This is a genomic window from Mesorhizobium sp. B1-1-7, assembly GCF_006442705.1.
GTDB classification, from domain to species: domain Bacteria; phylum Pseudomonadota; class Alphaproteobacteria; order Rhizobiales; family Rhizobiaceae; genus Mesorhizobium; species Mesorhizobium opportunistum.
The window spans coordinates 1-57,157 of record NZ_VFWQ01000015.1; the positions used below are offsets into that span (position 1 = coordinate 1).

At 62.6% G+C, this 57,157-nt stretch carries 54 protein-coding genes (1 of these 54 cut by a window edge); 28 read left to right on the forward strand and 26 right to left on the reverse strand.

Annotated features, from left to right (window positions below; genetic code table 11):
• On the reverse strand, window positions 1-2,246 hold a 2,246-nt coding region (locus FJ978_RS24120), incomplete at its 3' end, for an Ig-like domain-containing protein (RefSeq protein WP_181180430.1).
• A 324-nt stretch (window positions 2,247-2,570) separates the two neighbouring features.
• On the opposite strand from FJ978_RS24120, the gene FJ978_RS24125 reads away from it, so the two are divergent.
• A complete protein-coding gene (locus tag FJ978_RS24125; protein WP_140574506.1) occupies window positions 2,571-3,554 on the forward strand; it encodes a transglutaminase-like cysteine peptidase in 984 nt (327 codons plus the stop codon).
• Between the two features lie 79 nt (window positions 3,555-3,633).
• On the opposite strand, the gene FJ978_RS24130 is transcribed toward FJ978_RS24125, so the two are convergent.
• The 4 genes from FJ978_RS24130 to FJ978_RS24145 are packed head-to-tail and all read right to left on the reverse strand — an operon-like array spanning window position 3,634 to window position 9,215.
• The gene (locus tag FJ978_RS24130) at window positions 3,634-4,269 is read right to left on the reverse strand and encodes a ribbon-helix-helix domain-containing protein (protein WP_140574508.1); all 636 of its coding nucleotides are present in this window, start codon (window positions 4,267-4,269) and stop codon (window positions 3,634-3,636) included.
• A complete protein-coding gene (locus FJ978_RS24135) occupies window positions 4,259-5,548 on the reverse strand; it encodes an HlyD family type I secretion periplasmic adaptor subunit (RefSeq protein WP_013893809.1) in 1,290 nt (429 codons plus the stop codon). The genes FJ978_RS24130 and FJ978_RS24135 overlap by 11 nt, the downstream gene beginning before the upstream one ends.
• Before the next feature lie 43 nt (window positions 5,549-5,591).
• Window positions 5,592-7,724 carry a type I secretion system permease/ATPase gene (locus FJ978_RS24140; RefSeq protein ID WP_140574510.1) on the reverse strand — a complete coding sequence of 711 codons (2,133 nt, stop codon included), beginning with the start codon at window positions 7,722-7,724 and terminating at the stop codon, window positions 5,592-5,594.
• A 42-nt stretch (window positions 7,725-7,766) separates the two neighbouring features.
• Window positions 7,767-9,215, reverse strand: coding sequence for a TolC family protein (locus FJ978_RS24145; protein ID WP_140574512.1), 1,449 nt, complete (start codon window positions 9,213-9,215; stop codon window positions 7,767-7,769).
• Window positions 9,216-9,544: 329 nt separating this feature from the next.
• Between FJ978_RS24145 and FJ978_RS24150 the strand changes: the two genes are divergently transcribed.
• Window positions 9,545-10,081 (forward strand): hypothetical protein, encoded by a 537-nt coding sequence (locus FJ978_RS24150; protein ID WP_140574514.1) that lies wholly within the window; start codon window positions 9,545-9,547, stop codon window positions 10,079-10,081.
• A 24-nt stretch (window positions 10,082-10,105) separates the two neighbouring features.
• Here FJ978_RS24150 and FJ978_RS24155 read toward each other — a convergent pair whose 3' ends face one another.
• From FJ978_RS24155 to FJ978_RS24200, 10 genes are all read right to left on the reverse strand, one after another.
• Window positions 10,106-10,687 (reverse strand): hypothetical protein, encoded by a 582-nt coding sequence (locus FJ978_RS24155; RefSeq protein ID WP_140574516.1) that lies wholly within the window; start codon window positions 10,685-10,687, stop codon window positions 10,106-10,108.
• Window positions 10,684-11,262 carry a L,D-transpeptidase gene (locus FJ978_RS24160; RefSeq protein ID WP_013893814.1) on the reverse strand — a complete coding sequence of 193 codons (579 nt, stop codon included), beginning with the start codon at window positions 11,260-11,262 and terminating at the stop codon, window positions 10,684-10,686. Before FJ978_RS24160 ends, FJ978_RS24155 begins: the two co-directional genes overlap by 4 nt.
• A complete protein-coding gene (locus FJ978_RS24165) occupies window positions 11,246-12,409 on the reverse strand; it encodes an AAA family ATPase (protein ID WP_140574518.1) in 1,164 nt (387 codons plus the stop codon). Before FJ978_RS24165 ends, FJ978_RS24160 begins: the two co-directional genes overlap by 17 nt.
• Complete coding sequence (locus tag FJ978_RS24170) at window positions 12,406-13,059, reverse strand: TadE/TadG family type IV pilus assembly protein (RefSeq protein WP_140574520.1); 654 nt, start codon at window positions 13,057-13,059, stop codon at window positions 12,406-12,408. Before FJ978_RS24170 ends, FJ978_RS24165 begins: the two co-directional genes overlap by 4 nt.
• Before the next feature lie 2 nt (window positions 13,060-13,061).
• On the reverse strand, window positions 13,062-13,622 hold the full coding sequence (locus tag FJ978_RS24175) for a TadE/TadG family type IV pilus assembly protein (protein ID WP_246678191.1): 561 nt from the start codon (window positions 13,620-13,622) through the stop codon (window positions 13,062-13,064).
• 5 nt (window positions 13,623-13,627) lie between these two features.
• Window positions 13,628-15,064 carry a pilus assembly protein TadG-related protein gene (locus FJ978_RS24180; RefSeq protein WP_140574524.1) on the reverse strand — a complete coding sequence of 479 codons (1,437 nt, stop codon included), beginning with the start codon at window positions 15,062-15,064 and terminating at the stop codon, window positions 13,628-13,630.
• 72 nt (window positions 15,065-15,136) lie between these two features.
• Window positions 15,137-15,415, reverse strand: coding sequence for a hypothetical protein (locus tag FJ978_RS24185; RefSeq protein WP_246678192.1), 279 nt, complete (start codon window positions 15,413-15,415; stop codon window positions 15,137-15,139).
• 4 nt (window positions 15,416-15,419) lie between these two features.
• Complete coding sequence (locus FJ978_RS24190) at window positions 15,420-16,862, reverse strand: type II and III secretion system protein family protein (protein WP_140574528.1); 1,443 nt, start codon at window positions 16,860-16,862, stop codon at window positions 15,420-15,422.
• 55 nt (window positions 16,863-16,917) lie between these two features.
• Window positions 16,918-17,979 (reverse strand): Flp pilus assembly protein CpaB, encoded by a 1,062-nt coding sequence (gene cpaB / locus FJ978_RS24195; protein ID WP_140574530.1) that lies wholly within the window; start codon window positions 17,977-17,979, stop codon window positions 16,918-16,920.
• Between the two features lie 104 nt (window positions 17,980-18,083).
• Window positions 18,084-18,293: a Flp family type IVb pilin gene (locus tag FJ978_RS24200; protein WP_140574532.1), complete on the reverse strand. Its 210-nt coding sequence runs from the start codon at window positions 18,291-18,293 to the stop codon at window positions 18,084-18,086.
• 539 nt (window positions 18,294-18,832) lie between these two features.
• Here FJ978_RS24200 and FJ978_RS24205 point away from each other — a divergent pair.
• The 6 genes from FJ978_RS24205 (at window position 18,833) to FJ978_RS24230 (ending at window position 24,274) form a co-directional block, all read left to right on the forward strand.
• The gene (locus FJ978_RS24205; protein ID WP_140574534.1) at window positions 18,833-20,218 is read left to right on the forward strand and encodes a CpaF family protein; all 1,386 of its coding nucleotides are present in this window, start codon (window positions 18,833-18,835) and stop codon (window positions 20,216-20,218) included.
• Window positions 20,218-21,189, forward strand: a complete 972-nt coding sequence (locus tag FJ978_RS24210; RefSeq protein WP_140574536.1) for a type II secretion system F family protein — start codon at window positions 20,218-20,220, stop codon at window positions 21,187-21,189. The genes FJ978_RS24205 and FJ978_RS24210 overlap by 1 nt, the downstream gene beginning before the upstream one ends.
• Window positions 21,190-21,207: 18 nt before the next feature.
• Entirely contained in the window at window positions 21,208-22,158 is a 951-nt protein-coding gene (locus FJ978_RS24215) for a type II secretion system F family protein (protein WP_140574538.1), read from the forward strand.
• Between the two features lie 65 nt (window positions 22,159-22,223).
• Entirely contained in the window at window positions 22,224-22,772 is a 549-nt protein-coding gene (locus FJ978_RS24220) for a tetratricopeptide repeat protein (RefSeq protein ID WP_140574540.1), read from the forward strand.
• 1 nt (window position 22,773) lies between these two features.
• A complete protein-coding gene (locus FJ978_RS24225; RefSeq protein WP_140574542.1) occupies window positions 22,774-23,313 on the forward strand; it encodes a prepilin peptidase in 540 nt (179 codons plus the stop codon).
• A gap of 295 nt (window positions 23,314-23,608) precedes the next feature.
• A complete protein-coding gene (locus tag FJ978_RS24230; RefSeq protein WP_140574544.1) occupies window positions 23,609-24,274 on the forward strand; it encodes an isoprenylcysteine carboxylmethyltransferase family protein in 666 nt (221 codons plus the stop codon).
• An 84-nt stretch (window positions 24,275-24,358) separates the two neighbouring features.
• On the opposite strand, the gene FJ978_RS24235 is transcribed toward FJ978_RS24230, so the two are convergent.
• The 5 genes from FJ978_RS24235 to FJ978_RS24255 form a co-directional block, all read right to left on the reverse strand.
• Complete coding sequence (locus FJ978_RS24235; RefSeq protein ID WP_246678198.1) at window positions 24,359-25,363, reverse strand: phosphatase PAP2 family protein; 1,005 nt, start codon at window positions 25,361-25,363, stop codon at window positions 24,359-24,361.
• Window positions 25,364-26,112: 749 nt separating this feature from the next.
• A complete protein-coding gene (locus FJ978_RS24240; RefSeq protein WP_140574548.1) occupies window positions 26,113-26,313 on the reverse strand; it encodes a KTSC domain-containing protein in 201 nt (66 codons plus the stop codon).
• 99 nt (window positions 26,314-26,412) lie between these two features.
• Complete coding sequence (locus tag FJ978_RS24245; RefSeq protein ID WP_140574550.1) at window positions 26,413-27,525, reverse strand: mannonate dehydratase; 1,113 nt, start codon at window positions 27,523-27,525, stop codon at window positions 26,413-26,415.
• A gap of 4 nt (window positions 27,526-27,529) precedes the next feature.
• Window positions 27,530-28,315 (reverse strand): SDR family oxidoreductase, encoded by a 786-nt coding sequence (locus tag FJ978_RS24250; RefSeq protein ID WP_140574552.1) that lies wholly within the window; start codon window positions 28,313-28,315, stop codon window positions 27,530-27,532.
• Complete coding sequence (locus FJ978_RS24255; protein ID WP_140574554.1) at window positions 28,308-29,090, reverse strand: FadR/GntR family transcriptional regulator; 783 nt, start codon at window positions 29,088-29,090, stop codon at window positions 28,308-28,310. The genes FJ978_RS24250 and FJ978_RS24255 overlap by 8 nt, the downstream gene beginning before the upstream one ends.
• 166 nt (window positions 29,091-29,256) lie before the next feature.
• Here FJ978_RS24255 and uxuA point away from each other — a divergent pair, with 166 nt between their 5' ends.
• From uxuA to FJ978_RS33290, 12 genes are all read left to right on the forward strand, one after another.
• Window positions 29,257-30,441 carry a mannonate dehydratase gene (gene uxuA / locus FJ978_RS24260; protein ID WP_140574556.1) on the forward strand — a complete coding sequence of 395 codons (1,185 nt, stop codon included), beginning with the start codon at window positions 29,257-29,259 and terminating at the stop codon, window positions 30,439-30,441.
• 122 nt (window positions 30,442-30,563) lie between these two features.
• A complete protein-coding gene (locus FJ978_RS24265; RefSeq protein WP_140574558.1) occupies window positions 30,564-31,712 on the forward strand; it encodes an extracellular solute-binding protein in 1,149 nt (382 codons plus the stop codon).
• Complete coding sequence (locus FJ978_RS24270; protein WP_140574560.1) at window positions 31,712-32,560, forward strand: IclR family transcriptional regulator; 849 nt, start codon at window positions 31,712-31,714, stop codon at window positions 32,558-32,560. Before FJ978_RS24265 ends, FJ978_RS24270 begins: the two co-directional genes overlap by 1 nt.
• 28 nt (window positions 32,561-32,588) lie before the next feature.
• Window positions 32,589-33,620, forward strand: a complete 1,032-nt coding sequence (locus FJ978_RS24275; protein ID WP_013893838.1) for a sugar ABC transporter substrate-binding protein — start codon at window positions 32,589-32,591, stop codon at window positions 33,618-33,620.
• Window positions 33,621-33,687: 67 nt separating this feature from the next.
• Window positions 33,688-34,671 (forward strand): ABC transporter permease, encoded by a 984-nt coding sequence (locus FJ978_RS24280; RefSeq protein WP_140574562.1) that lies wholly within the window; start codon window positions 33,688-33,690, stop codon window positions 34,669-34,671.
• Window positions 34,661-36,193 (forward strand): sugar ABC transporter ATP-binding protein, encoded by a 1,533-nt coding sequence (locus tag FJ978_RS24285; RefSeq protein WP_140574564.1) that lies wholly within the window; start codon window positions 34,661-34,663, stop codon window positions 36,191-36,193. The genes FJ978_RS24280 and FJ978_RS24285 overlap by 11 nt, the downstream gene beginning before the upstream one ends.
• Window positions 36,194-36,247: 54 nt before the next feature.
• On the forward strand, window positions 36,248-37,243 hold the full coding sequence (locus FJ978_RS24290) for an ABC transporter permease (protein WP_140574566.1): 996 nt from the start codon (window positions 36,248-36,250) through the stop codon (window positions 37,241-37,243).
• Window position 37,244: 1 nt separating this feature from the next.
• Window positions 37,245-38,030, forward strand: a complete 786-nt coding sequence (locus tag FJ978_RS24295; RefSeq protein WP_013893842.1) for an SDR family oxidoreductase — start codon at window positions 37,245-37,247, stop codon at window positions 38,028-38,030.
• Window positions 38,031-38,052: 22 nt separating this feature from the next.
• The gene (locus FJ978_RS24300) at window positions 38,053-39,258 is read left to right on the forward strand and encodes a CaiB/BaiF CoA-transferase family protein (RefSeq protein WP_013893843.1); all 1,206 of its coding nucleotides are present in this window, start codon (window positions 38,053-38,055) and stop codon (window positions 39,256-39,258) included.
• Window positions 39,259-39,260: 2 nt separating this feature from the next.
• On the forward strand, window positions 39,261-40,049 hold the full coding sequence (locus FJ978_RS24305; RefSeq protein WP_140574568.1) for an enoyl-CoA hydratase/isomerase family protein: 789 nt from the start codon (window positions 39,261-39,263) through the stop codon (window positions 40,047-40,049).
• A complete protein-coding gene (locus tag FJ978_RS24310; protein ID WP_140574570.1) occupies window positions 40,046-41,062 on the forward strand; it encodes a hypothetical protein in 1,017 nt (338 codons plus the stop codon). Before FJ978_RS24305 ends, FJ978_RS24310 begins: the two co-directional genes overlap by 4 nt.
• The gene (locus FJ978_RS33290; protein ID WP_246678194.1) at window positions 41,059-43,707 is read left to right on the forward strand and encodes a CoA-transferase; all 2,649 of its coding nucleotides are present in this window, start codon (window positions 41,059-41,061) and stop codon (window positions 43,705-43,707) included. Before FJ978_RS24310 ends, FJ978_RS33290 begins: the two co-directional genes overlap by 4 nt.
• Window positions 43,708-43,825: 118 nt before the next feature.
• On the opposite strand, the gene FJ978_RS24325 is transcribed toward FJ978_RS33290, so the two are convergent.
• The 5 genes from FJ978_RS24325 to FJ978_RS24345 are packed head-to-tail and all read right to left on the reverse strand — an operon-like array spanning window position 43,826 to window position 48,819.
• Entirely contained in the window at window positions 43,826-45,142 is a 1,317-nt protein-coding gene (locus tag FJ978_RS24325) for an aspartate aminotransferase family protein (RefSeq protein ID WP_140574572.1), read from the reverse strand.
• The gene (locus FJ978_RS24330) at window positions 45,139-45,921 is read right to left on the reverse strand and encodes an N-formylglutamate amidohydrolase (RefSeq protein WP_140574574.1); all 783 of its coding nucleotides are present in this window, start codon (window positions 45,919-45,921) and stop codon (window positions 45,139-45,141) included. Before FJ978_RS24330 ends, FJ978_RS24325 begins: the two co-directional genes overlap by 4 nt.
• Window positions 45,921-47,243: a glutamine synthetase gene (locus FJ978_RS24335; protein WP_140574576.1), complete on the reverse strand. Its 1,323-nt coding sequence runs from the start codon at window positions 47,241-47,243 to the stop codon at window positions 45,921-45,923. Before FJ978_RS24335 ends, FJ978_RS24330 begins: the two co-directional genes overlap by 1 nt.
• On the reverse strand, window positions 47,240-47,887 hold the full coding sequence (locus tag FJ978_RS24340) for an isochorismatase family cysteine hydrolase (RefSeq protein WP_013893851.1): 648 nt from the start codon (window positions 47,885-47,887) through the stop codon (window positions 47,240-47,242). The genes FJ978_RS24335 and FJ978_RS24340 overlap by 4 nt, the downstream gene beginning before the upstream one ends.
• Window positions 47,884-48,819, reverse strand: a complete 936-nt coding sequence (locus tag FJ978_RS24345) for a MurR/RpiR family transcriptional regulator (RefSeq protein WP_013893852.1) — start codon at window positions 48,817-48,819, stop codon at window positions 47,884-47,886. Before FJ978_RS24345 ends, FJ978_RS24340 begins: the two co-directional genes overlap by 4 nt.
• A 144-nt stretch (window positions 48,820-48,963) precedes the next feature.
• On the opposite strand from FJ978_RS24345, the gene FJ978_RS24350 reads away from it, so the two are divergent.
• The 7 genes from FJ978_RS24350 (at window position 48,964) to FJ978_RS24380 (ending at window position 56,730) form a co-directional block, all read left to right on the forward strand.
• Entirely contained in the window at window positions 48,964-50,130 is a 1,167-nt protein-coding gene (locus FJ978_RS24350; RefSeq protein WP_140574578.1) for an FAD-binding oxidoreductase, read from the forward strand.
• Window positions 50,130-51,992: a branched-chain amino acid ABC transporter ATP-binding protein/permease gene (locus FJ978_RS24355; protein WP_140574580.1), complete on the forward strand. Its 1,863-nt coding sequence runs from the start codon at window positions 50,130-50,132 to the stop codon at window positions 51,990-51,992. The genes FJ978_RS24350 and FJ978_RS24355 overlap by 1 nt, the downstream gene beginning before the upstream one ends.
• Before the next feature lie 42 nt (window positions 51,993-52,034).
• Entirely contained in the window at window positions 52,035-53,201 is a 1,167-nt protein-coding gene (locus FJ978_RS24360) for an ABC transporter substrate-binding protein (protein ID WP_140574582.1), read from the forward strand.
• A 4-nt stretch (window positions 53,202-53,205) separates the two neighbouring features.
• Window positions 53,206-53,910 (forward strand): ABC transporter ATP-binding protein, encoded by a 705-nt coding sequence (locus tag FJ978_RS24365; RefSeq protein WP_140574584.1) that lies wholly within the window; start codon window positions 53,206-53,208, stop codon window positions 53,908-53,910.
• Between the two features lie 5 nt (window positions 53,911-53,915).
• A complete protein-coding gene (locus FJ978_RS24370; RefSeq protein ID WP_013893857.1) occupies window positions 53,916-54,797 on the forward strand; it encodes a branched-chain amino acid ABC transporter permease in 882 nt (293 codons plus the stop codon).
• Window positions 54,798-54,801: 4 nt separating this feature from the next.
• A complete protein-coding gene (locus FJ978_RS24375) occupies window positions 54,802-55,431 on the forward strand; it encodes an FMN-binding negative transcriptional regulator (protein WP_140574586.1) in 630 nt (209 codons plus the stop codon).
• Between the two features lie 279 nt (window positions 55,432-55,710).
• Window positions 55,711-56,730, forward strand: a complete 1,020-nt coding sequence (locus FJ978_RS24380) for an isopenicillin N synthase family oxygenase (protein WP_140574588.1) — start codon at window positions 55,711-55,713, stop codon at window positions 56,728-56,730.
• Here the strand turns inward: FJ978_RS24380 and FJ978_RS24385 are convergent.
• Window positions 56,691-56,948 (reverse strand): hypothetical protein, encoded by a 258-nt coding sequence (locus FJ978_RS24385; protein WP_140574590.1) that lies wholly within the window; start codon window positions 56,946-56,948, stop codon window positions 56,691-56,693. The two genes, FJ978_RS24380 and FJ978_RS24385, sit on opposite strands and share 40 nt — an antisense overlap.
• Before the next feature lie 68 nt (window positions 56,949-57,016).
• Here FJ978_RS24385 and FJ978_RS24390 point away from each other — a divergent pair, with 68 nt between their 5' ends.
• Window positions 57,017-57,157 carry the beginning of an SDR family NAD(P)-dependent oxidoreductase gene (locus FJ978_RS24390; protein WP_140574592.1) on the forward strand. Its footprint extends 549 nt past the window's final position, so only the first 141 of its 690 coding nucleotides appear in the window; it begins with the start codon at window positions 57,017-57,019; the stop codon falls past the right edge of the window.

Consider the following 57,157-nt stretch of genomic DNA (forward strand, 5'->3'; position numbering starts at 1 on the left):
GCGTCGCTGTTGTTGCCCGCATTGTGGTCGGCCAGTTCGCCGGTGCCGGTCGGCAGGCCCTTCTCATCGACAACCGCGGTCGCATTGACCAACGGCGTCCCGCCATCCGGCGTCACCGTGATCGTCGGCGTCGAGTCCGCCTTCAGCGTCAGCGACACCGTCGCCGTCGATTTGTCTCCATCTCCGTCGATGACCGTGTAGGTGAAGCTGTCGGCCGTCGAGGAACCACCCGCCCCGGCATTGGGGGTGTAGGTGAACAGATGGGTCGTCGTGTCGTAGCTCACCACGCCCTGCGTGGCTTGCGTGAACGTCACCTTCGAGGCATCGCCAATCGCAACGCCATCGGCGCCGAACACGTCGTTGGCGAGCGCGTCGATCGTGACCGGCATATTCTCCGTCGTCTGCGTGGCACTGTCGTTGTTGGCGTGCGGCCCATCGTCGTTGACCTTGACGGTCAGCGAGCCGTTGGCGGTGTCGCCGTCGCTGTCGGTGACCGTCACCGCGAAGTGCTCGCCGGTCGCCTGGTCGGCGGCCCCGATCTGGTTGGGGTCGGCGTTCGCCACATTGTGCGCCAGCGTGTAGCTGTAGCTGTAGACGCCGCCGGTCGAGGTCACCGTCAGGTCGCCATTGGTGCCGTGCACGACGATCGGAACCGCAACCGTCGCGGCGGTCACGTTGATCGGATTGCCGTTCTTGTCGATGATCACCAGCGCCTGCAGCGTGTCGCCGCTGGTGGTGATGTTGAAGGTGCCCGCCGTCGTCTCGGACGCGTCGCTGTTGTTGCCCGCATTGTGGTCGGCCAGTTCGCCGGTGCCGGTCGGCAGGCCCTTCTCATCGACAACCGCCTGCGCGTCGGCGGCGGGCGTGCCGCCGGTCGGCGTCACCGTGATCGTCGGCGTGGAGTCGGTCAGCAGCGTGATGGTCACGGTGGCGGTCGAGGTGTCGCCGTCGCCGTCCTTGATGGTGTAGTCGAACTTCACCGTTCCCTGTTCGCCCGCGCCGGGCGTGTAGGTGAAGGTGCCGTCATTGTTGTAGGCCAGGCTCCCCGTCGCCGGGTTGGCGCCGTTCTGCGCAATCGTGTGCGTCACGCCGCTCCAGTCGACGCCGTCGGCGCCCGCCGTGTCGTTGGCCTTGACGTCGACCGCGACCGCCGCGTTCTCCGTCGCCTGCGTGGCGCTGTCGTTCACCGCAACAGGCACATCGTCGACGATCTGGACTGACAGCGTGGCGGGAGCGGAGGTGTCGCCGTCGGTGTCGGTCACCGTCACGGTCATGTTGTCGTAGATGGAATCTGTGCCGGCGCCGGGATGGGGCTCACTGTGGACAAGCGTGTAGCTGTAGCTCACCTGGCCGGTGCTGGCATCGTAGCCGGTGATGGTCAGCGTGCTGCCGAGCGGCGTGGTGATGCTGACCGGCGTCGATGCGCTGTTGGCAAGCGCAGCACCCGAGATCGCCTGGCCGGCGATCGTCAGCGAGCCGACACCGTCGGGGGAGGAGATGGTGAACGTGCCGGTATTGATCTCGCTGGTGTCGGGAGCCGAGGTCAGGCCCTTTTCATAGACGGTGGTGTCGCCGCCAGTGGTCTCAGGCGTCAGGTCGATGATCGACGGTGTGGAATCCGGCAGCAGGCTCGGAAACATTTCGCGGTGCTCCAGCTGGCCGAACGCCAGGTCTGTCGGGGGCAACAGCGCCGACAGGTCGAACCCGTCGCCGATGCCGCCGGCGGGAACCGAGAAGTCTCCGCCCGCGCTGGAGGTCGAGCCTCCCGGGCCGGCCGACATCGAACCGTCGGCGCCGAAGGCAACATCGACATGGCTGGCCTCGAGCGCGGCGATCAGGGCAACGCGCGGCACCTCGACATCGCCAATGAGGAAGGCGGGCACGTGAAGGGCGCCATCCTTGATCACGATGACCGAGCCATCGGCCTGTTCGAGCACCAGATTGTGGCCGTCGACCTTGATGTTGTCGATCGAGACGTTGGCTGGAAGCTTCACGACGTTGCTGGCGTCGGCCACGTATTCGTGGGGGGCGGGTGCAGCTGCTGCCTTCGCCTCCGCGGGCGCCTCCGGCGTCACGGGTGCGCCGCTGCCGACATCGACCGGCACAGGTTCGGCCGCTGCCGGCTGCGTCGAAGCCGCCTGGGCGACCTGGATCTCCGCCGGCGATGTCTGACCGTGATGGTCACTGGCGGCGGAATGCTCGTCCCAGGACCTTGCAGCGGTGTCCAATTCGATATTGGTGGTCATTTGCTTGTACCCCTCCGGAATTTCCCGGAAAGAGACAGCGCTCACCATTGCTTTGCAACGGTTCATCAATCTATTTGATATACTGCAATATGCACAAAATCGTATTTTTTACGCGTGGTAAACCGATAACATATATTCCGTTATATATTGCCGATATCAGTGGCGATTGACGGCGGCCCGCCTCCGTCTGGATGGTAAATGAAAGTATAAATTATAATAAAGTTTTATGCAAAACAGACGAAGTAAGTTCTGTCGTCGTTATCTACCTTCGTTGCCAATAATTTGAGACAAGATTGGTACCGTCCACAGTCAAAGGTGGGCGTTATGAAAAAAGAAAAAATCGCGCCGGGGACAACCGGTCTCAAACTGCTCTTGCTGACGATCGGCCTTGCGGGCCTGCCGCAGCCATCGCTCGCGAGCCCTCGTTTCGAGGGTGTCGCGTCGGTCGGCGGGCTCGGCGAAAAGGTCGAGGCGCCGCGTAGCCTGGGTGGCGTTTCCCTGGAAAGGTCCGGGCCCTGGCAGCCGGTCGCGGGATACCAGCCCGGCATTGTCTCCATGAGCTACACAATCGACAACGCCAATGCCGGCGTTGCGCCAACGCCCGCCGATGTCCGACCCGCCGATGTTGGAATTGATCCCATCCAGACGGCGGCGATCATCCCCGGCGTGTTCGGCTCGGTCGCGCTGTCCATGCACAACTTTCCTGTCGCGGCGCGGTGGGCGCCTGTCTACCAGGCAATCGTCGGCTGCACGGCAGGCAGTGCCTGCGAGCATAAGAGCGCGGCTTTTGCCACACTGATCTCGACGGCACAGGGCAAGGGGTTCACCGAGAAACTGTCCCTCGTCAACAGCGGCATCAATCGCCTGATCGCCTACCGGAGGGACAGTGTCGTCTATGGCAAGCTCGACTATTGGGCGAAGCCTTCGGAGGTGCTCGACAAGCGCGCCGGCGACTGCGAGGATTTTGTCATACTGAAGATGACCGCCCTGCTCAGGGCCGGCATTCCCGCGCAAAGCATGGCGCTCGTCGTCCTCCAGGATCGCAAGCGCGGGTTCTTCCACGCCGTCCTGTCGGTGAGCACGGCGGATGGCGCGTTCATCCTCGACAGCCTCCACAACACCGTCCTGCGTGACAGCGATCTCCCCGACTACGTTCCGCTCTATTCCTTCAGCACGGATCGCGCCTGGATCCATGGCTCGAGATCGGGCAATGCGCAGGTTGCCGAGATCAAGGGCGGCTTTGCGGGCGTCGCACCTGGCGAAGGATTGCAGCCGGATATGGCTTTGGGGAAGCTTGTGCGAAGATAAGCAGCGGCCGCGGGATCGAAGCGACGGTTTGGTGCATGCGCAGGAGATACGGACTCTATCCGTTCCCATGCGATGCGCTTTAGCCGCTGACGAACGCCATCAGCAGGTCCTGTTCGATCAGCGGCGCCCGCACCGCGTTCAACTGGCCGCGATAGCGTCGGTCGCCGGCGCCGATGACGAACCCGCTGGCGACCGGGGTTTCGCCATTAGCATCCAGCCGCGCAAATATGTCCGCGACATTGAGATCGAGTGCCAGCCTGAGATCCTGACGCCCGTCATCGTTCGGCGCCGTCGGCAATTGGCGCTTTACCAGCTGTTGGAACGGAGCGTTGAAGGTCAGGATTTTTTTCGACGATGAAAGGGCAAAGGCGGGCGAGGGACAGGCGACCAGTATCGCGCTGATCGTCCGTATCGATGCTAGCCTTTTCAACGTCAGGTTTTCTTCCGCCATATCACGTATGCAGGCAACTCTGATCGCCGATGTCAGGTTGCCGGAAGCAGGCTGACCTTCGGCGATCTCATCGACAAGCATGCCGATCGTGCACTTCCGGCTTTCCGCCATATGCCTCAGCGATGTCCAGAAAGCCCGCTCCAGGCGGATTCCGCGTCGTATGCCGAGGCGCGCGACGACCCGGAACTCCATGCCGAGGTCTTCTGCCTTCGTCGGCAGGAGCAACCGGTCGAGAACGGCGGGAGGAGTGGCGCTATCGTTCACTCATTGCCTCCTCTCGTGCCTTGTTGATCGGCTTCAGGAGGTAGGTCAGGATCGTCTTGCGTCCGGTCTTGATATCGACGGAACAGATCATGCCGGGGATGATTGAATAGGCCTTGCCGTCTCTTTCCAGGGTCGACGTCTCCGTCGCCACGCGCACCTGGTAGTAGGGTTCCCCGGTCTTCTGGTCGACCAGGCTGTCGGCGGTGATGTTGGAGACCTTGCCTTCGATGCCGCCGAAGATCGAGAAATCGTAGGCGGTGACTTTAATGAGCGCCTCCTGGTCGGGGCGGATGAACGCGACATCCCGGGGCGAAACCCGTGCCTCCACCAGCAAGGTCTCGGAGGTCGGCACGATCCCGGCCACGATCACGCCAGGCTGGACAAAAGCGCCGACCGTGTTGAACTCCAGCGTGTTGACGATACCGTCCACTGGAGAGCGAATGTCGGTTCGGGCCACTTTGTCGGTCGCCCCTCGAATGGTCTCGTCGACGACCGAAAGATCGGCCAGCGCCTGGGTCAGGTCGATCAGCGCCTCCTGCTGCAGCTGAAGGCCCAGTTCCTCGACCTGGAGTTGGGCTTCGGTGATGGCCGATTTGGCCTTCTTTATGGTCTCGCCGGCAAGGTTCAGCTGCCCATGGAGTTCGGTCTGTTCGCGCTCGACCCGGATCTGCTCGGTCCTGGCCATCAGCCCCTTTTTGACCATGGCCTCGACCAGCTTTGTTTCCTGGTCGCTGATGGCCAGGTTTTTGGTAAGGCGATCGGAATCGGCCATCGCCTGGTCGAGTTCCTTCTCGCGCTGATCGAGCCGGGACTTCAGCACGGACAGTTTGTTGTCGAAGTTTTCGCGTCGTGCGATCAGGAGCTTCTGTTCATTGTCGCAAATCTGCGGTGCCGCGGCCTGAATGTCGTCCGGACAAGGAAAGGATCCCGTCAGGTTGCCGCTCTGTTCGTATTTGAGCCTGGCGATACGCACTTCCAGCGCGCGCGCCTTGGCCTGTTGTTCGCCCAGGCTGGACGTGTTCAGCGTGTTGTCGAGGCGAATGATCAGATCGTTCTTCTTGACGACCTGGCCGATCTTGACCGCAATTTCCTGAACGACGCCGGGCTCGCTGGCTTGAATGATCTGGGTCTTGGAGGCGGGTATGACCTTGCCGTCGCCACGCGCGATTTCATCGACTTCGGCGAAGGACGCCCAGGCGACAAAAGCGACGAACAGCGCTCCTATGATAAATATGGACGCCGATGCAAAGAATGGCGGCCGATCTTCCCTAGCAAGCATTTACCAAACCCCATTATATTGATCTGGATCAATATAATTTGTCTCAAACATTTGTTTTCTGCAGCGCCTGTATGACTTGTTCTTTCGGTCCGTCGGCGACGATCTTGCCCTGCTCGATCACGATCAGCCTGTCGGCCAGCTCGAGCATGCTGAAGCGGTGGGTGGAGACGATCAGCGTGGTGCCGCGGTCAAAGGCCACCTTGAGCTGCTTTATCAGCTGACGTTCCGAGGCCAGGTCCATCGAGCCGGATGGCTCATCCAGGAAGACGATTTTCGGCTTGGTCAGCAGCAGCCGGGCAATCGCCACCGTCTGCCTCTGTCCGCCGGAAAGGTTGGTGCCGCGCTCGCCGACGTTCATGTCGTAGCCACGCGGATGGCGGGAGACGAACTCGTCGACACCGGCAGCCCTGGCCGCGTCGATGATCTGCTCATCGGTCGCTTCTGGGCAGGCCATCAGCAGATTTTCCTTGATGGTGCCCGAGAACAGATCGCCAGCCTGCGCAACGATGCCGACCGCGGCGCGAACCTCCGACGGGTGGTATTGGCGGATGTCGATCCCGTCCAGCAGCAACTCGCCGGAAGTCGGCAGGAAGAGCCTGCCGATCAGCCGGCCCATGGTCGTCTTGCCGGATCCTATCCGGCCGATTATGCCGATCCGCTCGCCGGGCCTGACGGTGAAATTCAGGCCGGACAGAACGTCGTTTTCGGAACCGGGATAGACGAATCCGACGTTCTTGAATGCCATAGCGCCATTGCGGATCGGGCGGTTTACGAAGCCCACCGTATCCGGCCGGTCTTCCGGTTGCGCCATGATCGAGTTGACCATCCGCAAGGAGAGCATGGCCTGGCGAAACCGCGACAGTGTTATGGCGATCTGGCCGAGGGGGGCCACGGCCCGGCCCGCCAGCATCACCGTCCCGATGATAGCCCCTGTCGAGACGTGCCCTTCCGAAAAGGCATAGGCGCCAGCCACCACCAGGGCGACGGTGACCAATTGCTGTATCGCCTGGGTGATGTTGCCGGCTGCCGCCGAAAGCTGCTTGATCTTCTCGGACGTGTTGGCGGCGTTCTTCGAATGCTCGCCCCATTTGCGCAGCAGATAGGCTTCGGCGCGCAGGGATTTGATCGTTTCCAGCGTGGAGATGGACTCCACCAGCAGCGACTGGCGCTGCGAAGCCTCGTTCATCGAGGCCGCGACCCGCTTGCCGATGCGCCGCTGCGTGACCAGGCCAACGGCGACCGACGCCAGGAAGGCCACGGCCGGAATGATGACCAGCCAGCCGCCGATCGCATAGATGACCAGCAGGAAGACGAACACGAAAGCGGTGTCGATGAAGACGCTGATGGTGTTGGAGGTGAAGAACTCCCTCACGAACTCATATTGCGTTATGCGGTTTGCGTACTCGCCGGTCGAACCGGGTCGCGCCGACAAGGACGAGTTGAGGACTTTCTCGAACAGCATATAGGAAATCCGAAGATCGGCCTTGCGCCCGGCATAGTCGATGAGCGACGCTCTGGCGGTCTTCAGAAGCAGGTCGAACACGATGACGGCGCCGATGCCGATGGCCAGGACCCAGAGCGTCGATATCGCCTTGTTCGGGAGGATCCTGTCGTACACGTTCATGGTGAAGATCGGCGAGGCGATGGCGAGCAGATTGATGAACATCGCCGACAGCACGACTTTCGAATATGTGCGCCAGAAGCCTCCCATCGTCCCCGTCAGCCAATGTCGCCGCTCGATCTTCGGCGCCGAGCCGACGCTCATCGCCTCCGTGGCGTTGGCGTAGGTGATCGAGAAGGACACACCGCCGCTGATATAGCTGGCAGCGAGTTCCGATCGGCTGATGGCGGTGCGCCCGTCCTCCTGGGGGGCGGTGAAATAGTCGCCGCCTTCCTCCTCGGAGAGCAAGGCAACCGGCAACTGGCTGACGCGAAAGACAATTGCGGGCAGATCGATCCGCCCGCGCAGGAAATCGCGATGGCCAAACGCCCGCGCTTCCAGACCTATGCGTTCGGCAAGGTTGCGGATGTCGTCGACCTCGACGCGGGTATCCGACAGCGGCACGCCGGCGAACAGCACGGTCTCGGCGCTCGGTCGGCCGAGATACGCGGCAACGGCCGAAAAGCAGGCCTTGAAAGCCTCCTTCGGCGACAGGATATGGGGTTGCTGATTCACGATCTGCCCGCGAGGACTGTCGGTCGCGCCTTACGTCGCTGCTTACTTTTTCCTGACCGGCGCCAGAATGTCGAAGGGCAAGTCATTCTTCTGTTCCGAGGGCGTGCGCGCATAGGTTTCGGTGTCAGCCGTTTCCGGTGCGGCGAACTCGGTCCGTGCGTAGGCGTTGGCTTGCTTTGCCGGCTGGATATCCATCGTCTTCAGCAATTCCCCGGTCGCAGCCAGAAGCCGGTACTGGGCAAAGAGTGACGCATAGGATGCGGTGTCCGCGAGCGTCGCGGTGTTGAACCGCGTATTCTGCGCATCGAGCACGTCTAGCAGCGAGCGCTGCCCGACCTTGAACTGTTCGCGATAGGACGCGACCAGCTTTTCGTTGGAGGCGGCCTGCAGCTTCAGCGTCTTTGCCAGGTCGGCCTGCCGGAAGCGGCGATCCCATGAGGTGCGAACGGCTTCTTCGATCTCGCGCAGAACCTGGTGCATGGCGAGCCGCTGTTCGCTGGTGCGGCGGATCTGCTCCTGTTCATTGGCTTTGTCTATGCCGCCCCGATAGAGGTTCCAGCGCAACACCAGGCGCGCCTGCAGGTCGGATGTGTCGCCATTGTCGCCGTCGATATCGTATCCCGCCCGGGCTGTGCCCTCGGCGACGATCGAGGGACCGTACTTCGCTCGGGCCGCGTCCACCAGCGAGGCCGCCGCGGCGATATCGCTGTTGGCCATATGGACGCGCGGGTTGTTTGCTCGTGCCAGACCCAGCGCATCGTCCAGCGACCTCGGCAGCGCGGCCGAAACGTCGCCCGGCCTCGACGCATTGGTCAGCGGTTTCCCGACGGTCTTGAAAAACCGTATCTTCGAAGCCTCCAGTTCCTCCGAGGCTTCCTGCATGCGGGCCTTGGCCGCGAACAGCCGCTCCTCGGCCTGTTGCCGGTCGGCTTCGTTCAGCCCGCCGCCCGCAATGCCTTCCTGGATGTCGTGGAGAATAGCCTGATGGAAGCCCAGGTTCTTCTTCGCCTCTGAAACGATGGAAGCCTGCAGCATGTATTCGAGATAGTCCTGGACTACCGAGAGCCCGATGAACTCGGACCGCTCCAGCACGCGGAACGACGCACCATCGACGCGCGAGGCCTGACGATCGAGCTCGGCGCGTCTTGCGCCGCTGTCATAGACGGTCTGTGAAACCGTCAGATCGGCTTCTGCCGGGTAGAGGTTGTCATCATCGAGGGAAAGCGCGCGACGCGACGAGTTGTCGAGACGGCGAGCCCCTCCGGATGCTTCCACGTCGACGCTGGGAAGATAGAGTCCCTTTGCCTGGCGCAATTCGAATTCGATCGCCTCGCGATTTTCTATGGCCTGGCCGATCTCGGGATTGGACTCGACGGCTACCGCCACGGCCTCCTTGAGCGTGAGGGCATTTGCACCCCCGCAGGACAGCATCGTGGCTGCCATCAGAAGACCAAGGCGCTTGCCCATGGCCGAAATGCCTGTTGTTTTCATTTAGCCCGCCCCAACTTTCCCCAACGCCCTTTTTCGGGCGCCACAACCAAGCCTGGGCCCAAGCCAGGCCGGCCGTCGGTGGATCATCTACCAGATTCACGAAATATGTGAGTAATTATTAATTTAGGAAATGCTAAAAGGCTTTTTCCAGCCAGAAGACCCGCGTGATGTAGCAAAAATGGCACATAAACCGACATGTACGGTTGTGGAGCCGTGCCGGCCTCTGTCGATGGCGCCGGCCAATAGGCATCTTCCTAATGGGCAATCCCGGCCGTTAAGGCTTGCGCAAGTTCTGCCGTCTATCATCGATTGCTAATGTGGAGGGCGACATGAAACGCAAGCCGATTCTGCTCTTTCTCTTTCCCGCTCTTGTCCTTGCTATCCTGGCGGGAGCGCGTATCGCGACATTCTTGCTGGGCGCCTATCCGGCGAGCCCCACAATGTGGTGGATCTGGCTTGAACTGCGGCCGTTGTCGACGATGTTCTGGCAACAGGTCGACTTCTATCTGGACAGCTCGATGGTCCTCGATTTCACGATCCTGGCTGCCGCCTTGATCGTCAGCTGGCTTGCCTGCCACGCCCGCAAGCGGGCTCCATTCTTTCTGGCCAACCATCTGGCGTTGCTTTTCGTGGGGCTGATGATAGCCGCCAGCAGCCAATCTCAGACGGCGAGCACCATTGCAGCCTTTACGGCGCCCAGCGGCCTCCAATTCTCGCTGATGGTCGATTTCTCCTGGCAGAACAGCCTGGTCCTGCTTCTGGGCGCGGCCGCGTGTGTTTACTGTCACATTGCCTTCCTCACCGAAGCGAGACAACGCGCCGAGCTGCGGGCAATGCAGCTCGTCACCCTGCAGCGGGATCTCTAGAAGAGGCCGTCAACGCCGGCGGCTTCAATTGATCTTGCGGTAATAGACCTTGCCGTCCGGCTGCTCTATGCGCTGGTAGTTGGAGTTGGGGGGAGGCGGCGCCGAAGCGATCCTCCTTTTGGGCGGTCGTGCCGCTTCGTCGACGCTGACCTCGCTGGCGGTTTCGCTATCGAGCGCCTCGGGCGCTTCCGCCACCGCGCTGGTGGTAACCTCGGATTGTTCCGCCGCATTCGGCGGACTGTTGCCGGCGACGGCGGGCGGGGACTGCTCCAGCCTGGCAAGGCTGCCATTGATTTCGTTGAAGTTGCCCTGCAACTGGCTGTCCAGTTTTTCGAACCGGCTCTGGAAGCCGTTGTTGACCGTATCGAGCCGCGCCGCGATCCGTTGCTCGAATGCTCCGAGCTGCTCCAGCCGCGCCTCGACGGAGCGCAGGTCGTTGATGCCCCGATAGAGGTAGATGGCAGCCGCCATGTTGACCAAGGTGATCAGCAAGGCGCCGGCGGCGGCGACGCCGATCGCTTTTGTGTTGCCAGGTCTGTCGACGGCGACCTGTTCGCGTTTGCCAACATCGATCGCCGGCATGCCCGGCTCGCTGATCGTCGTCATTGAACCACCACCTTGGCGCCGATCGGGACGCGCTTGAAAAGGTCGATCACATCGGTGTTGGTGAGGCGGAAGCAGCCCGATGTTCCGTCGAAGCCGACCCCTGACGGGTCATTGGTGCCGTGGATTCGATAGAGCGTGTCATGCCCGTCCCGAGACAAATAGAGCGCCCTGGCGCCGAGCGGATTGTAGGGGCCGGCCGGCACCATTTCCGGCAGCTCCGGTTGGCGGGCACGCATTTCCTTGGGCGGGCGCCATTGCGGCCATTCCGTCTTGGCTCCGACCTTGACGACCCCGGTCCAGCCGAAACCGTCGCGCCCGACGCTGATCTTGTAGCGAAGTGCCTGGCCCTGGCGCGTCACCAAATAAAGCGCCTTCTCGTCCTTGCGGATAATGATCGTTCCGGGCTGTTCGGCGGTTTCGAAGGCGACTGTCTTGCGCAGGCTTGGGCCCATGGCCGGCAGCGGCGGAGCACCCGCGGACCCGGCATGGGCGCCGCCCGGCATCACAAGCGCCAGGCCCGCGATGCAGGCGGCGGCCAGCCCCGAGGCGATCCGATGCCTATCGGGCAGCGTCATCGAGCCGCTCTTTGAACATCGTCTTCAGATCCTTGTTGAAGCGCGCCCGCCCATCCACTTCCGAAGGCAGGATCGCCCGGTTCAGGGCATCGGCGAGAAGCGCGTTGTCGAGTGCCAGCGACTTGATGTGCGGCGCCTTGAATATCTTCTCCAGCTCGCTGCGCGAGAAGTGGTTCCCGAACCATTTGCGCTTGTGCTTGTTGGCGACGAGCGTGATATTGACCGCGTTGCCGCGCAGTTCGCGGATCTTGCTGTAGAGCCGCTTGCCTTGCCGCAGCGACGCCACATTGAGCTCGAACACGATGAAGATCTCGTCGCTCGTCGAAAGCACCGAATTGTGCCAGGGCGTCTCGAGATTGGGCAGGTCGATGACGATGTCGTCGAAGCGGTAGGCGACGAGATCCAGAAGCCGGAACACGAAATCGCTGCCACGCGGCTCGAAGGGCAGTTGCGGCCGCTCGAACGCATAGAGGGTGAGGCCGGACGGGCGCGAAAGCTTGATGACGTCCATCAGCTCGACGTCGAGCCGTTCGGGCTGGCCGATGATGCCCGTCAGGTCGAACTGGTTGAACTGGTTGATATAGGCGCCGCAATTGGCGCTCTGGAAATCGAGATCGACCAGGCAGGTCGAAGCCGCGCGCTCGGCCGATTTCGAGGCCAGGAACTCGGCCGCCGACAGCGCGAGCGTCGTGGCGCCGGCGCCGCCGCTGGCGCTGATGAAGGTGATGATGCGGCTTTTCGTCCCCTGGTTGCCGGTGTCGTGGAAGGTCACCGCGTTGAGCAGCTCCTTGCCGTCGAGCGGCTTGTGCAGCCAGTCCGAGGCGTTCATGCGCACCAGCACGCGCGTCTGCTCCGAGCTCAGCTCGTCGGAGACCGCGATCAGCGGCACGGAGGCCCACAGCGCGCGCGCCTCGACGATGCCGGGCCTGCCGAGCAGTCCGCCGCTGCCGAGATCGAGAATGACGATGCCCGGGCGCGCATCGGCGGGCGGGCCCTTGAGAAAATCGTCCGTCTCGGAAACCCTGACGTCATAGATCGCCAGCGCATCGAGCCGCGTCGCCACTTCGCGCTTGAAGTTCGGATCCGAAGAGAACAGCGCCACCTGCTTTCGCTTGGTCGGCGTAACCTTGGTGTTCATGGCGTTCATGATGGCGCGCTCGTTTTCAGGTCTTCGCCCGTGACCGTGCTCAGCATGGAGGGCATGGTAATGTTGCTGAAACCCATCAGTCCGTTGAGGAAGAAGAACTGGAAGGTCACGTTCTGCAGACTGACGGTGATCGTCGGCACCGGGCCGCCCAGGCGGGTTTGATAACCAAGCCCGGTTGCAGTATATCTGACAACTACGTTAGCCGGCCGCAGGAATGGATAGAAATGACACATGCCGGGCCGTTGTCCCGCGGCAAGCGCCGGGCAATTGCCCGTACCGGTCGCGTCGCCGCGAAAAATCCGATTGAAGTTCGTGTTGAAGGTCGCGATCGTAGAGGCGACAGCCACGCATCCGGAGCCGGTACAACTGCAGATGGATGTGGCGCCGTTGCATTGATAATCGAAATTTCCCGCCGGGATTGGAGCGCCCGGCGTGGTCGCAACCCCCGCAGTGGCAATCTCAGGCACAATCGGATCCGAAATAGAGGCCAGGCGCGCGCCGATCTCTACCGCCTTGGTGGCCGCATTCCACTGATAAAAGGCATTGCCGAAATCAACGAAACCGAGGACGAGCGCAAACAGAAGGGTCGAAACAATGGCCATTTCCACCATCGCCGCGCCGTCTTCCGATTTTGTGAAATGCCTGATCATGTTCAGAACCGGATCAACCGCTCCTCGTGAGTGCCGTGAAGAGTGATCGGGCCGATGCCGATAAATGACAGCATCCCGACCCCGGCGTACGGGTAGGAACTGGTCGCGTGGACGATGCAGACTTGTGGGGTTGTGGAGCGATATTTGATGACACCGGCTTGCACGGCGTCATGGCAATCGGCGGGGGCGGCGATGGTCACCGTCGCATTGTTCGACACTCCCCCTGATTTCTGCCAGCCGCTGACGCGCGGGCTGTCCGTCACCACGCCTTTTACGACAGTCAGCACGGCCTTGCCGTAAACCGCGATGTTGGCTGCGATATCGGCACAGTTGATCGCCAACCCCGCGTCCGTATACAACTGGCTGTTGCATCGCGCGGCATAGCGAGCGCCGTCCGTCAGTCCGGCCTCCATCAGGAATTTGTCATGGATCAGATTGCCAAACTCGAACACCCCAGCCGACAAGATCAGCATTAGCGGCGTGACCAGAGTCATCTCGACGAGCACTGCGCCGCGTTGGTCGTGTCGAAATCGATCCAAAAATCGGGCCAGCATCTTGAACATCGCCATCACCGATAGAGCTGGACTTCATCGCGCAGGAAATTGTCGAGCGTGCCGTTGCCGGCTTTCGACGTGATGTCGATGATCTCGCCGTAGATATCAGCAGAAGGCGGCGATCCGGCCGGCTCGGTCACGAACACGCTGGCAAAAGCTTGGACAGGATAGGGACCATGAGATCCCTGTACCTGATTGGCCACGCAGTCGAGGAGGGCGACGTAGATCATCCTGCGCTTCGGGTCGGTACTGGCTTTTTGGGGGTTGCATTGGGGCAGCGTCTGTTCCGCGACATTGGTCAGCCCCGGGTGTGTAATTTCGTAGTTGTAGACGGTCCACCGGCTGGAATCGGCGGGAAGGTCGGCCGGCAGCGTCGAGGTGCCATGGTTGACGCTCCAGTAAGTTGGCAGGTCCCAGACGCCATTGCCAAGCCGGCTGAACCCGGTGATTCCGGCGCAGCCTCCCGGCGCAGAGAAGCATTTATCCTGCGGCAACTTCATATAGTTGGCGGCCGGGGTTCCCGTCGGAGTGACATAGGAGCAATTTCCTTGCTTGTCGACCTGCTTCGCCATGCCTTTTCGAACGTTGGGGGCGGGCGGATAGGTCGCAGGGTCCAACTTGTCGTATATGTCGAACCGGACATTTATGCCGGCATTGATAGGCGGGACATTGCCGGGCGCCAGATCGACCCCGTCGTCCTTATAGCAAGTGAGGGGCTTGGTGGATGCGAACATGTTAGTCAAATCGGGCGTCGCCTGGCTACCGTCTGGCGTTTTCAGGAAGCCATAGTCGCCCGGACCGTACTTGTTGCCGCCTCCCTGAGCCTTGAGGGCGACCATCGGCCGCTTGTTGCCGCGCAGGGTGTCGCCAAGCGCTTGGATGCTGGAATACGGGTTACAGATGAACATTGGCGTGAAGTCGCAGACGCTAGTCGAAAAGCCGGCAACTGCAACCGCACCAACATTGAACGACCCACTGGCGCCTGGCGACAGGAAAGAAACCGGGAAGATCGCAGAGAAGCCGACTGGTGTCACCTTGATCTCGACGTATCGAGCCTTCGATGCATCGCCGACCTCATCAGTGATGATGTTGGCAGCGGCTATCGGCAGATTGTCGGTGGCTGGCAGTGATTTCAGATAACGTCTCGTTACTCCAGCAGCGGCTAGCGTGGCTGGCGGTCCAGCCGTGGTCGAGAACGTGTATTTGTTCGAAACAAGCGTTGCCAGAGCGAAATCGGCCCGTGTGATGCTGTCCGCCTTGCCATCAAGCTCTGCTGCATCGGCAAGCGCCAGCGCATCGGCGCCCTTCTGCAGATCGTTATGTAAATTGTTGACCCGGCTCATATCGATCGCCAGCAGCGAAAAGCCGATGATCGCCGGCAACGTAACGCAGACGAGGATCAGCGCTATTCCCCTCTGATCGTGCCAGAACGCGCGAATGGTCCGCAGCATGGCTTTACTCTCTGCTTTCTTGCGCCAGAGCCCCTCGCTTGCCCGGCGCCCTTCCGCATCCTTCTGTTCACTTCACGGCGTCGTCGTCACACCCGATCCGCCGACATTGACCGTGATCGCCGGCGGCGGTGGCGGTGGCGGTGGAAATTTGTAGTCGTGCGCGACGAGTGCGGCGCGCGTGCCGTCGCCTTCGATATGTGTGTTCCTGGAGTTTGGATTGAGCGGGTCGACCGTCTGCAGCATCGAATTGAACTTCTGCGTGTCGCCCGCGGCCAGGGTCACCGAATCGTAGTGGTTGAGATAGTCGGCGGCGCAGCCCGTCAGCAGGCCGGTGCTCAGAATGAGGATCAAGGCGCTATTTCTTGACATAGAGCATCTTGTCCTTCGATTTGAAGTCGAGCATGTGGCCATAAGGGCCGGTGACGCCGTCGCCCGTTTCATATTTGCGGATCATGTCCTTGTTCACCTCGAGCTGACCGAGCACGAAGAATTCGGGATCGTTGGCCGGCCGCGTCTTGTCGAACGGTGTCGCCAGCTGCTCGCCAGGCTTCACCGGCCGCACGATGTGCGGCGTGACGATGACCACCAGCTCGGTCTCTTCCTTCTGGTTGCTCGAATTGCGGAACAGCGTGCCGATCACCGGCACCTGGCCGAGCCATGGCACCTGGTCCTGCAGCTTGGTGGTCTTGCTGGACAGAAGGCCGCCGACCGCGAAGCTCTGGCCGTCGCGCAGTTCGACGACCGTCGACAGCTTGCGGTTGGTGAAGATCGGATCGCCTGCGGTGGTAAAGCCGGTCAGGTCGCTGACCTCTGGCGCCAGCTGGATGTGGATCTTGTCGTCGGCGAGCACGATCGGCGTGAACAGAAGATTGACGCCGAACTGCTTGTACTCGATCTGGGTAAGGCCGTCTTTGTCGACGCTGCGAATTGGGACCTGGCCACCGGCATTGAAGCTGGCCTGCTCGCCGGAAAGCGTGGTGAGATTGGGATTCGCAAGTGTGCGCACCACGCCTTTGGTTTCAAGCGCCTCGATGATCAGGTCGACCTTGAGGTTACTGTCGATAATTTGGGTGATCAGCGCAGCAAACGGATTTGACTTTGACAACAGCCCGCTGACCAAGCCGCCAGCTCCGAGTTCCTCTCCTGTCTTGTCCACCGTGCCGATGCCGGTACCAAGCCGAGTGGAGCCGCTGCCGTTAGAGCCGCTAAACGACACACCCAGATCGCGCCCAGCATTGCGCTTGGCTTCCAGCACGCGCACTTCCAGATTGACCTGCTGGCTGTCATCCACGGTGACTGAATTGATGATGGCGTCGGGACCATATTGCTGCGCCACCTGCATGATGGCCTCTAGCGTGGCGCCATCCTTGACATGGCCGCCAAGCCTGACCTTGCCGTTGATCGAGCCGATTTCGATGCGCGATCGTGGCGATACCTGGCGGATGGCCGCCGCCATGTCGCTGACGTCGACGCCGACCTCGATCTGGATGACGCCGAGCGAGCGCTTGTCGGTGGAGAACAGATTGACCGTGGTGGTGCCGGCGCCCTTGCCGATGACATAGAGCGTCCGGTCGGTCATCGGCTGCGCATCGGCGATCTTCTCGTCGCCGACGACGATATCGCCCAGATTGGCATTCACCTGGATGGTCACCGATTGCGACATCGGCAGGAAAACACGGTGGACGCTGGGGCTCGACACGTCGATGAAACGGTCGGCCGCTTCGGCCGCCAGGCTCGACAGCAACAGCGCCGTCCAAACGGACAACGCCGCCGCCATCCTCAACCAAGACCCCTGCATCCCCGTCTCCCCAATCGCTGCCTTGGGCAGCGCCAAACTCATCGCCGCGCTGCTGTTATGGTTGTCGCGGCACGTCGTATGTCTCGAGCTTCACGCCCCGAAAAACCCCGACCGTGGCCCGTGCCGGTGGCTCGGGCTGCACATATTTGACCACTTCCTTGACGACTTCATGGACTTCCGGCGCCGACGCCACGGCCGGAGCCGGCTTGATCTTGCTCAGATCGTCCAGCTTGCTTCCCACTCGGTCCACGGCCTGTGCCAATCCCGCGATTTTATCGTCGGCGCGTTTCCGGTCTTCTTCGGCGCGCTTGCGCTCCTCTGCAGCCGCGGCCTCCGCAGCGGCCTTTTTGCCGAGTTCGGCTTGCCTGGCAGCGACGTCGGCCGGCGTTTCGCCGGTCAGGTCGGAAAGTGTAATCCGTTCGGTCGTCTCGCCCTTGCTGGCGGCGGCCTGGCGAAGGGCCAACGACAATTGGCCTGCGCCCGCCGCCAGGGTCAGCTTCTGGGCGTCCCTGGTGCTGGCCTCGAGCGTGACCGATTTGACCACCGTCGGGCTGTCCTTGCTCTCGTCGGCCACCTGGTCGACGGCGAGCACCTTCATGCTCTGCAGCAGCACGTCGACAAAACTCTTGTCCGCCCCATCATTGTCACGCACTGTGCGCGTCAGCAGCACATCCACCCGATCGCCCGGGAAGACGAAGCCGGCAACGCCAAGCACGTCGTTGACGCGGATGGACACGGCTTTCATGCCTTCGCCAAGCACCGCGGAAAGCGTGGCACGCTGGCCGGGGCCGGTGATCTTGGTTGCGAGAACAGGCTCGTTGATGCCGATCGCCTGCAGCGCCTGCTTGGCGCCATCACCAGCCAATAGTTCCTTTGTTGTCTTGAACGCACCGGCTGGAACCGCGCCCGCCGGCCATGCAACTTCGCGCAATTTGTCGGCTGACAGTATGTCGCCGAACTTGAGTGCGGCCGTCGCCACCACGACCGTGTCTTCCTGCACGCCGTCCGCCTTCGCCATCGCGCTGCGCTGTCCAGCCAGCCAGATATTGACCAGTACTACAGCGAGCACGCCGAACACGCCGGCGAGAACGATCATGATAACAGTGTTTGCGCGCATTCTTCGCTGCCCCCGCAGCCTACAAAGTCGTCTGCTGCCGACCCACAGTCTTGTCGCTTGGAACTGGAGCCCGGACCGTCGGTCCGGGCTCGATGTATTTCAAATCAAGCCGGTGTTGCGACGCAGCTTCCAGTGATCGCGCCATTGAGCGTAGTGCAAAGGCTGGTGAACGCACCGGTCACGTAAACGCCGATCGTAATAACGGCGGCGATTGTAGCCCCCGCAATCAGGCCGAGAAGAATCGTATATTCGACCATAGCAGCGCCGTTTTCGTCGTCGCGGAACTGCCGGGTCATCGTCATGAGCTTCTTCATGTCAATTTCTCCCTTTGGAGTTTGAACCCGACGAGACAGAGCCAAGGATGTACCCCATACCCAGCATCCCCCGTCATCTCGATCCTAGGTCCCGAGAAAATGCGGTGTCAAACGGGATTAACGGTTCCTTAACTTTCCAATACATGGATTTTAGATTCGAGAGGGCGCTTAAATTTCAGCAAGAGCTTGATTCGTCTAATTTTTCAAGCGCTCTTAACCATTCGTTCACAATTATGTCCGCCAGCTAATTGAGGGACCACTATTTTAGGAATGCTGCATATTCCCTTATATCTAAGGGGTTAGAGCCAATTTGTGGAGCGGGATTCCCGTGCCGGAGTGCGCATGGGTGCAGGGCACTAAAACGCTCAGCGTGCCTCCGGTGTTTGACAGCTTCGAGGTTGGAAATAAAAACGATATTTTTTTGGCACGCTCCTTAACTATGTTGAAAGTATTGGCCGAGCGTGAGGCACCCGGCGCTTGTGCGTCGCTTGGTTAACGTTTAGTTTCCGCTAATATGGGCTAGAGGGGTATAAGGGATTATGCTGGGGCGGTTCATCAAGGGTGGCGAGGCGCGGATCGAACCAAAGATGGAGTCGATCGCGGTCCTCCCTGTTGCCCCGATACAGTCGCCTGCCGCCGGCATCGAATCGCATGGCGACGATTTCCTAACACTCAAGGTCGAACTCCACAGTCATCTGATCGACCGGTTCAATCTCGCAGCACTCGAAACGGCATCGAAGGATGAGATACTCAACGAGATCCGGCCGATCGTACGCGAATTTGTCCGCGCCCGTGCGGTGCCTCTTAATGCTCGCGAGCTCGATCTACTGACCAGCGACACCGCCGACGAGATGCTAGGGCTCGGGCCGATCGAACCGCTGCTCAAGGACGATTCGATCGCCGACATATTGATCAACACGCATAAGCGCGTGTTCATTGAACGACGCGGCGTGATCGAGGAAACGTCGATCCGCTTCCGTGACGAGGCGCATTTACTGCGTGTCATCAACAAGATCGTCTCGGCTATTGGCCGGCGCGTCGATGAATCAGCGCCGATGGTCGATGCCCGTCTGGAAGACGGCTCGCGCGTCAACATCGCGGTACGACCGATTTCAGTCGATGGGCCGCTGGTCTCGATTCGCAAATTCTCCAAGAACCCCTATTCGCTTGAGCGTTTGGTGGCGTTCAACTCGATCCGGCAGCCGATGATCGATCTGCTGAGGATCGCCGTGCAGGCACGCAAATCGATCCTGGTTTCCGGCGGCACCGGCAGCGGCAAGACAACCTTGCTCAATGCGCTATCCAGCTACATCCCGTCCAGGGAACGCCTGATCACCATCGAGGATGCGGCGGAGTTGCAATTGCAGCAGCCGCATGTCGGCCGGCTGGAGACGCGCCCGCCCAATGTCGAGGGCAAGGGCGAGGTTCGCCAGCGCGAACTGCTGAAGAACGCGCTGCGCATGCGGCCCGACCGCATCATCGTCGGCGAGGTGCGCGGCGAGGAAGCGTTCGACATGCTGCAGGCGATGAACACCGGTCACGAGGGCTCGATGACCACGATCCATGCCAACACGCCGCGCGACGCGATCTCGCGGCTGGAGCAGATGGTCGGCATGGCGGGCATGCCGATGACCAATGATTCCATTCGCGCGCAGATCGCTTCGGCTATCGACATTGTCGTGCAGACACAACGGCTCTCGGACGGCGGCAGGCGCGTCGTTTCCATATCGGAACTGACCGGCATGGAAGGCAATGTCATCCAGCTTCAGGAAATCTATCACTTCGTTCGTCGCGATGTGACCGCGGAAGGCAAGATCATTGGCGATTTTCGCGCCACCGGCGTTCGACCGCGTTTTGCCCAGGAGGCGGCCACGCTTGGTCACCATTTCGCAAAAGATGCTTTCAATCCGCAGGTTCCGCTCTGATGCCGACCGGCCAGACCTTGCTCTACTTCATTTACGTGCTGGCAGCTGCGTCGGTGGTCCTCGCGGCGGAGGCGCTATACGTCACCTATGCCAAGCGCCGCTCCCGTGTCGGCACAATCAACCGGCGGCTGAGACGGCTTTCCGAAGAGGCCCCAGCCGAACAGACGTTGCAGGGGTTGCTCCGTGAACGTGGGCTGACGGGCTCGGGTGACTTTCTCTTCGGCCTAGTCGGGTTGAACAGGCTCTATACCCAATCCGGCATCACCGGAAATCCGCTGTCTTTCGCCGCGATGTTCCTCCTTGCTGGTCTTGCCCTAGCGCTGCTGCTCTCGCTGCTTCTGAGTTTTTCCGATTTGTCTTCCATCATCATCTTTGTGGTGATTGGATTTGCCCTGCCGCTCCTCGTTCTTCGACGCGCCCGCAACAAGCGGATCCAGAAATTCGCGAAGCAACTTCCGAACGCACTCGACATGATCGTCCGTTCGCTACGTGCCGGACATCCGGCTTCGGTGGCGGTTAGCCTCGTCGCTCGCGAAATGCCCGACCCGCTCGGCACCGAATTCGGCATCGTTTCCGACGAGATCACCTTTGGCCTCAGCATCGAGCAAGCCGTGCGGAAGCTTTCGCAGCGCGTCGGGTTCGAGGGCCTTCACCTATTATCAGTATCGCTATCTATCCAGGCAAAGACCGGCGGCAATCTGACCGAGATCCTGTCCAATCTTTCGTCCGTATTGCGCGAAAGGCAGAAACTGCGGATGAAGATCAGGGCGCTTTCGGCGGAAGGTCGAATTTCCGCGTGGATACTCTCGTTGTTCCCGGTGTTCATGCTCGCAATCCTTATGCTCATTGCGCCGAGATTCTATGGCGACGTCTGGGATAGTCCTCTCATTAGTCCTGTGTTCCTCGGCTTCGGGTCGTTGGCATTGTTGGGTACCTTTATCATGCACCGCATGGTCAACTTTGATTTCTGACGGGAGCGTGTCATAAACCTGTTCTCCAACCCTCTGGATTTGAGCCTCCTGGTTTCTATTGCTGTCTTCCTGGCAGCAGTGGCGCTCTTCCTTTTCGGCGCGCTTGTCTTCATGCCTGCATTGCAAACGCGGAAACTGGTTTCGCAGAGCCTGATGGCAGAGGGAATTACCAATCGCCGCTCTATGCTTGGGCAAGACCAGCTTGCCAGGATTTCAGCACAACGGCCGGTAGACGCCTACTTCAAGTCGATCGAGAAGGAGCGGCAGGAGCCAAACGCCCTGGAAGCAAAGCTCTTTCGCGCCGGCTTCTATCAATCGAGCGCGCCGCTAATCTATACACTGTCTCGCCTTGGTACGGTCTGTATCGGCTTTGGAGTGACGTATGCACTGCTGTCGCGGTTGTTGCCGCCTCAGGTGCCCAGTCTCATCGCTTTTTTTATTGCAGGGCTGCTGGGGCTGGCGGGTATTATCATTCCAAGCGTCGCTCTCGATCGCTTCGAGAGTTCTCAGAAACAGGTCTATCGTCGCGGCTTCCCCGATTTCATGGACATGATGATCACCTGCGCCGACGCGGGGATGAGCCTCGAGGCGGCGGTCGAGCGTGTCACCGTCGAACTGGCCGGCACTCACAAATGGTTGGGCGTCCAGCTTTCGATCATGAATCTGCAGTTGCGCGCCGGCAAGCCGCTGCGGGAAGCGCTGCGCGAACTTGCCGACCGAATCGGTCTTGAGGAGGCACGCGCGCTGGCGGTGCTGTTTCGACAATCCGAGGAACTTGGCACAAGCCTTACCGACGCCTTGCGTGTCTATAGCGATGAAATGCGCGGCCAGAGAATCCTTCGCGCTGAAGAGGTCGCCAACGCTTTGCCGGTTAAGATAATGATTCCATTGGGATTGTGCATTTTCCCGGTGGTGATGATGATCATCATGTTGCCGCTGATCATCCGAATGAAGGGCATTTTCTTCTAAATGGTTATATGCTTTGATTCTAAAATAGAGTCGGTCGACTCTTGGGGGACAAAATGACAGGGCCAATGCGCCTCTCAGTCGCAGCCGCAGCCAGTCTGTTGATGATGGCACTTGTCGGCTGCCAGACGAACGGCGCGGACACCACAGGTGGTGTCGTCCGCACCAACGAACCGTCGAAAGGCGACGTAACGTCTTTCGGCGATGCCTTCGATGGGTTGAAGACGGTCAGCGACGTCGAATATTACGCCTCGGACCAGGCCGTCGCGGAAGCCAAGAACCAGTTCCGAGCGGAAAATTATGGCAATGCCGGCGCTTTGTTCTTCAAGGCGACGCAACTGGCACCCAATGATGGTGGCGCCTGGATGGGGCTGGCCGCCTGTACCGACCGAATCCACCGGTTCGACCTCTCCGACCGGGCCTATGGCCGAGCCTTCAAGCTGGTTGGTGCGTCGCCCGAATACTACAACAATGTCGGCTATTCCTATCTGCTGCGCGGCAAGCTGCAGGATGCACGCGCGAACTTCCTCAAGGCCTATGAACTGGCGCCTAACGATCCGACCGTGGCCAACAATCTGAAGCTGCTGTCATCCAGCGTGCAGAACATCGAGCGCTAGCATGTTGCTCGTCGAATCGCTGCTGCTGAAGGCGCTCGCCGTCCCTCTGCTCGCATGGATTGCGTGGTTCGATTTCTCCACCCAAAAGATAGCCAATCGCGATGTGCTGCTGCTGCTCTGCCTGGGAGCGGGATCGCTATTGCTGCTGTCGCTCCGGTCCTGGTCCTGGTGGGACATGGGGTTGAGCGCCATGGCCGGGCTTCTGTTGTTTGTCGCACTCTTCCCGTTCTGGGCGCTGCGCAAGATCGGTGCTGGCGATGTCAAGCTAATGGCAGTCGTGCCGTTTCTGATCGGCGGAACCGACCTCATCCTATTTTCCGTTCTGCTGTTGGCTTTTGCTCTTGTCACGGCCGTAGTCGTGAAAACTCCGTTCATGCTGCCGCAAGGCGCTTTCCGTCTTTACGTTCAGCATCTGGACCGCAAGGGGGTCGTGCCTTTTGGGGTGCCGATTTCGTTGGCTGCGATCTGCACGATAGCCTTCCAGCTCTACAACGCCTTGATACTGGCAACCAGCTCTGGAGTTCTGGATCAGCTTAACTGAACTGAAGCAGTCCGCTGTGCTGTTCGAGGCGCGGGCCATCCCGCCGCATTCACAGGCAACGTCAGCCAAAGGGCAAACGTTGTGCTGTGAGGATTGAGCGCGATTATCATGATGGCTGAAATCGCAATTGAGATCGGGGCCAGGACACGAAGCGCGGGGAGAAGGTTCGTCATTCGGCCACGATAGGCCGGACAGATTAATCAAGAGTTGAGACGCAGCCGTTAACTCTTTGCAAACCATGTTCTTGTCGCGGCGAGCAAGTAGTGCTTCAGTGTCTCTTTGGGAGGGGACTGAAATGTTGAACGAGGATCTCTTCGGTCGTATTGCCATCGTCTTTGTCATGACGGTTTTGGCGACATCCGGCGCGATACCTTTGTTCCTCTATTTACATCAGGATACGTCAGCCAGTTCGCTCGCAGTTGTCAATCAACTGGCGTCAACCGTGTTTCTGTTGTTGCAGCTTGTGATGACCATCACACGCCTTCCGCCGAAGGGAACAGCGCAAGGAATTGAACCGAGGGTAACCTCGGTAGCTGGAACATTTACGGTCCTGCTCGCATTGAGCCTGACGTCGGCATTGCAAAGTGAGGCGGTGCAAGTGACGGCTCTCTGCCTGGTCTTCATCGGTACGGCCAGTTCGATTTTCTGTCTTTATTGGCTGGGCCGTTCTTTCTCTCTCATGGCAACAGCTCGGCGCCTGGTTACCACTGGCCCATACTCGATTGTCCGGCATCCGCTTTATATCTGTGAGGCGGTATTCGTTCTCGGGATGATCCTTTCGCATTTTTCAGTGCTGATGGTGGCTTTGGGTGCGCTGCAGTTTCTGTTGCAGTACCGACGCGCCAGGAATGAGGAGGCCATCCTGCGGCAGACCTTCCCCGAGTACGACGAGTATGCTCGGCGTGTTCCAATGCTTCTCCCGCGCTTCCTACGTGCGGTAGTGTCGGCGACTAGCCAGTAAATAGATCGCGTCCATGGGGGCCGTTCCTACGGTCCCGCACGCTCAGGCGAGTGGGGACGGCCGGCTTAGCGGGCGATTCCCAGCCTATCCCTCCGTTACAAGCGTAGCCGCAGGGCGTCTTCTTGTTGAGACGGCGGAGACTATACCAATGGAGGCAAGCCCGATCAAAATGCCGGCGATGGCATCGGCGAGATGATGGCCGCCTTCAGGGATGGTCGCTGGGATCATGATGGTAACAAGCACTCCAACGGGCACCAGCAGCCAATATGTTCGGCGGCAGCTGTAGGTCATGATGATGCCAAGCGCGCAATGAAAGGAAGGGAAGGATACGAGCCCCACCACTTTGTTGATATGAAAAACGAAAGGACTTCCCGATCGCAAGGCGCCCAGCGTTTGCAAGTGCGTTAGACCACCCATGCCGGTGAAATTGCTATATGCGTCATGGGGCGGTGCATAGAAGGCGTAAGCGCCAGCGGTTGGAAATGCCATCATCAGGAATCCAGTAAAGGCCGATGACACCGCGATCAACGCAATGAATTCCATCAATGCATCGGTTTCCGAAGATAAGGCCAGCAAAAAAAGAAGCCCGATCATGAGCAGACCGATTGCTGTGTAGGCGAACATCAGAATGGAAGCCATGATTGGGGATGAGTTCAGGGCTTGTACCACAGCCAACCAATCGAACCCGAGCGCGCTATCAATGGCGGCGATATTCGAGTCAACCAACGGTTTGTTGGTGGCGGTGGCCAAATACATGAACAGGCAGTCCAGAAACGAAAGCGGAAGGAACAGAGCGAGTGCCTGCGACAGCGTCTTGAGCGATTCGCTATATCGCTTCATCCCCAAAGCCAGCCGCGAGCGATCCGATCTTAGTCGAAAAGTGACGATCCACCCGAGCCCATAGATCGCAGTCACCAAAGCGAGGGTTTTTGCAAGAATGATGAAGCCGCTGGGATCAACCTCAACCCAAGAATGCGATAGCATAAGCAAGTCTGCCACCGCAAACAGGGCGGCAGCGGCAATGACAACAACAATAAAACGGTTTCGACTGGCGCTCATCCCGAAGTAGAAGCACGGCAGGCGCCCCATGCGCAAGAAGATGGTTCACAGAAGGTTAAGTCAGCTATATCGGGGTATATCGTTTGGTCAATTCGAATGACGGCAAGGTCTTTCGCCTCAGGGCTGATCAGCCGGCCCGGTTCCGGGTGAAACCTCCATGGCACAAAAGGATACCAGGCTCCCAGCAGCATTCCTCTGAAAAATCAGCTGTGTTTATTCGCGAATGGCCCTGTATCTTTATATTCGCAAGTGCTAATAAATGATGGTTCGCGGTACCGACGACCCCCCAGTACCCCCAAACACCGCGATCGTCGAGCGTCGGCGAACCAAGCCCTCCAACCCCGGTTTGCCGACGCTCATTCGGGCTTCGACGGCAAGGATGTTTGCCATTCCAACGGCAATCGATCGCGTCCGCGGTCGCGCTGTCGGCAAAACCCCGACGTGCCTGTCGCGAGATGCGATGAAATGCGATCCGAGGGCCGACAGACTCCCGTCAGACGTACCCGCGCCAGGAGTTGCCGTGGTGATCAAGGTTGGAAGAAAACTCCTGGTGTTGGGTCTGTTGCTGGCGATAAGCGGCTGCCAGAGCGGTCACCGCTATCGGTCAGGTCCGAAGCCCCACGTCAGCCACGCCGGCCGCACATGCAGCCCGAGCGGCTTCGGGCAGATGGCGCATTGCTTCTAGGAGCAATGCTAGGAAAAGTGTGAAGCGGTTTTCCGTCCGGAATTGCGTCAAAACAAAGAGCTGGAACCTCGTCAGGAAAAGCGCGTAGCGCCTGTCATGCCACGCGACGGTAGCTGTAGCGATCCCGGATGAATTCGTTGAAGAAGCGGCCTTTCGAGGAAGCCTTCCTGAAAGCGGCATAGGTCGCCGGGGCAACGTCCAGATAGTCGTAGCGATTGCCGCTCGGCACGAACCAGACGGAGAGGATCCTGGTGGCGGGATCGTATTGTGTGTTCCGGATCGCGGTCGACGGCATATCGGCACCTGACTGCCCAGCCGGATTAACCCGCCAGGCCTGGTCCGGTTCCGTGCCGCCCCATGGCCTCCACGGCGCTCATGCCGTCGCGAATGGACATCAGGCGTGCATCCGGATGCTGGTGGATTGGGTGCGCGAAGGCCCGAGTGCCGCGGCATTCTGGACCAGCGCGCGCATGTAGCCCAACGCAAATGCCTTTCCGGCGTGCCATGGCGCGTCGCAGGACATTTCCGGCGTATGGTCGGGGATCATCACGCCGTCATAGTTTTCATCGCGCAGGATGCGCACGATCTCGGCCATGTCGATGTCGCCATCGTCGACGAAGGTCTCGTGATAGCTCGGCACCTTGCCGCGCACGTTGCGGAAGTGGATGTAGCCGATGCGTCTGGTCCGGGCGAAGCGCCGGACATGTCCGTAGATCTCGTCCGAGCCCGGCATTTCCTGCAGCGAGCCGAGGCAGAGTTCCAGCCCGTTGGACGGCGAGTCGACGATGCCCATCAGCCGGTCGTATTTCTGCGGCCGGTTGACCAGCCGCGCGGCACCACGCAGCGCCTCTGCCGGCGGATCGTCAGGGTGCGCCGCCAGCATCACGCCGGCCTCCTCGGCCACCGGAACGAGTTCCTGCAGGAAGCCGCCGAGCCGCTGCCAAAGTTCCTCGCTGCTGACCGTCACCGGTTCGGCATTCGGCCGGCCGGCACGGTAGCGCATGTTCCAGACGACGCCGTCGGGCAGCGGCAGGTCGGGGTCGATGGCGGCGAGATCGAGCCCCACCGACATCGCCTCGCCGCGCGCGAACGGCCCGCGCGACCAGCCCCAGACCCCGGCGATCGAAAAATTGTAGCCGATGCAGGGAATGCCGGCACGCCCGGCATCGCGGACAAGGCGCTTCAAGCCTTCGATCTGCTTGGCCCTGTCGGGACCGCCGAGCAGCACGTCCGACCAGAATCGCGGCGAGAAATTCTCGATCGCGGCGATTTCCAGACCATTGTCGCGCACGGTCTTCACCAGGCCGGCGAAATCCTCGTAGTTCCAAAGTTCGTCGGTGGAGCAGTCGCCCCAGCCTTCCTTCTCGCTGCCGGCGGACAGCGAAGGATCGCGGCCGCGAAAATAGTTGGTGAGGTGGGCGACGATATGAGTGGCGCCCGCCTGACGGGCGAAGCGGAAATTGTCAGGGGTGAGCGACTCCCGGTAAAGGCCCAGACCGATCTTCATGGCTCTACTTCACGCCGATGCCGGCGGTCAGGCCGCCGTCGATTTTGTAGTCCGCGCCGGTGCAGAAGCCGGCTTTCGCCGAACACAGGAAGGCGATGAGTTCCGCCACCTCCTCCGGTTCGCCGATACGGCCAAGCGGATGCGCCGCCCCGAAGCGCCTGTAGGCCTCTTCGACATCGGCGTCGCTGCCGCCTTCGCCACGCGCGGCCTTCTCGAGGATCGGCGTGCGGATCGAGCCCGGGCTGACGGAATTGACCCGGATGCCGGATGCCGCGTAATCGAGCGCCAGCGAGCGCGTCAGCGTATGGATGGCGCCCTTGGTCGTGGCATAGGCGGCCACGTTCTGCTGGCAGGCGAAGCCTTGCACCGAAGCGACGTTGACGATGGCGCCGCCGCCGCGCTTGACCATCTCCGGAATGCCGAAATGCGCGGTCAGGTAGATCGATCCGACATTGACGGTCATTGCCCTGTTCCACGTCTCCCAGTCGGTCGTCGTCGCGGTTCCATAGGGATGGACCGCCGCGGAATTGACGATGATGTCGATGCCGCCAAACCGTTCGACGCCGGCCGCGACCGCGTCGCGAACCTGGTCGGAAACCGAGACATCCACTGTCTGCACCAGCGCCTTGGCTCCGGCCTTGAGGAGGCCTTCCTGCATGGCGGCATTGGCCGCCCGGTCGATGCCGCAGGCTATGATGGCGGCACCGCCCTGCGCCAGCCGCCTTGCGGTGGCGAGTGCTATTCCAGTCGTGCCGGTGATCAGCACGACCTTGTTCTCAAAATCAGACATGGTGCAAATCCTTGGAAGAAGGCAAATCCCTGGAAGAAATCGGGGTCCGTACGTTTTCGAGGTCGTCGGGAACGAAGCGCAAGCCGAAATCGAGATGCCGGCTCATCAGATAGCTGTAGGCGATACGGTCTCGCGCGCGCAGCGCCGCGATGATCTCGCCATGGGCACGGCGTGTTTCGCTGAGGATCGGCCGGATGGATTTGCCGACCGTCATGATGTGCAGGATGACCGGCGACAGGAACTGATAGGTCTGCACCAGCATGCGGTTGCCGGCGAGCTTCACCAGCGCGAGGTGGAAATCGAAATCGCGCTGCGCGGCCTCCTGCACATCCTTGCTGGCCTCTATCAGGCCGTTGACCTCGTCAAGGGCGTCGATTTCGGTGGCGCTGGCATTGAGAATGACGTGGTCGCCGATGCTCACTTCGATGATGCGGCGAAACCCCTGGATGTCGTGAAAGGAGGTCTTCGAAATGTCCATCTGGGCGGCGAAGAAATTCTGGATCGCGACATTCTGGCGATCGGCCAGCACCGCGCCGACACGCGGCTTGGGATCGATCAGGCCATAGGTCCGGATGGTGCGCAGCGCCTCGCGTATCGTGTTGCGGCTGGCGCCGAACAGTTCGCAAAGTTCCCGTTCGGTGGGCAGCACGTCGCCGACGGACATCGAGCGATTGCGGATGAGGTCGAGGATCTGCCGTACGGTCTGGTCGACGGCCGAACTGCTGACCCCGGCGTCGTCTGTCGCTCCGGCTAGGTTGGAATCACCTTGTTCCACGCGAATACCTCGTGCAATTTGTTGGACCAAGGCTACGGCGAACACGACGGGAAATCAACTGGAAGCGAGATGAAATAGCCAGAGGTAGCTCTTGGGAGCCATAGTCTGGCTTGTTGACAGCCTTGTGGTCCAACAATATGGTTGCCGAAAATGTCGAGGAGGCTTCATGGAACAGTGTTGGCGCTGGTATGGTCCGGATGATCCGGTGACGCTTGAGCATGTCAGGCAGGCTGGAGCGACCGGCGTGGTTTCGGCGCTTCATCACATCTATGACGGCAGGGCCTGGTCTGAGCCCGAAGTGCTCGAGCGCAAGCGGATCATCGAGGCCGCCGGCCTGACATGGTCGGTCGTCGAAAGCATCCCGGTCCACAATTCCTTCAAGATCGGCGCGCCAGAACGTGAGCGCTATGCCGGCTACTATCGCGACTCGATCCGATCGCTTGCCAAGGCCGGCATCGCGACGATCTGCTACAATTTCATGCCCGTGGTCGACTGGACCCGCACGGACCTGGCCTATCGGCTGCCGACGACGGGCTATGCCCTGCGTTTCGATGCGATCGATTTCGCAGCCTATGACCTGTTCGTGCTGAAGCGCAGGAATGCCGAGGCAAGCTATACGCCGGCTCGCATCGCGGAGGCCGAGACGCGGCTGAAGGAATTGACGCCTGAGAAGATCGACCAGGTCGAGCGCAACCTCATCGCCGGCCTGCCGGCGACCGAGCGCAGTTACAACCGCGACAGCTTTCGCGAGGCGCTGGCGGAATATGATGCGATCGGCCCGAAGGAACTGCGCGAAAACCTTGCCTGGTTCCTGCGCGAGATCATTCCGGTGGCTGAAGAGGAAGGGGTGCGCATGTGCATCCATCCCGACGACCCGCCCTTCTCGCTCTACGGCCTGCCGCGCATCGTCTCGACCGCCGAGGATGCGCGTTTCATCCTCAAAACCGTCGACAGCCCGGCCAATGGCCTGACGTTCTGCACCGGCTCCTACGGCACGCGCGCCGACAACGACATCGTCGCCATGGTCAAGGAATTCGCCGATCGCATCCACTTCGTTCATCTGCGCAACATCACCATCGAGGAGGATGGCTCCTTCTATGAGGCCGAGCATCTCGAGGGCGGCACCGACATGGCGCATGTCATTCTAGCTCTGATGCAAGAAGAGACGCGCCGCCGCGGGGAAGGCCGTGCCGACTGGCGGATCCCGATGCGTCCCGATCACGGTCATCTGCTTGCCGACGACATCGGCAAGAAGAAGATCAATCCCGGCTATTCACTGATCGGCCGGCTGAAAGGCCTCGCCGAACTGCGCGGCATCATGCGCGCCGTGGAGCGGTTCGGGCTGGCATGAGGATGGTCGGCGGGCGATAGGTTCGCCGTTTGCATATGTAAAAACTATTTGTCTAGGTGAAAATACCTGCTACCACAGCGGGCCGGGCACGCATGCCCGGTTCCAGGGAGGAATTGCCTGAAATGACAAGACTGCGCGGTCTTGCGTGGGATCATCGACGTTGCTGGGGTCCGCTCGACGCCAGTGTCGGGCCGTATTGCGCTGGCAATCCGGGCCTGGAAATCGAATGGGACCGCCGCAGCCTGTATGAATTCGGCGAGGGTGCGCTCGGCCCGGTGCTTGCCGCTTACGATCTGGTCGTATTCGACCATCCCTTCATCGGCGACATCGCGCAGGAGGAGCTGATGGTGCCCTTCGACGCCTATCTGTCGGCGGAGCAAATCCGGTTCTTCGAACGCGATTCCGTCGGTGCGTCCTGGCAATCCTACGAAAAGAACGGACGCCAGTGGGCGCTGCCCATCGATGCCGCCTGCCAGGTCGCTTCCTATCGCCCGGATCTCCTGGAACGCTACGGGCCGGTGCCGCGCACGCATGACGATGTGGTCGAGCTCGGCCGGCAGGCGCGCAAGGATGGCAAGTGGCTGGGCCTGCCCTCGGTGCCAACGGATGCCATGTGCACGCTCCTGACGCTTGGCCATCCACAGGAGAACGGCGAGCACTTCATTGCCCGGGACACGATCGAACGGGCCATCGGGCAGTTACGCGAGCTTGCGGCACTGTCGCATCCGAACTCAGCGAAATGGAACCCGATCCGCTGCTACGACCACATGGTCGCGCATGATGATGTGGTCTATGTGCCGTTCGCCTTCGGTTATGTGAATTACGCCGCGAAGACCGACAGGCCCTATCTGCGCTTCGCCGACGTCGCGACCCCGAATGCGGCCGGCGCCTTGCTCGGCGGCGCCGGCATCGGCGTCAGCGCGCAGTCGAAACACAAGCAGGAAGCGATCGACTACGCGCTGTTCCTGTGCTCGCCCGAGTATCAGCGGGGCGATTATGTCAGGTCGGGCGGGCAGCCGGGATCGCTGGCGGCCTGGAAGGATGTCGAGGTCAACCATCTCTCCGGCAATTTCTTCAGTTCGACGCTGCGCACGATCGCCTCGTCCTATCTGCGCCCGACGCATCCGGGCTTCATCACCTTCTTCCGCGAGTGCGCGCCGCATGCGGCTGCCGCCATCGCCGGCGACATGCCGGCGGCCGAACTCGCCGACCATCTGAACCGCCTCTACCGCGAAACCCGGCAGGGCCAGCCGCAACGGAGCGTTGCGTGATGGCCAGTGTCGCCGAGACACCAGACGAAGCCGAAGCCGGCCGCAACGGCTACCGCGTGCCGGCTGTGGAGAAGGCGCTCGACGTCCTGGAGTTCATGGCCTCCAGCGCCGAGACGCTGACCCAGACCGAGATCGCGGCCGCTCTCGGCCGCTCCATCCACGAAATCTACCGCATCCTGCTTCTGCTGGAGAAGCGCGGCTACATCTTCCGCACGCAGTCCGATCGCTTCCGGCTGTCGCTGAAACTGTTCGAACTGGCGCACATGCATCCACCGGTGAACCGGCTGGTCGAATGCGCGCTGCCTGTGATGCGCGAACTGACCGCCAATGCCGATCAGAGCTGCCATCTCGTGGTGCGCGAGGGCCGGAGCGCGCTGGTGGTGCTGCAGATCGATTCGCCGCTGCCGATGCGTTATTCGGTTGCACTCGGGTCGCATTTCCCGATTCTCGAAACCAGTTCGGGTGCCGTGCTGCTTGCCCATTCGAACCGCGCCGAGCGCGAGCGCATAATCGAGCGCATCGTGGCCGCCGGTGAAGGGCAGGGCACACGGGCCGAGATCGAGGCTCGGCTGAACGAGGTGGCAAGGCTCGGCTACGAAATGCGCGCTTCGCTCGCGGTCGAAGCCTGCACCAACATCTCCATGCCGGTGCGCGATCATACCGGCGCCGTCATCGCTGCGCTCACCGTCCCGCTGCTGCCGCAGAAGGCGGCGCGATTCGACCGCGAAACCGTCTTCGAGCGTACCCGGGCCGCCGCCGAGAAGATATCGGCGGCACTTGGCTGGGGCGAATCCACCTCTTCGTTACGTGCCGACCCGGAACGGCGGGATTACCCGTTCAGCGACTAACAAAAGCGATAAAACCTGGGAGAAGAAAATGCATCGGTCCAAATCAATCCTGTTCGCATCCGCAGCCCTGCTGGCCCTGGGCGCCGCGGCGGCGCATGCCGAGAACATGCCCAAGCGCATCGGCTATGTCACCAATTACGCTACCCATGAGTGGTATCAGAACGTCATCAAGGGCATGAAAGCTCACGGCAAGGAACTCGGAATCGAGGTCGAGGTCCAGGACGCCAATCTCGACATATCCAAGCAGGTCGCCGCGGCCGAGGATTTTATCGCCAAGGGCGTCGACGTGCTGATCATCACCCCGGTGAATGAAGAAGGCGTGGTGCCGCTGCTGCGTCAGGCCAAGGCCGCCAATATCCCCGTGGTGCTCGAAGGCAACCCGGTCAAGGGCATGACCACCATGGTCGCCATCTGCGACTACGACACCGGCTATATGTCCGGCGTGGAAGCCGGCAAATACGCCAAGGACAAGCTCGGCGGTGTCGCCAAGGTGATGAATGTCGGCCTTCCCCTGCTTTCCGCCACGGTGCTGCGCTCGCACGGCTTCATGGACGGGCTGAAGACCATCATCCCCGACGCGGTCATGGTCCACGACCTTGATGGCGGTGGCAATCCGGACCGCGCGCTCGAAGTGTCTTCGGCCGCGCTCGCCAAGAATGCCGACATCAACATCATCTATGGCATCAACGACTCGTCCTCGCTGGGTGGCCTGCAGGCCTGGAAAGCGGCCGGCAAGTCGCAGGATGGCTTGCTGACCGTCGGCACCGGTGGCGAGGGCCTTGCCTTCATCAACGCCATGCAGAACGAGCCGTCCTACCGCATCGAGGCAGCGATGTTCCCTGAAAAGGAAGGCTTCACCGCCATCGACGCCGCTGTCAAGCTCTTCAACAACGAGGAAGTGCCGGAGCACATCGTCAGCCCGACCGCGCCGATGAATGGCGAGGACTGGAAGAAATATTACGACTATGACGGCACCACCCGCACCATCAAATGGGATGCCGTCAACGCGCTGCAGCCGCCGGCAAAATGCATGAAGACCTCGGCTGACCTGAAAAAGTAGGGCCGCCGACAGTGCCCTTCCCGCATCGCGGGAAGGGTACTTGGCAAGTGGCCGGGAATGGACTGACATGAGCGAGCTTACACACGCCTCCGCGCCGAAGCGCTTCATGGGCGGCCAGCTGCTGGGCAGCAGCCAGCTTGTGCTGGGCGTCATCCTGGCGGTGCTGTGCATCGCCATCTCGATCGCGGCGCCGCAATTCTATTCGGAGGCCAACATCATCGCCATCCTGCGCCAATGCGCGCTGGTTCTGATCGTCGCCTCGGGCATGACCATGCTCATCATCACCGCCGAGGTCGACCTCTCGGTCGGTGCATCGCTCGCCTTCGTCGGCTGCATCGGCATGGCGGTGCTGAATTCAACCCACAGCCTCACACTCGGCATGCTGGCAGCGCTCGCCTTTGCCGGCGGTGTCGGCCTGTTCAACGGCCTGGTCGTTACCCGGCTGAGGGTCAACTCGCTGATCGCCACCATCGGCACGATGATGATGCTGCAGGGTGGCGTCTACCTGTTCACCCGCGAGGCGGTGCAGAACCACAATCAGCTCGCTAGCTTCACCGATCTTGGCGCCGGCTATGTCGGCGCGGCGCCGGTTCCCGTCATCCTGGCGGCGCTGATCTTCGTCGTCGCCTATGTGACGCTGCGCTTCACCACGCTCGGCCGCTACCTCTATGCGGTCGGCGCCAATGAAAAGGCGGTGCGCCTGTCCGGCCTGCGCTCGGAGCGCCTCAAGCTGTTCGCCTTCGTCGTCACCGGGCTGTGCGTCGGCATTGCCGGCATGATTCTGTCGTCGATGATGAATGCCGGCCAGCCGACCGCCGGCCGCGGCTTCGAACTGACCGTCATCGCCGCCGTCATTCTGGGTGGCACCAGCCTGCTCGGCGGACGCGGTTCGCTGTTCGGTACCTTGCTCGGCGTGCTGGTGCTGAAGGTGATCGACAACGGCATCATCATCCTCGGCTGGAACCAGGACCTGCAGATGGTGGTGCCGGGCGTCGTCATCATCCTCGCCACCTATCTCGATATCATCCGGAACAGAGCCAATGTCCGTTGATTTCCTGCACCCCGGCGAAGCCGCGGCCATCGACACCAACGTGCCGGCGCTGGAATTGCGCGGCATCGACAAGCGCTTCCCTGGCGTCGTGGCGCTGGACAATGTCGACTTCACCCTGGAGCCCGGCAAGATCCATGCCCTGATGGGCGAGAACGGCGCCGGCAAGTCGACGCTGATCAAGATCATGGCCGGCGTCTACGGCAAGGATGCCGGGATCATCCGCATGCGCGGACGCGAGGTCGACATCAAGTCGCCGCGCGACAGTCTGAAGGAAGGCATCAAGGTCGTGTTCCAGGAGATCGCGCTGATCTCCGAATTCACCGTCGCCGAGAACATCTTCCTCGAAGGCTATCCGACCGGCAAGATGGGCTCGATCGACTGGAAGAAGATCCGCGCCGATTCGGCAGCGCTCTTCAACCGCATCGGCTTCAATGTCGACCCGGCGGCGCGCACCGGATCGCTGCCGGTCAGCCAGCAGCAGATGGTCGAGATTGCCCGCGCGCTCGCTCATGAGGCGCGCGTTGTGGTGATGGACGAGCCGACCTCCTCACTCACGCCAAATGAAGTCTCGCTGCTGTTCACCGTCATCCGCCGGTTGGCCGCCCTCGGCATTGCGGTGGTCTATGTCAGCCATAAGCTCGACGAGGTGTTCGAGATCGCCGACACGGTGACGGTGCTGCGCGATGGCAAGCACATCTCGACCATGCCGATCGGCGAGCACACCAACGACACGCTGATCCAGGACATGATCGGCCGGCGCATCGACAATCTGTTTCCTCGCCAGCGCGGCGTGGCGGGCAGCAAGATTGCCCTGTCCGTGGAGGGACTGAGCACCGCCAAGAAGCTGCATGACATATCTTTCGAGGCCCGTGCCGGCGAAGTGCTAGGCTTCTTCGGCTTGATGGGCGCGGGCCGCACCGAGCTCGCCAAGGCGATCGTCGGTTACGACCCGATCACGTCGGGGACAATCACCGTTGATGGCGGTCGCCTTGCACCGCACGACACACGCACCGGCGTCAGGCTTGGCATCGGCCTGCTTACCGAGGATCGCAAGAGCGAAGGGCTGATGGCCGAGCTGCCCGTCTACCAGAATGCCAGCTTGGCATCGCTTGGCGCTTTCGCTCGCCTGGGGTTCGTCGACAAGGCCAGGGAACACCGGGCGGTGCAGGACTATGTCGACCGCTTTCGCATCAAGACCCCCAGCCTGTTCCAGCAAGTGAAGAATCTGTCGGGCGGCAATCAGCAGAAGGTGCTGATATCGCGCTGGCTGATGCGAGGCCTGAAGGTGATCGTCGTCGACGAGCCGACGCGCGGCATCGATGTCGGCGCCAAGTCGGAGATCTTCGCGTTGATCGACCGCCTCGCCGGCGAAGGTTTGGCGGTGGTCATGATGACGTCCGAGATGCCGGAACTGCTCGGTCTCGCCGACCGGATCGCGGTGATGTGCGAAGGCCGCCTCACCGTGATCATGTCGCGCGAAGAGGCTACGCAGGAAAAAATCCTCAATGCGGCGATCGGGTGAGACCATGATGGCTCGCGGCCTACCCCATGGTCCGTTCTTGAAAAGGAGCAAGCGATGAGCCTTGCAAGCACGGCTTCCGCAAAAACCCAGCCTTCGATGCTGGCGCGGCTTTTTGCCCGGCAGGAACTGGCGCTGCTGGTCTGCTTCATCCTGGTGTTGGCGTTCTTTTCCTTCACAGTCGAGAATTTCTTCTCCGTGCGCAACCTGACCAACGTGCTCGGCCAGGCGTCGCTGCCGCTGATCGCCGGCATCGGCTGTGCCGTCGTCTTCATTTCCGGCGAGGTCGACATTTCGATCGGCTCGCTGCTGGCGACCATCGCGCTGCCGCTGATCATCATCATGAACGACACCAACTCACTGCTGCTCGGCGTCGGTGGCGCGCTGCTGTTCGGGCTGATCATCGGCGTGGTGAACGGCTATCTCACCGCCTATGCCGGCATCAACTCGCTGATCGTGACGCTGGGCACGATGTTCATCATGCGCGGCGGCGTCTATCTCTACACCGGCCAGCGCGCGATCCCGGACGACGCCAGTCTCGATAGTTTCATTGCGCTGTCGGATGGCCGCCTGTTCAACATCATCCCCTATTCGGCCGTCATCGCCATCGTCCTGCTCGCCGCCTTCGCCTACATGATGCAGCACCGGCCGTTCGGACGGCAGATCTATGCCGTCGGTGGCAACCAGGAAGTGGCGAGGCTGGCGGGCTATGACGTGCGGCGCGTCAAGTTCATCTGCTTCATCATCAGCGCGCTGCTGGCGACGGTCGCCGGCATCATCCTGGCCGCGCGCGTCGGTTCGGCGCAGCATACGGCAGGGCTGAATTTCGAATTCCAGGTCGTTGCCGCGACGGTGCTCGGCGGCGTCAGCCTTGCTGGCGGCATCGGCAGCCTGACCGGCATGGCGCTCGGCGTGCTGATCCTGCAGTTCCTGTCCAACGGCCTGCGCGGGCTCGGCCTGCCGACCGAATGGCAGCTGGTCATCACCGGCATGATCATCATTGCCGCCGTTGCCTTCGACGAGGCGAAACGCCGGCGCGCGAACGGAGGCTGACATGGCTCGTCTTGAAGGGAAAACCGCTGTCATCACCGGTGCCGCCGACGGCATCGGCCATGCGATCGCGCAGGCGATGGCGCGCGAAGGCGCGCATGTCTTCCTGGGCGATATCGCCGACAGTGCGGGCGAGGATTTCGCGGCCGCACTTCGCGCGGCGGGCCACCGTGCCGACTATGTCCATTGCGACGTCTCGAAGGAAGCTGACATCGCCGGCCTCATCGATAGTGCCATCGACAAGACCGGGCACCTCGACATCCTGGTCAACAATGCCGCCATCGCCATTGGCGGCATGCCGGTGCACGAGATGACCGACGAGCAGTGGCACCGGCTGATATCGGTCAACCTGACCAGCGTATTTCGCGGCTGCAAATACGCGCTGCCGCACATGATCGCGCAAAAGTCGGGCTCGATCATCAACATGGCCTCGGCGCAGGGCCATATCGGCCTCGACGGCTGGACCGCCTATGCCGGCGCCAAGGGCGCGGTGATGGCGATGACGCGGCAGATGGCGGTCGAGTTCGGGCCGATGAACGTCCGTATCAATTCGATCTCGCCGGGCACCATCAACACGCCGATGAACGACAGGCTGATCAAGGAGATCGGCGGCAATCTGGCGAAAGCCTGGGTCAAGATGCATCCGCTTGGCCGCATCGGCGAGCCTTCCGAAGTGGCGGAGGCCGCCGTCTATCTGGCGTCGGACGCCGCCGGCTTCACCACCGGCACTGACCTGCGTGTCGACGGCGGGCTGACCGCGGCTCCGCGCTACGTTCCCGAACTGCTTTGAAAACTTTGAAACGAGATCTGAAATGAACAAGGCCCTCGAAGGCGTCCGCATCCTCGATTTCAGCCATCTGCTGCAAGGACCGTTCGCCACCCAGTTGCTCGGTGACATGGGCGCCGACGTCATCAAGATCGAGCGTGCCGGCGCCGGCGACATGTTCCGTGGCATGACCTTTTTCGCCAAATGGGTGGGCGGCTCCGAGAGCCCGAATTTCCTCGCCTGGAACCGCAACAAGCGTTCGATCGCGCTCAATCTGAAGAGCCGCAAGGTGCATGCCATCCTCATGGAGATGGCCAGGAGCGCCGACGTCGTGGTGCAGAATTTCCGCCCCGGCGTGCTGGCCAAGCTCGGCTATGGCTACGAGGACTTCAAGGCCGTCAATCCGCGTATCATCTACTGCTCGGGTTCGGGCTATGGCGAGGAGGGTCCCTATGTCGAGCGCCCCGGCCAGGACATGCTGATCCAGGGGCTGGCCGGGCTGATTGCCAACACCGGCCGCGGCGACCAGGCGCCGGTTCCCGCCGGCGCCGGTCTTGCCGACCAGATCGGCGCCATGAACATGGTCTACGGCATCCTGTCGGCGCTCTACTATCGCGAGAAGACCGGCAAGGGCCAGAAGATCGAGGTCAACCTGCTGGCTGGCCTGCTGGCGCATCTCAACCAGGAATATGTCGCCGTGCTCAATCTCGGCGAGGATTTCGTGCGGCCGAATTCCGGCATCGGCCATCCCGGCATGCAGGCGCCGTTCGGCATCTACGAGACGAGGGACGGCGGCTATGTGTCGATCGCCATGAGCCCGTTCAAGACACTGTACGAGGTGCTGGAGGCGCCGCAGCTTGCCGTCTACGACGACCTGAAAACCTTGTTCGACAAGCGCGACGAAGTGTTCGACAAGGTCAATGCCGAGACCAAGAAGTTCGGCACGCAGGATCTGCTGGAACGCCTGCTCTCGGTCGACATCTGGTGCGCCGAGGTGAAGGACATCCGCCGCGCGGCCGAGGACCCGCAGGTCACGCATATGGGCATGATCACCAGCTACGATCATCCACGCGGCGGCAAGGTGCGGGTGGTGGCGCCCGCGGTCAAGATGAGCGAGACGCCGGCGACCATCGACCGGCCGGCGCCGCTGGTCGGCCAGCACGGCCGTGAGATCCTGGCCGAGTTCGGCCTGTCGAAGGACGAGATCGCCGCTCTCGAGGCATCCGGCGACATGACCGTGGACGCGGCCTGACGATGCGCGTCTACCAGACACTCACGGTCGAAACGTCGGGTCGCGTCGCGATCGTCACCTTCCGGCGCGCCGATCAGCTCAACGCCATGAACAGGCTGATGCAAGGTGAGATCACCGAGGTGTTCGAGGCGCTGTCTGAAGATGCGAGTGTCGGCGCGATCGTGGTGACCGGCGAGGGACGCGGCTTCATGGCCGGCGCCGACATCAAGGAATATGCCGCGCAGACCGGCCCTGAATTCGACCTGTTCCAGGCCGCCGGCACGCGCATGTACGCGGCCATCGAAAACAACCGCAAGCCGGTGATCGCGGCGGTCAACGGTTTCGCCTTGGGCGGCGGCATGGAGCTGGTGCTGTGCTGCGACATCGTCGTCGCCAACCAGTTCGCCAAACTCGGCCTACCGGAGATCAAGCTCGGGCTGATCCCCGGTGGTGGTGGTACGCAACGCAGCGTCGCCAGGCTCGGCCGCAACCGCGCCAATCTTCTGCTGATGACCGGCGCCATCGTGCCGGCCTCCGAATTCGTTGCCGCCGGCCTGGTCAACGAGATCGTCGATGTCGACCGGCTGATGCCGCGCGCACTGGAACTGGCCGAGATGATCGCCGCCGAACCGGCCGCGGCGATCGAAGGCCTGAAGGCGCTGACGGCACATGCGATGTCGGGCGATCTGGCTGAAGGCCTCGCGAGGGAACGCGACATATTGGGTGACCTCTATCGCAGCGAGATCGGCCAGCGGCGTGTCAGGGAGTTCGCCGAGCGGAGCACGACAAAGGCGAAGAAGGCCGGACCGTGAAGACCGGTGACGCCTATCGCGGACTGGGCTGGGCGCACGGCGCCCTGACCGTCCAGCGGCTCGGCGCGATGCTGGCGCCGGTGACCTTCGTCCTGGACAATGGCCGGCAGGTCTCGCCGATGCACATCGCACCCTGGTCGGACGAGCCGGAGGCGGAAACGCTGCCGGGTATTCTGCGGAAATTGCGCGGCGAATGGCCTTGCGTGCCCTTCGGCTATTCGGTGCCCGCCGACGGTTGGCCGGACGACTGGGCAGGCGTGATGGGGCCGCCGGAGCGCGACGAAGAAGTCCATGGCCACAGCTCCAACCATGACTGGACATGGCGCGACAGCGACGGCGCATCCTTGTCGCTGGGGCTCGCCTATCCCGAGGGAAGTCCGGTCGAGCGCGTTGAGCGGACGATCACACCCGATCCGTCGGCGCCGGCCATCGACATTGAATTCAAGGTCGTCGTTCGCCATGCCTGCCGCCTGCCGATCGGTCTTCATCCAGTGTTCCGACTGCCGTTAGAGACGGGTGCCGCCACGCTGGAATTCGGCGGCTTCGATGAAGGCCGCACCTATCCACACGATGTCGAACCCGGCGCCGCACTGTTCGCCCGAAACAGATCCTTCACGGAGCTGACCAGCGTACCGGCGCGAGCCGGCGGCACGACGGATGCCTCGCGACTCCCGCTGACCGCCGACACGGAAGAATTGCTGCAGATCGAGGGTCTGAACGGCACGGTGGCGCTTGCCAATCATGAGGACGGCTACCGGGTAAAACTCTCCTGGCAGAAAGAGCATTTCCCAAGCCTTCTGCTCTGGTACTCCAATCGCGGCCGCAAGGCGGCACCATGGAATGGGCGTCATGTCGCCATCGGCATCGAGCCGATCTGCTCGCCCTTCGGGCTCGGTCCGGCAGCCGCGCTGGCCGACAATCCAATTGCGCAATCCGGTATCGCGACAGCGCTGGAATCCTCGCCAGAAAAGCCTTTCGTGACCCGCTACCGCATCGAGGCATCTGCGCTGTGACCAACCGTGCCGCAATGTCGCTGGTCAAGCCGAACCGGCCGCGCTTCACCGATATCGAGGGGCTAGCCGCGATGGTCGGCCAAGGCGATGCACTCGGCGTCGGCGGCCACCATTTCGCCCGGCTGCCGATCGCCTTGCTGCGCGCCATAGCCAAGTCCGGCATCAAGGATCTGCACTACATCTGCTGGGCAGGCGGCTTGCCGCTCGAGCTGCTGCTCGAAGCGGGCGCGGTGGCTGAAATCGACCTCTGTTTTTCCAGCCTCGACATTTTCGGCCTGCCGCCCCGGTTCCGCGCCACGGCCGAAAGCGGCGTAATACCGGTTCGTGATTGGACGGCGCTGGCCATGATCCAGGCGCTGCGGGCGGCACAGCAAAACCTGCCATCGATGCCATTCCAGCTTCCCGAGGGATCGGACATGCTCGCGCGGATACCGGGGGCAAGCGCCAGGCCCGATCCGATTGCGGGGACCACTACGGGATTCATTCCGCCATTGCGGCTCGATACTTTCATCGTCCACGCGCAGCGCGCCGATGAAAGCGGCAATGTGCAGATCATCGGCCCACGCGCGCTCGACTTCGCCATGGCGGGGGCGGCGCGCAAGGTGCTGGTCACCGTCGAGGAAATCGTCCCGGTCGGGGCGCTGCGGAAGGACGGGCGCCAGAGCATCCTGACCCGCAACCAGGTGTCGGCCATAGCCCTGGCGCCGGGCGGTGCCTGGCCGGCCTCCTGCCTGCCGCTTTACGCCACCGATTATCAGGCATTGTCTGAGGCATTCGCGGCCAGGGAAAAGCCCCTGGCGGACAATCTGCGCCTGCCGTCCGAAGGCGTGCCGGCATGGCTTCGAGAGGCTGCGAAGGTCCGCCCCGAGACGGTCCTTGCCATGCCGGCGCTCGCGCGGAGCGAAGAAAAAGCATCTGTCGACGAGATCATCGCTGCCCGCATCGCCGCCGAACTCGACAATGAGAGTTTTGCCAGCGCCGGCGCCGTCTCGCCGCTGGCCAATGTCGCCTACCGGCTGGCCAAGGCAACACATGCGCCGGACATGATCATCGCGACGATGAGCTGCGGTCACCTGGACATCGCGCCGAGCCCGATGATCCTGTCGCTGATCGAAAGCCTGGATTGCGAGACGGCGGTGGCGCATGCCGGCGGCGACGACACCTATTCGGCCTACTACCAGGCCGGGGCCGTGACGCATGAGATCGTCGGCGCGGCACAAGTCGACCGGCGCGGCCGCGTCAACACCATCGCGCTGCGCAAACCAAGCGGCGGTCTGATCCGGCTGCCCGGACAAGGCGGGATGGCCGATGTCGCCAACATGCATCGCGACTATCTGCTCTACATCCCCCGTCATTCGGCCCAGTCGCTGGTGGATGAGGTCGAGATCGTCAGTTCCGCCCGTGGACTGCTGACGCCGGCCGAGCGCGAACCGATCGGCTATCGCACCGGCGAGGCGCTGGTCTTCACCGATCTCTGCGTCTTCAGGCTCGACCCGACATCCAGGGAGTTGACCGTCATCGAAATCATGCCTGGCGTCACGCGGCAACAGATCCGTGACGCCACCGGCTTTGCGGTGACCTTCGACGCCGATTGCCTGGAGGTCCCGCTGCCTTCCGGCGATACGCTCGCTGTTTTGCGAAACCGCATCGACCCGCTCGGTCTGCGTCGCCTGGAATTCGTCAGCGCCAAGCAGCGCGGCGCGCTGATCGCCGAAATCCTTGCCGCCGATCGCGCCATGGTCGAGCGCTGCATCGCCGTACAGGGATCAAAATCGCAAGCTGAGGAACCCATGGCAAAGCCGTTGCTCGATATGTCCGCCGCGCGCGTCTTCTTCGACGGCATCTTCACCAATCCGCGCGTCGCGCATCCGGAAGGCGTGGCCGTCCACAGCGATGGGTCGATCTGGTGCGGCACCGAGACCGGTGACCTGCTGCGCCTGGCCGCCGACGGCGGTTCGGTCGAGCGCATGGGCGCCACGGACGGCTTTCTGCTCGGCATTGCCTTCGACAGCGCTGGCAACTGCTTTGCCTGCGATCTCAAGCATGCCGCGATCTTTCGCTGGGATGTCGCGACCGGGCGCATGGAACGCTTCGCTTCGTCGGGCATCCGGGTACCGAATTATCCAATCGTCGACGAGACGAGGAACTGCCTCTACGTGTCGGACAGTGTCGGCGAGGACAATCGCTCTGGCATCTTCCGCTATGACCTCGAGACAGGCGAGGGCGGCCTGTGGTGCCGGGAGGCGATGTCCTTCGCCAACGGCATGGCCATGGCGCCCGACGGAAGCGGCCTTTATGTCGTGGAAAGCGACGCGTCTCGCATCAGCCATGTGCCGATCCTCGCCGACGGCACGGCAGGGCCGCGAGAAGTGGTCGTCGAAGGCGTGCACAATGTCCCTGATGGCGTCGCCTTCGCACCCGACGGCTCGCTCTTCATCTCGTGCTACGAACCAAGCCGCATCTATCGCTGGTGCAAGGACAGAGGCCTCGAAGTGCTGATCGAGGATCCAGTCGCGACAACGCTGGCGCACCCCACCAACATCGCCTTCAAGGGCGACAAACTCTACACCGCAAATCTTGGCCGCTGGCACATCACCGAGATCGATCTGGCGGCGCTGCCTAAAGCAATTTCAGGAAAAGTGTGACACGGTTTTCTGTCCGGAATTGCGTAAAAAAAAGATAGAGCGGTTCGCCGTTTCCGTGAAACGGTGAATTGCTCGAGGTTGGACGGCGACTGTGTTTCCCCGCAGGCGCGCCCGCCCGTCACCACATCATGAAGGACGCGACATCCGCGTCCGAGACCTTGCCGGCATTCACGTCGGCGATCGCCTGGTCGACGATCGCCACGCCCTCGGCCACTTCGTCTTCGGTCAGGGTCAGCGGCGGCATGAATTCCAGCACATTTGCCTTCAGCCCGACATAGGTGAAGGCCGCGCCCAGCTCATAGCCGCGATAGATGATCTTGGCCGTGGTCGTGGCAGGCACCGGCTCGCGCGTCGCGCGGTCCCTGACCAGGTCGACGCCGATGGCGAGGCCACGCCCGCGCACATCGCCGATGATCTCGTGTTTTGCACCGAGCACCCGCAGTGCATCGGCGAAGAGTTTGCCGATCCGCGCCGAGCGTTCGACCAGGCCTTCGCTCTCGATCGTCTTCAGCATCGCGTTGCCGGCCGATGTCGCCACCGGATTGCCGGCGGTCGTCTGCAAGGCGAAGGCCGGTGCATGATCCATGATCTCCTTCGGCCCGACCACGGCCGACAGCGGCAGCCCGCCGCCGATGCCCTTGCCGAACACGACGAGGTCCGGCGTCAGCCCTTCATGCTGGAAGCAGTGCATCATGCCGCTGCGGGCAAGCCCGACCTTGACCTCGTCGAGCACGATCTTGATGCCATGCTTGCGGCAGCGCTCCTGCAGCGCTTTCAGAAAGCCCGGTGGCGGCACGATCAGGCCGCCATCCGACATCAGCGGCTCGATGAATACAGCCGCGACCTGGTGCGGCGGACAGGTCGTCTCGAACTGGTAATCGAGCAGGGCAAGCACATCCTCGGCGCTGAAGATCGGCCTGTAAGGATCGGGATACGGCAGCAGGACCACGCCCGGCCGTGGCAAGGTATGCGTCATGGCGGTGTGGCCGCTGATGCCCATCGAGCCCGACAGGTTGCCGTGATAGGAGCCGATGAAGGAGATGAAGCGCGAGCGGCCGGTGGCCGCCTGCAGCACGCGCACCGCGCAGTCATTGGCGTCCGACCCGGAATGGCCGAACCAGACGCGCCGTTCGCCTTCTCCAGGCGTGACCGCGAGCAAGCGTTCGGCCAGCGAGACCGCTGGTTCGTTCGGGTAGAGCAGCAGGCTGGCGCCCGCCATGTTGCGGATCGAGGATTCGACCGCCTCGACAACAGCCGGATGGCCGTAGCCGAGCACCGCTGGACCGGCCGACCCCGACAGGTCGAGCACCGACCGGCCGCCTTCCTCGATCAGCCGGTTGCCTTGGCCACCAATCACGCTCAGCGGCGAGAACCGCAGCTTGCCGATCTGCGCGATGGTCGCGGCGTCGCGCTCGCGCAGGCTGAGATTGCTCAAGGGATCGCCTCCGTCTGTGCGGGCAGCGCCGCCGCCAGCCGATCAGCCCATTCTTCGATGCCGTGCCTTGTCGACAAAAGGTCCTGCCGGATTTCGACGAGGACGGCGGGGATGCCGCGGTCGTCACCATGGATGGGCACGGCGTAATCGGCGTCGCGGCTGATCACATAAGGCACGTTGGCCGCGACGTTTAGTGTCGCATCGGTGCGCAGGGCTGAAAGAATTGTTTCGGCGAGATCGATTCCATTCGCATGCAGTACGCCCGCATGCCAAGGCCTGACGACACCGAGGAAGACGGGCGTGAAGGAGTGGATCGTCACGATCCGCGTCGGCCGGCCTTCAGCTACCCGGCGATCGAGATGCGCGGCCACACGCTCATGGAACGGCGAAAACATGATTTTGGCGCGCCGGTCCCGTTCCGCCTTGTCGAGGCCGACATTGCCGGGAATGCCGGTGTCCTCAGACACCATCGGAATGCTGCCCGGCGTGCCCAGCGGCCGGTTGAGGTCGATCAGCAGCCGCGAATAGCCGCTGAGGAAGGCCGGCGCATCGAGCCGTGCCGACAACAGGCGCGTCACCTCCGCGGCGCCGATATCCCAGGCGATGTGGCGCCGCAGATGGCTGGCATCGAGCCCGAGCTGGCGATATTCCGCCGGCATGTGATTGGAGGCGTGCTCGCACAACAGGACGATGTCCGAGAGGCCGTGCTCGTTGAGAACCTCGACGGCGTCGGGCCAGTCTTTTCGAGGAAGCAGGTCTTTTTCAGTCCGCGCAGTCATCAATAAAGCGTCCGATAGAGATCGCAGACGGCAACCGGATCGAGGCCGGCCAGGCGCTCGGCCTCGTGCCGCTTGAGTCCGACGAAGGTCTCGATGAAGACCGGAGCGAACCATCCCGTGACAGTGCTGTCGGCGAGAAGCGCGTCCAGCGCCGCCGGCAGCGTTTCAGGCAGCCGCACCAGGCCAAGCTTTGCCCGTTCCGCATCGCTCATCAGCGTCGGGTCGCCGGTGACCAGCGGCGGCGACGGCAGATCCGCCTTCAAGCCTTCCAGCCCGGCGCGGATGATCGCGGCCAGCGACAAATAGGGATTGCCGGTGGCGTCGGCTGCCCGATACTCGATATTGTACTGCCGCGCCGGATCGCGTCCGCCGATCGTCACCGTCGGACAGATGCGCAGCGACGCTTCGCGGTCGCGGTCGGCGAGCCAGGTGTAGGACGAACTCCAGCTGTGCGGCTTCAGCCGGTAGAAGGATGAGACGCTCGATGCCGTCATGGCGGTCATCCCAGGCAGATGACGCAGCACGCCGGCACAGAACGCACCGGCTTTGCCGGAGAGGCCGCCGGGCTGTGCCGCATCGTAGGTTGCCGGCTTGCCGGCCTCGTCGACGAAGCTGAAATGGATGTGCACGCCATTGCCGACGGCATCCGGGGCGGTCTTGGGCGCGAAACTGGCGCGCCAGCCGGCATTGCGCGCCACTTCGCGCGTGATCTCGCGGATGGCGACGGCGCGGTCTGCCGCGGTCAGCGCATCGGCGGGCTCGTGCGTCACTTCGAACTGCTCCGCGCCGAATTCGGCGATGACCACTTCGGGTCCGACGCCCGCTTCCTCCAGTGCCGCCATCAGATTGGGGGCGAAGGGGTCCGTCCGCCTGAGCGCGGCGAAGGACATCGAATGCGCCGGCGCGAAGCCGCCGTCGGCAATGTGGAATTCATGCTCGAAAGCGGCGATGACGGAGAGCCCGGTCGCCGCCTTCAGCTCCGCCAGCGCATCCCTGAGCATGGTTCGCGTGCAACCGAGCCAGGGGCTGCCGTCGAGCTCGACAATGTCGCCAGCCACCATGTCGAACGGTGTCGCCGATCCGGTCCGTGCGGTGCGAAAGCGCGCCTTGAGATCGGGGATCAGCCGCAGGTCGCCTGACGATCCCCAAGGATTGGGATCGACGATCGAGTTGAACGGCGTTAGCGACAGGTTGGCCTGCAGCCAGCCGACGCCGGTCGTCGCGGTCTTCTGCAACTTGCTTTCGACGACGAAGCGGCCCCGCGTGACGGCGGAGAGATCGGTGGTGACGACGGCAACGAGCGGCTCGACGATCGATGTCATGCTGCTTTTCCCAAGGCATTGAAACGAGCGACGACACTGTCGGTATCGGTGACCCAGCAATACCCGCCGAAGGCCTTGAGCGCGATGTCGTGTCGCTCCTGGGTGATGGTGGCGCAAGCATCCGCCACGCAGGTGACGAGGTAACCGCGGTCGGCTCCGTCGCGCACCGCCATGTCGACGCACTGGTCGGTGAGCACGCCGACCACGACGAGATAACGGATGCCGAGGTTCTTCAGGAGATAGTCGACATTGGTCGAGTTGAAGATGCCGGACGATGTCTTCGGCAACATGATCTCGTCGCCGACCGGCGCCAGCGAGGCGACCGGCAGGCCTTCGGGAAGGCTGGGCGCGACATGGATCGGCGTCAGCTTGTGGTCGAGCGAGCGGTCGCGGCCGTCTTCGGTCAGGCTTTGGATGATGGTGTGCAGCACCTCGACGCCGTTGGCCCGCGCCGCCGCCAGCAGTCGCTCCTGGTTGGGGATCGTCAGCGAGGATGTCTGCCGGTAAAAATAGTGGTCGGGGCCGCGCTCCGGATGCGATGGATCGGCACCCGGTTCCAGCCAGATACGCTGCATGTCGACGAGCAGCAGCGCCGTCTCGCCGGCACGGAAGGCTTCGTCTCGCTTGGGTAAGGTTTCGGTCATGCTTTGTCGTCCCGCTTTACTGATTTGGGTCCAGGTGTCCTGCGTGGCCCGGGTTGGCCTGCGCCATTCTCGTTTGGGTTGCTGTCGAGCGTCACCGCATTGGCGTGCCGTACTTTCTCGATCCTCTCGATGCGAGCCCGGGCATCATCGCCCAGCGTCGAAACGATGTGGGCGGTAAGCGCCTCCATCTGTGCGATCGCCGGTGCCAGCGTGTCATAGGGCGAGGCGACTTCGAGCGGGCTGACGATCGTGACTTCGGCGAGATCGGCGATCGGCGACAGCCATTGGTCGGTGAAAAGCAGGATGCGCACATCGAGCGCCGCCGCCTGGCTTGCATAGGCCATCACGTCGAGCTGGTAGCGGCGATAGTCGAAGACGACAAGCACATCGCGGCGGCCGAGGTCGGCCAGCGTGTCGAATGTCTGGGGAGAGAGCACGCCGAGATCGCGGACCCCGGACCGGAACTGCACGAGATATCCGGCGAGCATGCCGGCGATGTGCCGGCTGAAGCGGCCACCGAGCAGCACGATCTCGCCCTTGGCCTCCATCAAAAGGCGCGCGGCCCGCTCGTAGGTCTGCACCGGTGTCGCGGCGGTGGCCTTCTGTAGGGCCGTAGTGACGGAATCGAGATAGGCGAGCACGGCGCTGTCACTGGAGCCGCTTTGCCGCTTTGCCTCCATCATCAACAGCGGCGAATGCAGTCTCGCCTCGACCTCGGCCAACAGCTTTGCCTGGAAATCCGGAAACCCGTCATAGCCGAGCTTGACGACCAGCCTGACCACGGTCGGATCGCTGACGCCGGCGCGCCGGGCGAGCGAGGAAGCAGTGCCGAGGCCGGAGGTCGGGTAGTCCGTCAAGAGCAGCCGGACGATCTTCTCTTCCGACGGCGTCAGCGCCAGATCCCCGCGCATCAGAACATCGCGTATCGCCATTGGCCTCCCCGAATCCGTGTTCTCTTGTTTTGTCGAGTTTATTACAGAGATTTAAATCTCGGTCAAGAATGAAGAGATGTTGACATTGCTCGATCGCTGGCCTTACCTTGTCGGAAAGCAGCCAAGAGACTGTGGGGAACAGCCATGCGAAATGGAAGCGACGTCATCGTCGTCGGTGCGGGTATTGTCGGCTCGAGCACCGCCTATCATCTGGCCAAGGCGGGTGTGAACGTCACGCTGGTCGAGCAGACGCATCCGGCTGGTGGCCCGTCCGGCAAATCGTCGGCGCTGCTGCACGCCTTCTACCTGATGCCGGAACTGTCGCAGCTCTCCATCCGTGGCCGCGAGATATTGGTGTCGCTGCCGGAGATCGCTGGCGAGGGGTCCTTTGTGACCGAAGTCGGCATGATGTGGGTCTGCGGCGCCGACAATGAGGCGAGCTGGAAAGCGGCGGCCGAACGCATCCGCGGCGAGGGCGCTCGCATCGAGACCTTGTCACCGCAAGCCTTCGCCGATGCCGCGCCCGGCTTTGCGCTCGACGATGTCGCGCTGGCGCTGTGGGAGCCGGAATACGGCTATGCCGATGCCTTCGGCGCCACCAATGCGATCGCCCGCGCCGCCCGTACCAACGGCGCGAAGGTCCTGCAGAACACGCTTGTCGAAAGCCTTCGGCGGGAGGGCGACCGCATCACCGGCGTCACCTTGACGGATGGAACGGTGCTGGAAGCCGAGACGGTCGTGCTCGCCGCCGGGCCATGGACGCGCCGCCTGTTGGAGACGGTGGGGCTGGACCTGCCATTGCATGTCGAACGCCATCCGATGGCCGTCCTCGATGCCGCCGGCAAAGCCAGGCATGTGATGCCCTTCGCCTGGTGCGATGACATTTCCTGCAACTACGCGCGGCCGGACAATGACGGTGTCATCCTGGCCGGCACCTGGGCCGGCGGCGGCACCGGCCTGCGCCGCGAACATGCCGGCCGCCCGCGTTTCGTCGAGAATCCCGACACCTACATGGAAGGTGTCGAGGAGTCTGAATCGGTCGAGATTCTCGAGACCTTCGCCTCTCGCGTGCCCGCCATGGCCGAGCTCGGCATACGGCCCGGTTATGCCGGGCTCTACGACATGAGCCCTGACGATCTGCCTGTCATCGGACCCATGCCGGGTGTCGAAGGGCTGGTCGTCTCGGCGGGGTCGTCCGGCCATGGGTTCAAGACTGGACCAGCCGTCGGCGAGGCGGTGGCAAGGCTGGTCACCGAGGGGGCGCAACCGATCCTTGCGCCGTTCTCGCCCAGCCGCTTCAGGGCCGCGTGATGGTGTCGGCGACAATCAGCGAGAGCAAGCCGCGCGGTTTCATGCCGGCAGCGTTCCGCAACGCCACGGCCGATGCCTTGTGCATGGTGGTGGTGCTGCTGCTTATGGCGCTTGCCGCCTTTGTCTTCGGTGGCGCCGCCATGCAGCGCGTCGTTACCTATGCCGCGATCATGCTGACCGCGGTGCTCGGCCTGCAGATATTCTCCGGCAACAGCGGCATCGTCTCTTTCGGCCAGGCCGCCTTTGTCGGCCTCGGCGCCTACGCCACTGGCATTCTCACCATGCCGACGGCGCTGCAGCGAACGGCGCTGCGCGACCTGCCGGAATTCCTCGCCGGCTATCAGCTCTCCTTCTTCGCGGCGCTGGCCGTGGTGCTGGTGCTGGCTGTCGTCATCGGCCTGTTGACCGGCACGCCACTGCTCCGGCTGACCGGGTCGAGTGCCTCGATCGCCACGCTCGCCATGCTGATCATCGTCTACACGCTGTTGGTCGCCGGGCGCGAGATCACCCGCGGCAGCCAGCCCTTCTACGGCGTACCGCGCGAGGTAGGGCTGTGGACCGCCGCGGCGGTCGCTTCCGTGGCGCTGGTGGCGGCAAGGCTGTTTCGCGAAACCTCTTTCGGTCTCGCCAGCCGTGCCGCCGCCAATGACGAGCGCGGCGCCGCCGCCGTCGGCGTCGACCAGCGCACGGCGCGGCTTGCCGCCTGGGTGGCGGGCGTGGTCGCGGCGATGGCCGCCGGCGCCATGATGGCGCAGTTCCTCGGTGCGTTTTCGCCGCGCGATTTCTATTTCGACCTCGGCTTCACCATGCTCGCCATGCTGATCGTCGGTGGCATGACCTCGTCGCTCGGTGCTTTTGCCGGCGTCATCGTCACCATCGTGGTGATCGAGGTGGTGCGCCGCTTCGAAGGCGGCGGTGAGGTGCTCGGCCTGCATCTGCCGGTCCTGTTCGGCCTCACCCAGGGTGTGCTCGCCATCGCCATGATCCTCGTCATCTGGCAGCGGCCGACCGGCCTTTTCGGCGAGCGCGAGCTCAACCTTCTGCGGCGGCCCGGACGCCCAGCGGAGACGGCTTCGGCCGCACCGCCGCTCAAGGTCGGCGCGGACCGGCTGGTGGCTGACCATCTGTCGCGCCGCTACGCCGGTGTCGTGGCGGTGGACGACGTCAGCCTGAGCTTCGAGACCGACAGCATCACCGGCATCATCGGTCCCAATGGCGCCGGCAAGACGACGCTGCTCAACATGCTGGCTGGCGATGTCGAGCCAAGTGCCGGCAGCGTATCCGTCGGTGGCGTGGCGCGGCAGGCCTCGGCCTTCCGCTTTGCCCGATCGGGCATCGCCCGCACCTTCCAGAACATCCGCGTCTTCCCGCACATGACCGTGCTGGAAAATGTCGTCGTCGCCGCACGCCAGGTCGAACCCGGTCTCGGCCACGCCGAGGCGGCCGCCATGCGCGAGCTGTCTCGCATGGGCCTGGAGAAATTTGCCGATCAGCCCGCCGCCAGGCTTGCCTATGGCCAGCGTCGCCGGCTGGAAGTGGCCCGCGCGCTAGCACTGAAGCCGCGCTTCCTGCTGCTCGATGAGCCGGCCGCCGGCATGAATGCGGTCGAGACCGCCGAGCTTGTCTCCATCCTGTCGGCGGTTCGCGCCGAGCGCCGCATCGGCGTCGTGCTTATCGAGCACGACATGCGGCTGGTGATGAACCTCTGCGAGCGCATCGTCGTCATCGATCATGGTCGCGTCATCGCCGATGGCACGCCCGGCGAGGTGCAGAAAAACCCCGCCGTCATCGCCGCCTATCTCGGCAGCCGCACCGCCCGCGCCAAGACAGCGCAGGCAACAGCCGAAAGCCAGACCGCATAGACCGCAACGACCAACGATAACAAATCCAGAAGGAGAACCGACATGCCAAGCCTCTATCGCCGCCACCGCGCCGCTTTGTGCGCGGCTGCGTTCGGCATCGCCGCCATGTCCACGGCCAGCGCCGAGGAGATCATCATCGGTGCGGCGACCGCGCAGACCGGCGGCCTTGCCCCATACGACCAGCCGGCCCTTGCCGGGCTGCGCATGTCGCTCGACGAGCTCAACGCCAAGGGCGGGCTCGGCGGCAAATACACCGTCAAGCTGATAATCAAGGACACGCGCTCCGACACCGCCCAGACCGCCACCGTTGCCCAGGAACTGATCGACGCCGGCGCCAAGATCATGATCACGCCGTGCGATGCCGATCCGTCGATTTCGGCAGGACAGCTCACGCAGCCGCTCGGCATCCCGACATTGACGCTGTGCGGCTCGGCACCCGTGCTCACCGGCGCGGTCGGCGACGTCATGTTCGGCACCTATCCGGCCGACAACGTCCAGGCGACGGCGGTCGCCGATTTCGCCGTCTCCGAAGGCAAGAAGAAGGTGTTCCTGCTGACCTCGCCGGATTCCACCTACACCGCCAACCTGCCGGAATATTTCGGCAAGGTGTTCGAGAAGAAGGGCGGGGCCGTCGTCGGCCGCGGCACCTTCACCATGGGCCAGCCGGACTTCTCCGCCGAGATCACCAACATCAAGGGGCTGGCCGACAAGCCGGACCTGATCATGACGGCGGCCTACGAGCCGGACTTCCCGGCCTTCATCCAGCAATTGCGCGGCGCCGGCGTCACCATCCCGGTCTATGGCGCCGACGCCATCGGCACGCCGACCATCAAGGCCCTGGGCAAGCTGGTCGAAGGCGTCGTCTACACTGCGGCCGGCTATGCCGAGCCGGGCAGCAAGCTCGAGGCCTTCAATGCCGCCTTCACCAAATATGCCGGCCATGCCCCGGAATCGACCTATGAGGTCAATGGCTATGAGATCGGCCTGATCCTCGACCAGGCGGTGAAGACCGCCGGCTCCGACGATCCGAAGGCAATCCGCGACGCCATCGCCAACCTCAGGGATTTCGACGGCATCACCGGCAAGATCACCTATGCCGGCACCGACCGCATGCCGCTGCGGCCGGTGGCGCTGATGCGCTATGAGGGCGGCGAGGGCAAGCACGTGCAGACGCTGATCCCCGACGCCTCCGACGTTCCCGCGCCGTGATATCATGCTGAGCGTCGAAGCCCTCAAGATACGCTACGGCGAAGTCGAGGCGGTGCGCCGCGTCGACCTCACCGTCGACAGCGGCGAGATCATCGCGCTGGTCGGCGCCAATGGCGCCGGCAAGAGCTCGACGCTCGGCGCCGTCGCCGGGCTGGTACCGGCAGCGTCCGGCAAGGTGGTGTTCGACGGTGTCGACATTACCGGCCTGGCGCCGGAGGCGATCGCCCGCAAGGGCGTCGCGCTGGTTCCCGAAGGCCGCCGCATCTTTGCCAGCCTGACGGTGGCCGACAATCTGCGTCTGGGCGGCGCGGTGCATCAGCCCGCGGCCGAGGCACGGGTGCGCGAGGAGGAGATGCTGGAGCTGTTCCCGATCCTGCGCCGCTACCATCGCGTCAAGGGCGGCAATCTGTCGGGCGGCGAACAGCAGATGCTGGCCATCGCCCGCGCCCTGATGGGCAAGCCGCGCATGGTGCTGCTCGACGAGCCTTCGCTCGGCCTCGCCCCGCAATTGATCGACACCGTCTTCGACCTGATCGCCGAACTGCGCCGCAAGGGCCTGACCATCCTTCTGGTCGAGCAGAATGTGGCTCTGGCGCTCGAAATCGCCGACCGCGCCGTCGTGCTCGCCAATGGCGAGGTGGTCTTGTCGGGCACCGCAAAGGAACTCGCCTCCTCGGACCTCGTCCGCCAGGCCTATCTGGGAGCTTGAGAAGCATGATCGCGCAGCAGATCATCAATGCGGTCAGCCTCGGCGGCGTCTACGCGCTGTTGGCGCTCGGGCTGGCGATCGTCTTTTCCATCGTCGGGCTGATCAACTTTGCCCATGGCGAACTGATGACATTGTCGGGCTATGCGCTCCTGGCCTCGCTGGTCTTCGGCCTTCCCTTCCCCGTGGCGGTGCTTGTCGCCGTGTCCTGCGGCGCGCTCGCCGCCGTCGCCATGGAGCGCGTCGCCTTCCGGCCGATGCGCGGCGCCAGCGTCACCAGCCTTTTGCTGACCAGCTTCGCCGTTTCCAGCCTGCTGAAAGTCGTTTTCCAGAATGGCATCTCGGCCCGGCCGCAAGCTGTCGCCATGCCCGGCTGGATGACCGGCGCCTTCTCCTTCGGCGACTTCACCATCGGCGTTGGCCCCAGCATCTCCATCGTCGTCTCGGCGTTGGCGCTGGTCGCGCTGGAAGTCTTCCTGCGCCGTTCGGTGACCGGTACGGCGATGCGCGCCGCGGCCGAGGATTTCGACGTCGTGCGCCTGATGGGCATTCCTGCCAGCCGCATCATCGCCACCGCCTTCCTGCTCTCCGGCCTGCTGGCCGGGCTCGCGGCAATGCTGTGGGTGGCGCAGCGCGCTTCCGTCGATCCGCTGATGGGCTTCACGCCGGTGCTGAAGGCCTTCATCGCCGCTGTCGTCGGTGGTCTCGGCAGCTTGCCGGGCGCGGTCGCCGGCGGCTTTCTGCTCGGCATTATCGAGGTGCTGCTGCAGGCGACGCTGCCGGGGGCGATCGCGCCCTATCGCGACGCCATCGTGCTGTCGGGGGTCATCGCCGTGCTGCTGCTGCGCCCGCAAGGCCTGATCCCGGCAGTCCGCGTCCAGCGCAGTTGATGTCATGTACAGCAAGCCAGAATTCGCGCCGCTGTCGCGCGACGATGTCTTCGGCCTGATCGAGGCGGCCGTCTTTGCCACTGTGGTGACATCGGGACCGCAAGGGCTCGTCGTCTCGCACCTGCCCTTCGTGCTCGACCGCACGCGCGGCGCAAACGGCACGCTGGTCTCACACCTCACCAGGGCCAATCCGCACAGCGCGCTGATTGCCGAGGGCAGGGCGGCCGTCGCCGTCTTCCAGGGGCCGCACGGCTACATTTCGCCGTCCTGGTATCCGCGCAATCCGGTGCGCGACAGTGCGCCGACCTGGAACTTTGCCGTGGTGCACTGCCATGGCCGGCCGGTGCCGCTCGACGACCACGGCACCGCCCGGCATCTCCTGCAACTTGTCGACATGTTGGAAAGAGATCGCGACGACCGCTGGCGCATGCGCGAACTCGGTCCCGGCGGCATGGAGAGGCGCATGCCCAGCATCATCGGCTTCGACATGCCGATCGAGCGCCTCGAAGCCAAGTTCAAGATGGGCCAGGATGAGCGCCTCTACGACACGGACGGAGCCATCGGCGCGCTGGAGGAAACCGATCCGGCGCTGGCGGCTATGATGAAGACGCACAATGCCCATCGCTGCGACTGACCGACGAGAAACTTGCCTGCCAGTTGACCTTCAATAGGCCACTCCGCCCGCGACTTCTGCCTGCCCGGGATCTTCTGCCCGCATGCGTGCGTGGAAAAATCGTTCGCCCTGGCGGCCCCGAAGGGCCGATCGTTCCTTTCCCGGCAATAGGAAGTCGATGAAACTTGCAAGCACTGATGGCGACTCCGGTCGCGGAAAAGTGCCTGCATATTCAATTGGCTGGGTTTTCCAAGTGGAAGTTCATGCCACGTCCCGAAAGACCAGGGGAAGGAACCTGATATGCCAAGAATAGTGCCTGTGCTCGATCTCAGCCGTCTGGAGCAAGGCGCGTCGGAGCGCCGGACATTTCTGGCGGACTTGCGTTCCGCTTCGCGCGATATCGGCTTTTTCTATCTGGCCGGACATGGCATCTCCTGGGCCGAGATCAGCGAGGTGCTCACCGCATCGCGCCATTTCTTTGCCTTGCCGGAGGCCGACAAGCTTGCGATCGAGATGGTCAGGTCCCCGCAGTTCCGCGGCTACACGCGCGCCGGCGGCGAACTGACCAGGGGCAAGGAGGACTGGCGCGAACAACTCGACATCGGCGTCGAACGCCAGCCCATTGCGCAAGGACCGGGAATTCCCGCCTGGACGCGGCTGCAAGGACCAAACCAGTGGCCCGCCGCACTGCCGGAGCTCAAGCCGGCGTTGCTTGCCTGGCAGAGCAAGGCGACGGCGGTGGCGATCCGGCTGTTGAAAGCCTTCGCACTGTCGCTCGATCAACCCGAGGACGCTTTCGACCCTATCTATGAAAGGCAGCCCAATCACCGCATGAAGATCGTGCGCTACCCCGGCCGCGATGCAACCGGCGGCGACCAGGGTGTCGGCGCGCACAAGGATGGCGGCTTCCTGACGATGCTGCTCCAGGACGACAGCAAAGGGCTGCAGGTCGATTATGATGGAAGCTGGGTGGATGTGGACCCCATCCCCGGAACGCTCGTCGTCAACATCGGCGAACTGCTTGAACTGGCCTCGAACGGCTATTTGCGCGCAACAGTGCACCGCGTGGTGACGCCGCCCGCCGGTGTCGAGCGCATTTCGGTGCCGTTCTTCTTCAGCGCCAGGCTCGACGCAACGATACCGCTGCTTGGTCTTTCCGAGGAATTGGCGGCGCAGGCACGCGGGCCGGCCAGCGATCCGGACAATCCGCTGTTTCGCGATGTCGGAACCAATGTGCTGAAAAGCCGGCTGCGTTCGCATCCCGACGTCGCGCGCCGCCATTATGCGGATCTGCTGGAGCCGGAAATCCGGGCCGGCTGAGCTTCACAGCTCGAAAGGACAGGATTTTCGCAACTCATGCCGATTTTTAGAAAATCATTCGTCGTATCCGGGCGGAAATCGGCCCAAAAAGAAAAGATCCGTTCAGCGTTTTCCTCCCATTTCGTTGAACGGTGTTCCCCTCTGAAGGTTTTGACCTTCTTTTTGGCCGGGCCGCTTTCGCGCCCGGCCATTTTTCTTCCTGACATGCGCGTTGCCATGGCCACGCCGATCCGGCAGGTTTCGTCTGGAGTGATCGGCCGCAATCAATGGAAAGAAGGAGGGTCTCATGACATCCAATGTCGCCGTCATCGCCGGCGCGGGCTCCGGATTGAGCGCCTCGCTGGCGCGCCTGCTCGCCGGCGAGGGCTTTCGCGTGGTCCTGGCCGCCCGCAACATCGAGAAACTCGGCGCCTTGCAGGCACAAATC

Bases quoted from the DNA above. Each gene is read 5' to 3' on its own strand.
- FJ978_RS24230 (WP_140574544.1), top strand. From the start codon at position 23,609: ATGTTGAACGAGGATCTCTTCGGTCGTATTGCCATCGTCTTTGTCATG.
- FJ978_RS24385 (WP_140574590.1), bottom strand. From the start codon at position 56,948: ATGGCAACGCGCATGTCAGGAAGAAAAATGGCCGGGCGCGAAAGCGGC.
- FJ978_RS24145 (WP_140574512.1), bottom strand. From the start codon at position 9,215: ATGAAAACAACAGGCATTTCGGCCATGGGCAAGCGCCTTGGTCTTCTG.
- FJ978_RS24300 (WP_013893843.1), top strand. From the start codon at position 38,053: ATGAACAAGGCCCTCGAAGGCGTCCGCATCCTCGATTTCAGCCATCTG.
- FJ978_RS24180 (WP_140574524.1), bottom strand. From the start codon at position 15,064: ATGCTGCGGACCATTCGCGCGTTCTGGCACGATCAGAGGGGAATAGCG.
- FJ978_RS24290 (WP_140574566.1), top strand. From the start codon at position 36,248: ATGAGCCTTGCAAGCACGGCTTCCGCAAAAACCCAGCCTTCGATGCTG.
- FJ978_RS24165 (WP_140574518.1), bottom strand. From the start codon at position 12,409: ATGAACGCCATGAACACCAAGGTTACGCCGACCAAGCGAAAGCAGGTG.
- FJ978_RS24125 (WP_140574506.1), top strand. From the start codon at position 2,571: ATGAAAAAAGAAAAAATCGCGCCGGGGACAACCGGTCTCAAACTGCTC.
- FJ978_RS24210 (WP_140574536.1), top strand. From the start codon at position 20,218: ATGCCGACCGGCCAGACCTTGCTCTACTTCATTTACGTGCTGGCAGCT.
- FJ978_RS24340 (WP_013893851.1), bottom strand. From the start codon at position 47,887: ATGACCGAAACCTTACCCAAGCGAGACGAAGCCTTCCGTGCCGGCGAG.
- FJ978_RS24135 (WP_013893809.1), bottom strand. From the start codon at position 5,548: ATGCTTGCTAGGGAAGATCGGCCGCCATTCTTTGCATCGGCGTCCATA.
- FJ978_RS24265 (WP_140574558.1), top strand. From the start codon at position 30,564: ATGACAAGACTGCGCGGTCTTGCGTGGGATCATCGACGTTGCTGGGGT.
- FJ978_RS24380 (WP_140574588.1), top strand. From the start codon at position 55,711: ATGCCAAGAATAGTGCCTGTGCTCGATCTCAGCCGTCTGGAGCAAGGC.
- FJ978_RS24295 (WP_013893842.1), top strand. From the start codon at position 37,245: ATGGCTCGTCTTGAAGGGAAAACCGCTGTCATCACCGGTGCCGCCGAC.
- FJ978_RS24280 (WP_140574562.1), top strand. From the start codon at position 33,688: ATGAGCGAGCTTACACACGCCTCCGCGCCGAAGCGCTTCATGGGCGGC.
- FJ978_RS24270 (WP_140574560.1), top strand. From the start codon at position 31,712: ATGGCCAGTGTCGCCGAGACACCAGACGAAGCCGAAGCCGGCCGCAAC.
- FJ978_RS24240 (WP_140574548.1), bottom strand. From the start codon at position 26,313: ATGCCGTCGACCGCGATCCGGAACACACAATACGATCCCGCCACCAGG.
- FJ978_RS24170 (WP_140574520.1), bottom strand. From the start codon at position 13,059: ATGATCAGGCATTTCACAAAATCGGAAGACGGCGCGGCGATGGTGGAA.
- FJ978_RS24275 (WP_013893838.1), top strand. From the start codon at position 32,589: ATGCATCGGTCCAAATCAATCCTGTTCGCATCCGCAGCCCTGCTGGCC.
- FJ978_RS24250 (WP_140574552.1), bottom strand. From the start codon at position 28,315: ATGTCTGATTTTGAGAACAAGGTCGTGCTGATCACCGGCACGACTGGA.
- FJ978_RS24155 (WP_140574516.1), bottom strand. From the start codon at position 10,687: ATGACGACGATCAGCGAGCCGGGCATGCCGGCGATCGATGTTGGCAAA.
- FJ978_RS24160 (WP_013893814.1), bottom strand. From the start codon at position 11,262: ATGACGCTGCCCGATAGGCATCGGATCGCCTCGGGGCTGGCCGCCGCC.
- FJ978_RS24330 (WP_140574574.1), bottom strand. From the start codon at position 45,921: ATGACTGCGCGGACTGAAAAAGACCTGCTTCCTCGAAAAGACTGGCCC.
- FJ978_RS24225 (WP_140574542.1), top strand. From the start codon at position 22,774: ATGTTGCTCGTCGAATCGCTGCTGCTGAAGGCGCTCGCCGTCCCTCTG.
- FJ978_RS24220 (WP_140574540.1), top strand. From the start codon at position 22,224: ATGCGCCTCTCAGTCGCAGCCGCAGCCAGTCTGTTGATGATGGCACTT.
- FJ978_RS24200 (WP_140574532.1), bottom strand. From the start codon at position 18,293: ATGAAGAAGCTCATGACGATGACCCGGCAGTTCCGCGACGACGAAAAC.
- FJ978_RS24335 (WP_140574576.1), bottom strand. From the start codon at position 47,243: ATGACATCGATCGTCGAGCCGCTCGTTGCCGTCGTCACCACCGATCTC.
- uxuA (WP_140574556.1), top strand. From the start codon at position 29,257: ATGGAACAGTGTTGGCGCTGGTATGGTCCGGATGATCCGGTGACGCTT.
- FJ978_RS24365 (WP_140574584.1), top strand. From the start codon at position 53,206: ATGCTGAGCGTCGAAGCCCTCAAGATACGCTACGGCGAAGTCGAGGCG.
- FJ978_RS24305 (WP_140574568.1), top strand. From the start codon at position 39,261: ATGCGCGTCTACCAGACACTCACGGTCGAAACGTCGGGTCGCGTCGCG.
- FJ978_RS24205 (WP_140574534.1), top strand. From the start codon at position 18,833: ATGCTGGGGCGGTTCATCAAGGGTGGCGAGGCGCGGATCGAACCAAAG.
- FJ978_RS24245 (WP_140574550.1), bottom strand. From the start codon at position 27,525: ATGAAGATCGGTCTGGGCCTTTACCGGGAGTCGCTCACCCCTGACAAT.
- FJ978_RS24190 (WP_140574528.1), bottom strand. From the start codon at position 16,862: ATGCAGGGGTCTTGGTTGAGGATGGCGGCGGCGTTGTCCGTTTGGACG.
- FJ978_RS24350 (WP_140574578.1), top strand. From the start codon at position 48,964: ATGCGAAATGGAAGCGACGTCATCGTCGTCGGTGCGGGTATTGTCGGC.
- FJ978_RS24285 (WP_140574564.1), top strand. From the start codon at position 34,661: ATGTCCGTTGATTTCCTGCACCCCGGCGAAGCCGCGGCCATCGACACC.
- FJ978_RS24345 (WP_013893852.1), bottom strand. From the start codon at position 48,819: ATGGCGATACGCGATGTTCTGATGCGCGGGGATCTGGCGCTGACGCCG.
- FJ978_RS24175 (WP_246678191.1), bottom strand. From the start codon at position 13,622: ATGTTCAAGATGCTGGCCCGATTTTTGGATCGATTTCGACACGACCAA.
- FJ978_RS24375 (WP_140574586.1), top strand. From the start codon at position 54,802: ATGTACAGCAAGCCAGAATTCGCGCCGCTGTCGCGCGACGATGTCTTC.
- FJ978_RS24150 (WP_140574514.1), top strand. From the start codon at position 9,545: ATGAAACGCAAGCCGATTCTGCTCTTTCTCTTTCCCGCTCTTGTCCTT.
- FJ978_RS24355 (WP_140574580.1), top strand. From the start codon at position 50,130: ATGGTGTCGGCGACAATCAGCGAGAGCAAGCCGCGCGGTTTCATGCCG.
- cpaB (WP_140574530.1), bottom strand. From the start codon at position 17,979: ATGCGCGCAAACACTGTTATCATGATCGTTCTCGCCGGCGTGTTCGGC.
- FJ978_RS24360 (WP_140574582.1), top strand. From the start codon at position 52,035: ATGCCAAGCCTCTATCGCCGCCACCGCGCCGCTTTGTGCGCGGCTGCG.
- FJ978_RS24370 (WP_013893857.1), top strand. From the start codon at position 53,916: ATGATCGCGCAGCAGATCATCAATGCGGTCAGCCTCGGCGGCGTCTAC.
- FJ978_RS24235 (WP_246678198.1), bottom strand. From the start codon at position 25,363: ATGGGGCGCCTGCCGTGCTTCTACTTCGGGATGAGCGCCAGTCGAAAC.